This is a genomic window from Salinicola sp. 4072, from assembly GCF_036663415.1.
Taxonomy (GTDB): Bacteria; Pseudomonadota; Gammaproteobacteria; order Pseudomonadales; family Halomonadaceae; genus Salinicola; species Salinicola salarius_A.
Map to the genome: position 1 here is coordinate 1 of NZ_JAXOVV010000015.1, position 57671 is coordinate 57671.

Sequence of the window (57671 nt, forward strand, 5' to 3'; positions counted from 1 at the left end):
GCCTCGTCGACGTTGATATCGCTGATGGTCATGTCACCGCATAGACGTGCCGAAGGATCAGGCACACTATGCCAAAAAAATCAGGTGGTTGGCGACATGCCATCCGCAGCCACCTGAATAGTTACAAGTGGACAATTACTCAGCGACACCTGGACCACCCTCTACGCCACCATCGTCGGCTTCCTGCTAGGTAGTATCGGCGGTTCGATGGCCGGTCTGCTACTGTGGTATTCGCGCCATGTCGCCCGCATCATCGACCCCTTTGTGGTCGCCCTCAACGGGCTGCCCAAGATCTCGCTGGCACCGATGATCATTATCTGGTTCGGATCGGGCATGCTGTCCAAGGTGGCTCTGGCATTCATCGCCACCTTCATCGTCGCGTTGCTGAGCGCCTACCAAGGTACTCACCAGATCGATGCCAACCTAGTCAACCTGATGCGCTCATTGGGTGCCACCAAGCGTCAGATCTTCCTCAAGGTAGTTGTCCCCGCGACCCTGCCGTGGATCATCTCCGCCTTCCGCCTCAACATCGGCTTTGCCCTGATCGCCGAGATCGGCGGCGAGTTCATCGCCTCGGACAAGGGGCTCGGCCGCTCGATATTCGTCGCCGGCAATCTGTTCAACCTGAACGCGGTATGGGTTGGCGTGCTGACCCTGATGCTCGTCGCCATTGCTCTCTATCTCGTGGTGTCCAGGATCGAAAGATACCTGCTGCCCTGGGAGAGCCGCTGATCCGTCATCGACTTCACCATACCAGCGTATATCCCACGCCGAACAAACCCTCCACAAGTCCAACAAAGGAAGTGAACCATGACAGCGTCTCGTCTCCTCGCCCTGCCCCTGCTGCTCGGCAGCTTGGGCTGGCTGCCTGCCACCCAAGCCGCCGATGGCGATCCGGATACCGTCCTGGTCACCGAGGCCTTCCACAGCCTGCTCTATCTGCCGGTCTATGTGGCCCGTCACGAGGGCATTTTCGCCGCCCACGGCATCGAAGTACCGGTAGTGCGCTCGGCAGGATCTGGCCCCACCGCACTGGCTTCGGTGTTGGCCGGCGAGGCACAGTTCTCGGTGCATGGCCCAGAGCATGTCGGCTTCGCTCAGGAAAAAGGCGGTCATGCCAAGGCCGTCAGTGCCGTCGCCAACAGCGCTCCAGTGTGGGCGCTGGCCAAGACCCAATTCGAGTACGATGGCCCAGCCGATCTGAAAGGCAAGACGGTGGCCGTCGGCCTGGCCCCGGGAACCTCCAACACGCTGCTGAAACGCCTACTGGCTGACAACGACCTGTCCTATCAAGGTGATGTACATGTCTCCGAAGTGCAGAACGGGTCGGAGCTCGGACCAGTGCTGGCTGGTCAGGCCGATGTCGCCATCGCCTACCAGCCACAGGTCGAACAGGGCATCTCTCAGGGCCTGAAGATCATTCATGACTTCACCCAGGATTATCCCGAATATGCTTTCTCGACTATCAACACCTCACAGTCGCTGATCGATGATGATCCTGATCTGGTCCAGCGCTTTGTCAGTTCGATCAACGAATCTCTGCACTTGATCCACGACGATCCGGAAGGAGCCATGGCGGTTGCCCGAGAAGAATTCGCCAGTCTGGATGGGGATACTGTCGACGACGCCGTGCAACGCATGATCGATCGCAATGTCTATCCCTCCAATGTCACGATCACCCAGCAAGCCTTCGACAATGCCATCGACATGCAGAAGTTCGTGGGCAATATCACCGGCGACATGGTCTATGACGACATCGTCGATCCCAGTTTCGCCGAGACCGCTCTTGAGGAGGACGCCCAGTGACCCTTGCGGAGGCCATTGCCCAAGTCCGGGCCGCGTCCGTCGACGCGGCCACCGTGCCGCTGTTCGGTCCCAAGGGGGCCTGCCCCACCGATCAGGAAGCCCGACATCATGAATGATCATGCGCCTGAACCACGTTCCATCGCCGAGGCCCACTACCTGCTGTGTCGGCGCAAGATTAGCCCCAGCGAACTGCTCGAGGAGTCTCTCACTCGACTGACACGTCTGGAGCCTCATGTTCACGCCTGGGTAGCTTGCGATATCGAGAGCGCCCGCCGCCAGGCGGTGGCGCTGGACGCACGCCTGTCGCGGGCACAGGACCTGCCGCCTCTGTTCGCGATTCCTTATGGGGTCAAGGATATTTTCCATACCCGGGACTTTCCTACCGAAGCCGGCTCCCGAGTGCTGCAGGGCTTTCGCAGCGAAGACGACGCCACCGCGGTGGAGCGGCTGGCGGCCCAGGATGCGATCCTGATCGGCAAGACGACGACCACCGAATTCGCCAACTGGGGCACGCCGCCGCCCACCGTCAACCCCTGGCGCGACGGCCATACGCCGGGCGGCTCCAGTAGCGGTTCGGCAGCCGCGGTCGCCGCCGGCATGGTCATGACCGCGCTCGGTACGCAGACCGCCGGGTCGCTATCGCGCCCCGCCGCTTACAATGGACTGACCGTGCTCAAGGCCAGCTATGGGCGAATCAGCAAAGCCGGAGTGATCCCCGCCAGTTGGAGCCTGGACCACGTCGGCGCCTTTACCCGCAGCGTCGAGGACAGCCTGCTGGTTTATCAGGCGCTAGCAGGGCCGGACCCGCGCGACGAGACCACATGGACGCTGCCCGCTCAATCGTTGTCGCTGAAGGGCGAGATCGCGGGCCAAACCATCGGCTGGCTTCGACATCCGCACTTCGCCACCAACGACGGCGATGTCGTTGCGGCGCTCGATGACGCCCGACGGACGCTGGAAACGCTGGGCATACGCTGTATCGACATCGCGCCGCCGCCAGGGTTCGAGGACGCTGTTGCCGCGCAGCAGATCATCATGCAGGCCGAGACGACCAACTTCCATGCAGATCGCTACTATCAGCACCCGCATCGCTACGGCGACTACTTGCAGGCATTCATCAGCGAGGGGCTCACTATCTCCGCCAACGACTACCTGCGAGCCCAGCGCATCCGCCAGCAGTATCGCCAAGCCTTCGCCAGCTTGTACGACAAAGTCGATCTGCTGATGACCCCGGCCGCACCGACGACGGCGCCTCTGGGGCTGCACGCGACCGGGTCACCGGCCTTCAATCTGCCGTTCACCAACCTGGGTGTGCCGACACTCGTCCTCCCGGTGGGTCTGAGCGCTGACACGCGACTTCCAGTCGGGATGCAATTGATCGCTCCCAATCTGGAGGAACAGCGTCTGATCCATGTCGGCCACCGTTATCAGCAGGAGACCGATTGGCATCGCCGTTGGGCTCCGAATGTGATCTGAGACATGAAGTGAAGCGACTCTGTCAATCATCGCCTCCAATAGTCGGCGCGCACATCGCCTCGCTGATCGACGCGCCGACCGGCAGCCGCATCGTCGCCGCCAATATCGAACGCTTCGAGGCGACCGGGTACGTCGAGGATCTGGCCGACGCCGAGCGCGGATATTGATGGCGCCATCCGATCAGCGGTGGCCGGCATCAACTCGCCCGCACGCCGACGCGACAACTTGCTAAACTGGCCGGACAGGCGATTGAATACCGACCATTTCTTCACGCGCATGCCGAGGGGGCACATGGCTAGCAAGAAAGACAACACCGCGAGTCATCGCAACATCAAATCGTGGCTGACCGACATGGATGGCGTGCTGGTGCACGAGAACAAGGCCATTCCCGGCGCGGCGGACCTGATCAACCAATGGCGGGAGCGGGAGATTCCGTTCCTGGTGCTGACCAACAATTCGATCTTCACGCCCCGCGATCTCAGCGCGCGCCTGCGGCACAGTGGCCTCGAAGTTCCGGAAGAGAAGATCTGGACCTCGGCGCTCGCTACGGCAGCATTCCTGCGCGACCAGGCACCGGGCGGCTCGGCTTTCGTCGTCGGCGAGGCGGGGTTGACCACGGCGATCCATGAAGCCGGCTTCATCATGACCGATGCCAAGCCGGACTACGTGGTGATCGGCGAAACCCGCTCCTACTCGTTCGAGGCGATCACCAAGGCGATCCGCCTGATCAATCAGGGCGCGCGCTTCATCTGCACCAATCCGGATGCCACCGGGCCCAGCCAGGAAGGCGTGCTGCCGGCCACCGGTGCGGTCGCCGCGCTGATCACCGAAGCGACGGGGCGCAAGCCGTATATCGTCGGCAAGCCCAACCCGATGATGTTCCGTTCGGCGCTCAACAAGCTGGGCGTGCACTCCGATGGCACCGGCATGATCGGCGACCGCATGGATACCGATATCGTCGCCGGTATCGAGGCGGGCATGCACACGGTACTGGTGCTGAGCGGCATCGCCGACAAGGCCGATATCGAACGCTATCCGTTCCGGCCCAAGGAGATCCTGTCGTCGGTGGCGGAACTGGTGGACAAGTAACGCTACCCGCGTCGTCGAGGCGGCGTTTCCCGCGCCGCCTCGGCTCAAGTCTCCGACAGCAGACGCTCACCCAGCAGTCGGCCGTTCTCCAGGCAGTCCCCCACCGCGATACCGCCGCGCCAGTTGCCCGCCAGATGCAAGCCGGAATGCGCCCGCAGCGCATCGTCCAGGGCCTCGATTCGCGCCAGGTGGCCGATTTCGTACTGCGGAATGGCCTGCGGCCAGCGCGTCACCTTCTGCCATACCGGTTCGCCGCGAATGCCCAGCAGATCGCGCAGCTCATCGAGCACCCGCGCGACCTGCATGTCGTCGTCGCCGTCCGCCGCCGACGGATCCTGCCGCCCGCCGATGAACACATTAAGCAGCTTGTGTCCGGTCGGTGCGCGGTTAGGGAACAGCGTCGACGAGAATAGCGCGCCCAGCGTGCGCCGCTTTTCGGCGCGTGGGATCAGCACGCCGAAGCCGTCCAGCGGATGGGCGATATCTTGCTCGCGAAAGCCCAGCGCAATGGCGTTGACCGGCGGATAGGCGATGCGCTGAAGCGGCTCCGCCAACGCCGGGTCCAGCGGCTGCAGGAGCCGGGCCGCGACCGGCGCGGGCACCGCCAGCACTAGCGACCTGGCTCGCCACTCGCCACCCTGACCATCCGTGACGACCCACTGTTCGCCGTCGCGACGAATGCCCTGCACGGGGCGATCGGTGTGGATGGCGGCCGTCGGCTGGGCCGCGATGCGCTCCGCCAGTCGGTCGGCAAGATGCTGCAGCCCCTGCGGGAAGCTCACCAGCTTGCCGCGCCATTCGGCCGGCACGCCGCCGGGATCGCGGCGCGCCTGACGCAGGCGCTTCACCCCGCCGATGATCAGCGAGCGATGCTCCTGCTCGATGGCGGCCAGGCGCGGCATGGCCGCCTGAACGGACAGCCTGCACGGATCGCCTGCATAGACGCCGGAGACGAAGGGATCGACCATACGCGCGAGAATGCGCGGGCCGAGTCGCCGTTCGACGAAGGCGGCCAGGGTTTCCTCCGGCGCGCTCGAACGGCCGATGAACGGCTCGCGAGCCAGTCGTGCCCAGCCGCGCCAGCCGATGAGCGGGCTGACCAGGGCGTCCAGCGGTTTCATCGGCAGCGCCACCGGCTCGCCGTTCATCACGACGTAACGCTTGTTGGCAACGGCATTGGCGGGTTGCGCCTCGTCGAGCAGGTCGAGCTCTTCCAGCAGCGCATAAAGGGGGGGCTTCATGATGACGGTGTTGGGCCCGTGCTCGATCTGCCACTCGCCATCGCGCTCGGTACGAAGGTTACCGCCGACGTGGGAGTTGCCCTCCAGCAGGGTGACATGTCGTCCGCGCTTGACCAGCGCCCAGGCCGCCGCCAGCCCGGTAGCGCCAGCGCCGACGATCAAGGTATCAGAAAAGGCCTCGCTGGGAGATCGAGGCGTCGTGGTCGAAACGTCTGCAGCCTGGCTGTCCATGATGACTCGCACGAGAAAATGTCATTGGCAGTCTACGCAGACACCAAGCAACCTGCATCCGGCCGGCATGCGACGACTTGCCGCCACGCCGACCGATCACGCGGTTCAGCCGTGGGACGAATCGTCGGACCCGCCCGGATGGCAGCCAGGTGCCGCCGGATAGAGGCTGCAGTCCGCCTTCACCGCGGTTTCCTCGTGCGGCGTGCCGTCGGGTGCCCAGTCGTAATCGACCAGCTGTGCACGGTAGACCTGGTTGGTGACGTAGTCGTCGCTCGGCATCGACTTGCCGAAGAACGAGCTCACGTACTCCCAGACGATCTCGCCTTCCGGGGTGACCTGGAACAGGCGGCCGTTCTGGCCTTCATCGATCAGCGTGTTGCCGTTGGGCAACCGCCGCGCGCTCGAGATGAACGAGCTGTAGAAGGTATACGGCGAACCTCCCGACATGTTGCCGGTGTATTGCCAGACGATCTTGCCGCTGCTCGGATCGACCTCGATCACGCGGGAGGACGAGAAGAACCCCTGCTTGGCAGGCGGAAAGCCGGCATTGCCCTGATTGTCGAAGATCAGCATGTTGCCCGCGCCCGGCAATCCTTCGGGGATCAGATGAACATCGTGGGAGCCCACGGTCTGGTCCACTGGGCGTCCGAGCTTGCCGTTGAGCTGCAGCGCCGGCAGATCGGGGCCGATGCGCCAGACGATCTCGTCGCTCTGTCGATCGACGATGAAAGTGACGTTGGCGTTGCGGGAGTTGACCAGGATATTGTCCGGCGCGAAACGCTCGTCCCCCGCGTCGTACCAGTGATTGGGCCCGACGGGCACCGCCGTGTTCAGATGCAGGAAGTCGGGATCCTCGGAATCCTTGAGCGACCGCAGGCCGGCGTCGGAAAAGCCCATCTCGTCGAGATGGTCGCCCGCCTTCCATTCCCAGACGACCCGGCCATCGTCGTCGACCTCCTCGATACCGTTTTCGATGATCGGGTAGTCGAACCCGTTGAGCTCGCGCATCTCGGCGGTCATCACCAGGTTGTTGCCGTTGGGCAGGCGACGCATGTCGTGGTGCTGATAGACCGGGTTCTGCTGGTTGCCCCACTGCCACTGCACTTTGCCGTCCCAGTCCACCTCGGCGACCGAGGCGTTGGTCAGCCCGTTGCCGGGGCTGGCGTGTTCCGGGAGTTCTTTCGCCCGTGCCAGTTGCACCAGCAGGTGGCCTTTTTCGCCGTTGGTCTGGTCGGCACTCAAGGCCACCGGCGGGAAGCTTTCGTAGTCCCAGCGGTGAACCTCGTTGCCGTTCATGTCGATCAGGTGGGTCTTGCCGTCGCCGCCGGGAAACAGCACGAAGCCGTTGTAGGCCCGCTCGGGATCGTAGTAGGTCGTGCCGGTGGGGAAGCTGCTGGGCAAGGCGACCGCTGCGGTTGCCGTCGCTGTCAACAGGACACCCAGTAACATCGAAACGGATCGTGTCCGTGACATCATCGCTCGTCGCTCCTTCGTCGAGTCCCGCCTTGGGCGGATTGAGCCGGCACGTCGGTGTGCCGGCGATCTCAGTCAGGCCGATGACGGCGATTCATCGTCATCGGCTTTTCGATAGACCCTCGCAATGGCGTTTCGATCCCTGAGCCGGAACGTTTCGTGGCTAGGCTGCGCCCGGTAACGCCTCGGCGAACTGGGCGACGGTCATCGGTTTGGAGAACATCGGGTAGTCGTAGGCGATCGCCGCATCGTGCTCGGCCTCGCTGGTGGCCGCGACGCCGTCGGTCAGCGTCAGCACCTCGAAGCCTTTCTCGTAGCCCGAGCGCATGGTCGATTCCACGCAGCAGTTGGTCAGGAAGCCGGCCAGGGCGATCGTTTCGATCCCCTTGCTGCGCAGGATGAAATCGAGATTGGTCGAGGCGAAGGTATCCAGGCCACGCTTGCCTTCGATGACGATGTCACCAGCCTGCGGGGTGAGCGCCTCGCAGATCTCGGCACCCCATTCGCCTTTGACGAACGCCTTGCCGTTCACCACGCCGGCAAGGATGCCGTAGGGCTGGGCGGTGATCTCGCCATAGCCTGGCGCGAAATGGATCGGCGCGTGGAGAATGCTGACACCGGCGGCACGCGCCCTGGCGACGAGATCCTGCGTCTTGGCCAGCATGTCTTCACGGGCCATGACGCCTTTTACGGCGTCGTGCAGCACGCCGCCCGGCGTGGTGAAGTCGTTCTGGAATTCGATCAGGACCAGGGCCGTCTTGGCGGGGTCGATCGTCTGGAGGGCATTGGCGGTCATGGCGGGACGCTCCTTCACGGAAATGGACTCGCTGTCGTGCAGCATAGCCCATCTCCGGCCGGCGCGCGGTGGCGAAGCGGGCGCTAGTCGTACACGCCCTGGCTGCGCAGATAGTCGTCGTAGCTGCCGCTGAAGTCGACGATACCGTCCTCTTTCATCTCGATGATGCGGGTGGCCAGCGAGCCGACGAATTCCCGGTCGTGGCTGACGAAGATCAGCGTGCCGGGATAGTTGTCCAGCGCCAGGTTGAGCGCCTCGATCGATTCCATGTCGAGGTGGTTGGTGGGCTCGTCCATCACCAGCACGTTGGGCTTCTGCAGGATCAGCTTGCCGAACAGCATCCGCCCCTGCTCGCCGCCGGAGATCACCTTCACCGACTTGCCGATATCGTCGTTGGAGAACAGCATCCGCCCCAGCGCGCCGCGCACGGTCTGCTCGCCTTCGGTGGTCCACTGGCGCATCCACTCGAACAGCGTCTCGCCGCTCTCGAAGTCGGCAGCGTGATCCTGAGCGAAGTAGCCGACTTCGGCGGCATCGGTCCATTTCACTTCACCGGAATCCGGCGTCATGGTGCCGACCAGACAGTTGAGCAGCGTGGTCTTGCCGATCCCGTTGGGGCCGATGATCGCGACCCGCTCGCCGGCTTCGACCTGCAGGCCGAAGCGGTCGAACAGCACGTTGTCGCCCCACGCCTTGGAGATTTTTTCAGCCGTCAGGGCGTGTCGATGAATCTTCTTGGTCTGCTCGAAGCGAATGAACGGGCTGACGCGTGAGGAGGGCTTGACCTCGTCGAGCTGGATCTTGTCGATCTTGCGCTGGCGCGAGGTCGCCTGCTTGGCCTTGGAGGCGTTGGCCGAGAAACGGCTGACGAACTGCTGCAGCTCGGCGATCTCCGCTTTCTTCTTGGCATTCTCGGAGTGCAGACGCTCGCGAGCCTGGGTCGCCGCGATCATGTACTCGTCGTAGTTGCCCGGGAACAGGCGCAGCTCGCCGTAGTCCAGGTCCGCCATGTGCGTACAGACGCTGTTCAGGAAGTGGCGATCGTGAGAGATGATGATCATGGTCGAGCTGCGCGCGCGCAGCATCTCTTCCAGCCAGCGGATGGTGTTGATATCCAGGTGGTTGGTCGGTTCGTCGAGCAGCAGCACGTCCGGATCGCTGAACAGCGCCTGGGCGAGCAGTACGCGCAGCTTCCAGCCCGGCGCGACAACGCTCATCGGCTGAGTGTGCTGCTCGATCGGAATGCCCAGACCCAGCAGCAGTTCACCCGCACGCGACTCCGCCGTGTAGCCCTCGAGCTCAGCAAAGCGCACTTCCAGGTCGGCGACCTTCATGCCGTCCTCGTCGCTCATCTCGGCCAGCGAATAGATCCGCTCGCGCTCGGCAGCGACTTCCCACAGCTCCTCGTGGCCCATGATCACGGTATCGATCACGCGCTCGTTCTCGAACGCGAACTGATCCTGGCGCAGCTTGCCCAGCCGCGTGGTGACGTCCTTCATCACCTGACCGCCGGTCGGCTCCAGATCGCCCCCCAGAATCTTCATGAAGGTGGACTTGCCGCAGCCGTTGGCGCCGATCAGGCCGTAGCGATGGCCACCGCCGAATTTGACGGATACGTTCTCGAACAGCGGCTTGGGGCCAAACTGCATGGTGATGTTGGCAGTAGAGAGCACAGCGGGGAATCTCGCGGGAAACGGCGTGAATGAAACGACGACGGGATGAATAGAACGACGAAAGCCGAGGCGAGCTCGACTTTCGTCTTGGACGTTCGTATCAGCGAGATTATACGCGGATGCAGCGCCCGCTCATACGCCGCGGGCAAAATCATTGCCGGGTCGCGCCCGGGCGCTCATCGTTTCACTCGCCGCGTGGGAAGCGCTGCGACTCCTCGACGATGTTGAGATCCATATGGTTGCGCATGTAGCGCTGGGAGGCGTCCTGCAACGGCTGGTGATCCCACGGATAGTAGTGACCGTTGCGCAGCGCTTCGTAGACGATCAGACGCTGCGCCTGGCTTTCGCGGATCTCGGCATCGAAGCGCTGCATGTCCCAGCGCGCGCGGACCTTGGCCTGGAATTCCGCCAGCGTCTCGGCGTAGTCCGGGTCCTCGGCCAGATTGCGGGTCTCGTGCGGATCGGCCTCGAGATCGAACAGCTGCGGCGGATCGACCTCGCAGTGATTGAATTTCCACTTGCCCTGTCGAATCGTGACCAGCGGGGCGATCGTGCCCTCGGCGGCGTACTCCATGTAGACCGGCGCCTCGCGGGTACCGCCTTTTGCCAGCGGCAACAGCGACTGACCGTCGGTCCAGGGCGCGACTTCGGACAGATCGATCCCGACCAGATCGGCCAGTGTCGCGTTGATGTCGATGGTCGACACCGGCGCTTCCACCGAGCGCGCCTCGAGACCGGGCGCGGCGATCATCAGCGGGACTCTGGAGGAGCCTTCGAACGGGCTCATCTTGAACCACAACCCTTTCTCGCCAAGCATGTCACCGTGATCCGAGGTCACCACGATAATGGTGTCATCGAGCATCCGCGTGCGCTCGAGGGTATCCAGAATCGAGCCGACCTTGTCGTCGATATAGGAAATATTGGCGAAATAGCCCCGCCGTGCCCGGCGTACGTCTTCCGGCTGAATGTCGAACTTGGTGTAGTCGTTGGCTTCGAAGATCCGCTGGCTGTGCGGATCGAGCTCGTCGAACGGCACCACGTCCTGCTCCGGCTCGAGATGCTCGCAATCCTCGTAGAGATCCCAGAACTTGCGCCGCGCCACATACGGGTCGTGCGGATGGGTGAAACTCACGCACATCGCCCAGGGCCGAGGATCGTGCCCGCGGGAAAGATCGAACAGTTTCTGCTCGGCATGAAAAGCGACTTCGTCGTCATACTCCATCTGGTTGGAGATTTCGGCGACACCGGCGCCGGTGACCGAGCCCAGATTGTGGTACCACCAGTCGATGCGCTCGCCGGGCTTGCGGTAGTCCGGCGTCCAGCCGAAATCGGCGGGATAGACATCGGTGGTCAGGCGCGTCTCGAAACCGTGGAGCTGATCCGGACCCACGAAGTGCATCTTGCCGGAGAGACAGGTCGAGTAACCGGCGCGACGCAGATGGTGCGCCCAGGTCGGCACCGCGGAACGAAACTCGGCGGCGTTGTCGTAGACGCCGGTGCGCGACGGCAGCTGACCGGACATGAATGCCGCTCGCCCCGGGGCGCACAGGTAGCTCGGCGTATAGGTGTTATTGAATTTGACCGCGCGCTTGGCCAGCTTCTTCAAATGGGGGGCGTGCAGAAAGTCTGCGGGTCCATCTTGAAACAGGGTGCCATTCAACTGATCCGCCATCAGTACCAGAATATTCGGTCGCGTCATGCTCCCTCCCCTGCGTCGTTGTATTGGGCGTTCGAGATACGCTCTCAGCTTGCGCGCCACGCATGGATTAGCGCAAACGATCAATTCGGCGCCTGAGGCCAAGGCAGGCTTTGGCTTTTATCGGGCTACGTCTCGGGCGGCAGCAGGAAGTTGCCCTGTCGGCCATCGCCGAGGTGGGAATCGATCTCGCTGTCGTCCTTCAACGCGACGCCCGATGCGCCCAGCACCTGGGCTTCGCGCAGCAGGTAGGCGAGCAGTTTAGCGGCACTGGCGTAACCCAGCCCCCGCGGGCGAATGTTGGAGATACAGTTGCGCTCGCTGTCGCGCCGGCCCGACCGGGGCGCCCAGGTAAAATAGAGCCCGAGACTGTCCGGCGAGCTGAGACCGGGGCGCTCGCCGATCAGCACCACGCTCATGCGGGCGCCCAACGCTTCGCCGATCGGGTCGCCGATCGCGACCCGCCCCTGCTCGACTAGCGCGACTGGCCCCGGCGACAGCCCGAGTCGTTCGATCTCCGGCAGCGCGGCATCGAGGAACGGGATCGCCTGCTCGTGAATCGCCCGGGCGGAGAGACCGTCGACCACGCAGATCGAGACGTCGCAGGGCGCCGGTTCGAGCCCGGCCAGCTCCCGCTCGGCTTCCTCGCACAGCTGCCGCCCGAGATCCGGCCGACGCAGGTATTCGTCGCGGTCGATGGCGCGGCTGTGCAGCCGCAGCGCCAACGGAAAGCGCGCATCCAGCGCCGGCATCAGGCGCTCGGTATCCAGCGCCATGTGGACGGCATCCCGGGCGCGGGCGTGATCCAGCTGGAACGCCAGCTGCGTCGCCGTGGGCAGGCTGCCGCCGGCTCGACCCAATCCGATCCGGGCGTCGGTCAGCTCGCGTAGACGCTGCCAGGAATTGGTGACGGTCACCTTCGATGAATCGCCGGGATCGCTCATGTTGTCCCCTTGCCGAGCGCTTCCGTCGGCATTCGTGCCAGCACGCCCCGAAAGCGTGGCGGCAACTCGTGCTCGAAGGCGATGCCGCGGTCGTGATGATAGATCCCGCTGCTCTCCAGCCAGGCCTCGAACTCCGGCGCCGGACGCAGCCCGAGAACCTGGCGCAGATAGAGGGCGTCATGAAACGAGGTGGTCTGGTAGTTGAGCATGATGTCGTCGGAGCCGGGAATGCCCATGATGTAGTTGCAGCCCGCCGCTCCCAGCAAGGTGAGCAGCATGTCCATGTCGTCCTGATCGGCTTCGGCATGGTTGGTGTAGCAGAGATCGCAGCCCATCGGCACGCCGAGCAGCTTGCCGCAGAAGTGATCCTCCAGCCCGGCGCGGATGATCTGCTTGCCGTCGAACAGATACTCGGGGCCGATGAAGCCGACCACGGTATTGACCAGCAACGGCTCGAATTCCCGCGCCACCGCGTAGGCACGCGCTTCCAGCGTCTGCTGATCGATTCCGTGGTGGGCATTGGCGGAGAGCGCGCTGCCCTGGCCGGTCTCGAAGTACATCACGTTATTGCCCAGGCCGTTGCTGTCCAGGCCTCCGCGACCGAGCGACAACGCCGCCTCGCGCCCTTCCCGCAGCAGCGCGAGATCGATGCCGAACCCCCGATTGGCCGCCTCGGTGCCGGCGATCGACTGGAATACCAGGTCCGTCGGCGCGCCGCGCTCGATCGCTTTGATGGCCGTGGTAACGTGCGTGAGCACGCAGCTCTGGGTCGGAATCTCGTAACGCGCGATGATCTCGTCGAGCATCTTCAATAGCGTCACCACGGTGGCGGTATTGTCGGTGGCCGGGTTGATGCCGATCACCGCGTCGCCGCTGGCGTAGAGCAGGCCATCGAGAATGCTGGCCGCAATACCGGAGGCGTCATCGGTGGGATGGTTGGGCTGCAGCCGCGTCGAGAGTCTTCCGGGCAGGCCGATCGTGCTGCGAAAGCGCGTGACCACCCGGCACTTGCGCGCCGCCAGCACCAGATCCTGTACGCGCATCAGCTTGGAGACCGCAGCAGCCATTTCCGGCGTCAGGCCGGGGGCCAGCGCCTTCAGCGATTCACCATCGGCCTGCTCGGAAAGCAGCCAGTTGCGGAATTCGCCGACGCTCAGCGAGGCAACCGGCGCGAACGCGGCACGATCATGACGATCGAGAATCAGCCGCGTGACCTCGTCTTCCTCGTAGGGAATCAGCGGCTCTTCCAGAAAGGTGGTCAATGGCAGTTCCGCCAGCGCCATCTGGGCGGCGACCCGCTCTTCCGCGCTGGTAGCCGCGATGCCGGCCAGCTCGTCGCCGGAACGACGCGGTGAAGCGGCGGTCATCAACGCGCCGAGGCTGTCGAAGCGGTAGCGACGACCGCCGATGTCGATTGCATGTTCGGCCATAGCGAAACCCCGTAATCGTTGTCTTTATACGGTCGTCTCAGTTTATGCCATGAGCGAGACTTCGCTCGCGACAGGAAAATGTGGAGTTCCAGACAAAGAAAAAGCCCTACCGAACGGATCGGTAGGGCTTTTGTCACCAACGGCACGAGGCCATCGGTTGTCGCGGATGCATGAGCCGCCGGATTCGACGGCCGAGCGATTTAGCGACGCAGGCCGAGCTTCTTGATCAGCGACTGATAGCGATCGAAGTCCTTGCCCTTGAGGTAGTCCAGCAGCTTACGGCGCTGGTTGACCATGCGGATCAGACCACGACGGGAGTGGTGATCCTGCTTGTGATCCTTGAAGTGGCTCTGCAGACCGTCGATGTTGGCGCTCAGCAGTGCAACCTGGACTTCCGGGGAACCGGTGTCGCTTTCGCCCTGACCGAACTCTTTGACGATCTCGGCTTTCTTTTCAGCAGTCAATGCCATGAAAAACTCTCCAGCAAGCAATATGCCTGAATGATGAATGTCGGAGACCACGCATATTTGCAGCCTCCCGGTTGACCGTCACGGGGACGGGTGCATCGAATCGATGCTGACAGATCGATCGGCTTCACCTGTCGGGTCTCGATCCCGGCTCAGGCCTGGCCCGCATTCAATGCTGCCGTGTCGACCAGACGCCGGGGAATGACTTCCCCCGGTGCGGTCAGTTCGACCAATCCCAGAAAGGATTCGTCGCGATACAATCTTGCCGTCGTACCCGGCACCAGCTCGGTATCCGCTACCGATACCCGCTGACCCAGCAGCAAGCGCTGGGCCACCGTCTCCGCCACGCTGAGCGTCGGCAGATGCTCGAGCATGACATCGACCGGCAACAGCTGCGCCAGCCGTTCCTCGTCGCTCATCGCCTCGAGCGTCTCGAAAGAGAGCCGCGCTCGACTGTCGAAGGGGCCCGTTTCCAGGCGCTCCAACGCCGTGATATGCGCGCCGAAACCGAGTGCTGCGCCGATATCCTCGGCCAGCGTCCGTATGTAGGTGCCCTTGCTGCAGCGAACCTGCAACCAGATACCATCGGACTCCCACTCGAGCGGGCGCATATCATATATCGTCACGCGCCTGGGCGCACGCGTTACCGTTTCCCCCTGGCGCGCGAGCTCGTAGAGCTTGCGGCCCTGGTGCTTGAGTGCCGAGTACATCGGCGGCACCTGCTCGATCTCGCCGCGAAAGCGTTCGAGCACGGCTTCGACGGCGTCACGATCCAGCGTCTCGGGCAACGGACGACGCTCCACCACTTCGCCTTCGGCGTCTCCGGTATCGGTCACTGCACCGAACTGGATCCGGGTGCGGTAGACCTTGTCGGCTTCGAGCAGATGGGCGGAGAACTTGGTCGCCTCGCCCAGGCAGACCGGCAACAGCCCGGTCGCCATCGGGTCCAGCGTCCCGGTATGACCCGCCTTGCGCGCCTGAAACAGCCGCCGGGCACGCTGGAGCGCATGGTTGCTCGACACACCCTTGGGCTTGTCGAGCAGCAGTACGCCGTTGATGGGCAACCCCTTGCGACGGCGCGCCATCAGCGTGGCTCTCCATCCTCTTTTCGAGGATCGCTTTCCTGCGCTCCATCCTGCGGCGCCGCTTCGTCACTCTCCTGCGGGCGGTTGCTGGCGACCGCTTCATCGATCAGCGCCGACAGCTTGTGTCCGCGTACCACGCTCTCGTCGTAGTGAAAACGCAGCTCGGGTACGTGACGAAGCTTGATGCGGCGCGCGATCTGCGAACGCAAAAAGCCGGCAGCCCGCTTGAGCACGGCCAGGTTTTCCTTGACCCGAGCCGGATCGTTCTCACCCAGCAATGTCACGTAGATATCGGCATAGCCGAGATCCCGACTGACCGTCACCGAGCTGACCGTGACCATCCCCAGACGCGGATCCTTGATCTCACGCTGGATCAGTACGGCCAGCTCCTGCTGCAGCTGGTCGGCGACCCGATCGGTTCGTTTGAATTCGCGCATCGTTGCCTCTCGAGATTCCGCAGGCGCCTGGTTCATAAAAACCTGGGCCCCCGCGGGATCCTGTCACTTACAGGGTACGCTCGACCTTGACCTGGTCGAAGACCTCGATCTTGTCGCCGACCTGAACGTCGTTGTAGTTCTTGACGCCGATACCGCACTCCATGCCGTTACGGACTTCGTTGACGTCATCCTTGAAGCGACGCAGGGATTCCAGCTCGCCTTCATAGATGACCACGTTGTCGCGCAGGACGCGGATCTTCTTGTTGCGGTGGACGGAGCCCTCGATGACCATACAGCCAGCGATGGCACCGATCTTCGGCGCCTTGAACACGTCGCGCACTTCGGCGACACCGACGATCTCTTCTTTCCACTCCGGCGCCAGCATGCCGCTCATGGCCTGCTTGACCTCGTCGATCAGCTGGTAGATGACGCTGTAGTAGCGCAGATCCAGCCCTTCACGCTCGACGATTTCCCGCGCGGAGGCGTCGGCACGGACGTTGAAGCCGACCAGAATCGCCTCACTGGCCAGCGCCAGGTTGGCGTCGGTACCGGTGATACCGCCGACCCCGGAAGAGACCACCGCCACCTGAACTTCGTCGGTGGAGAGTTCTTCCAGCGCGCCACGAATCGCCTCGAGCGAGCCCTGGACGTCGGCCTTGAGGACGACGTTGACCTTGGCCACTTCGTCCTGGCCCATCTGGCTGAACATGTTCTCCAGCTTGGCCTTCTGCTGACGCGCCAGGCGAACTTCACGGTATTTGCCCTGACGGAAGTTGGCGATTTCACGCGCCTTCTTCTCGTCGGCCAGGACCATGAAGTCTTCACCGGCTTCCGGCGTGCCGTCGAGACCCTGGATCTCGACCGGCATGGACGGACCGACCGACTCGACCTGCTTGCCGAGTTCGTTGGTCAGCGCCCGCACACGGCCGTAGTGCAGGCCGGCAAGGACGATGTCGCCACGCTTGAGCGTGCCGTTCTGGACCAGCACGGTGGCAACCGGACCGCGACCCTTGTCGAGGCGAGACTCGACCACCACGCCTTTACCCGGCGCTTCCGGCACGGCCTTGAGCTCGAGCACTTCGGAGACCAGCAGTACCGACTCCAGCAGTTGGTCGATGCCTTCACCGGTTTTCGCCGAGACCGAGACGAACTGGGTATCGCCGCCCCACTCTTCGGAGATCACGCCGTGCTGTGACAGCTCGTTGCGAATCCGGTCGAGGTCGGCACCTTCCTTGTCGATCTTGTTGATCGCGACGACCAGCTGTACGCCGGCAGCCTTGGCATGTTCGATCGCCTCGATCGTCTGCGGCATGACACCGTCGTCGGCGGCAACCACCAGGATGACGACGTCGGTCGCCTGGGCGCCACGAGCACGCATGGCGGTAAAGGCCGCGTGACCCGGCGTATCCAGGAAGGTGACGCCACCATGTTCGCCTTCGACGTGGTAGGCACCGATATGCTGGGTGATACCGCCGGCCTCACCGGTCGCGACCTTGGTGCGACGGATGAAGTCGAGCAGCGAGGTCTTGCCGTGGTCGACGTGACCCATGACGGTGACGACCGGCGAGCGGGTGATTTCGTCACCTTCGTAGGAGATGCCTTCGAGCACTTCGGTCTCGAGCGCATCTTCCTTGACCAGCTTCGGCTTGTGACCCATCTCCTCGACCACGATCGCGGCAGTATCCTGATCGATGGTCTGGTTGATGGTCACCGCCGCACCCATGCTGAACATGGCCTTGATCACTTCGTTGGCCTTGATCGACATCTTGTCGGCCAGTTCGGCAACGCTGATCGATTCCGGCAGCGCGACTTCGCGCACGATCGGCTGGGTCGGCTTCTGGAAGCCGTGCTGGTTGTCGCCACGACCACGACGGCTACCGCGACGCTCGGCACGCTTGACCTTCTTGGCCCCGCCGCCACGGCGACGCTCGGAACGGTCGTCGTCGTCATCACGGCGCCCACGGCGACCCTGATCACGCTCCTTGTCCTTCTTCGGATGGGCGCGACGATTTTCGGTGCGCGGCTCCTTGGGCGGCGGCTCGACGAACGGCTGACTGTTGGAAGTCGGCTCGTCGTCCTCGACCTGCGGCTCATCGGGAATGTCATCCCCGGGTGCCTGGGGCTGAGGCGCCGGCGCGGCAGCCTTGTTGGAGCTTTCCTGACCCGCGGTCTGATTCTGAGCCGCTTCGCTCGCCGCCGCAGCCTGGGCACTGGCCTGCTCGGCGGCCTGCTGTTGCGCCTTATCGGCCATGTCGCCAACCAACTGACGCGGACCAGTCTCTTCGACCGGCGCTTCTTCGGCCGGTTCTGCATCCCGCTTGACGTAGGTACGCTTCTTGCGCACCTGCACTTCAATGGTCTTGCCGCGATCGCCCGAGCGGATCTTGCTGCGGGTGTTGCGCGTCAAGGTGATGCGGTTACGCGGACCGCGTCCACCACCGTGACTCTTGGTCAGGTGATCGAGCAGACGCTGCTTGTCCTCTTCGGAGACCGCGTCGCTTTCCTTCTGATGCGGCAGACCCGCATCCTTCATCTGTTCAAGCAGGCGGGACACATCGCGTCCCACCTTGCCGGCAAACTCTTTTACGGTCATGTCTGACATTACGACCCTCCTGAACCCGTGACCACGTTACTCTTCGCTCTGAAACCAAGGCGCACGGGCAGTCATGATCAGTGCCGCTGCGCGCTCCTCGTCCACGTCGTCGATATCCTTCAGATCCTCGATGGACTGTTCTGCGAGGTCCTCCATGGTGACGATGCCACGGCTGGCAAGAATGAAAGCCAGGTGGCGGTCCATGCCGTCCATCGTGAGAAGGTCTTCGGCGGGCTGAGCGCCATCCAATTGCTCTTCCGTTGCGATGGCCAAGTTGAGAAGCTCATCCTTGGCTCTTGCACGAAGTTCCTCGACCAGATCCTCATCGAACTCTTCGATCTCCAGCATCTCTTCGAGCGGCACGTAGGCCAGCTCTTCGATCGTCGTGAACCCTTCCTCGACCAGGATACGGGCGACGTCTTCGTCGATCTCGAGATGGTTGATGAAATATTCGACCAGGCTGTCGACTTCCTGCTCGCGTTTACCCTCGGCTTCGTCAACGGTCATCACGTTGAGCGTCCACCCCGTCAACTCGCTGGCGAGTCTGACGTTCTGGCCGCTACGACCAATGGCCTGAGCGAGGTTGTCTTCACCGACGGCGACGTCCATCGAATGGGCATCTTCGTCGACGAGAATAGAAGCGACTTCCGCCGGCGCCATGGCATTGATCACCAGCTGCGCGGGATTATCGTCCCATAGAATGATGTCCACGCGCTCGTTACGCAGCTCGTTGGACACCGCTTGCACGCGCGAACCACGCATGCCGACACAGGCACCGACCGGGTCGATGCGCCTGTCGTTGGTCTTGACCGCGATCTTGGCGCGTGCCCCGGGATCGCGGGCGGCCCCCTTGATCTCGATCAGCTGTTCGGCAATTTCCGGCACTTCGATCTTGAAGAGCTCGACCAGCATGCCCGGTTTCGTCCGGGACAGGATGAGCTGAGAGCCGCGCGCTTCCGCATCGACTTTCCACAACAGGGCCCGTACCCGCTCGTTCATGCGGTAGCGCTCGCCGGGGATCATCTCGCCACGCGGCAAGAAGCCCTCTGCGTTCTCGCCGAGGTCAATGATCAGGCCGTCACGTGTCGTTTTCTTGACGATGCCCGCGACCAGTTCGCCTTCCCGCTCGGCGTAATGCCTGACGATCTGGGCGCGCTCGGCTTCGCGGACCTTCTGCACGATGACCTGCTTGGCGGTCTGCGCCGCGATACGTCCGAAAGCCACCGATTCGATCTGCTCTTCGACGACATCACCCACCGCCAGCGGCAGCTCGCGCTCTTCTGCCTCGGAAAGCGGAATTTCACGATCTTCGCTGAGGTACTCTTCGTCTTCGACCACGACCCAGCGGCGAAAAGTATCGTACTCGCCGGTGCGGCGATCAATCTGGACGCGAATGCTGACGTCCTGACCTTCGAAACGCTTGCGCGACGCGCTGGCCAACGCCGCTTCGACCGCCTCGAAAATGACGTCTCGGGGCACGCTCTTCTCGTTGGAGATGGCGTCAACGACCAGCAGTATTTCTTTGCTCATGCCTATGCCTCGCCGAAAAACCGGTTCTTGATCTCGAATAACTGAATCGGTGTCGAATCCTGAGTCAGCCACGAATAACTGGGTCACCAAATGATAGGTGGTCGAATCAATCGTCGAACTGCGGGACGACACGAGCCTGATCGATGCTTTCTATCGGAAAGCAGTACTCTTCCGAGTCGATATGCAGCAGCACTTCGTCGCCGTCGATGCCGGCCAGGCGCCCCTGGAACTTGCGTCGACCGTCAAATGCCGTGCGCAACTTGAGCTGCACCACGTGACCGCTGAAGCGCGAAAAATGATCGAGCGTATAGAGTGGGCGATCGAGTCCCGGAGAAGACACCTCCAGGTTGTAGTTGCCCGAGATCGGATCTTCGACATCCATGACACTACTGACCTGGCGGCTGACGTCGGCGCAATCGTCAACCGAGATCCCGTTGGGGCTGTCGATATAGATCATCAGCTTGGAATGCTTGCCCTGAGCCAGATAGTCGAGGCCCCACAACTCAAAGCCCATGGCAGTTACCACCGGCTCGATGATCGCATACAGTGCTGCGTCCTTGGTGACCACAAACGACTCCTACAGCAGTTGCATCAGGCACCTGACCGGGAGTTGAGAGAAATGCAAGGTGCTAGGTGGCTGACTGGCAATGACGTCAGCAGGCAATGTTGAAAATCGACAAAGCTGCTAACAAAAAGCCCCTTCTCAGGAAGGGGCCTTTCATAAAAACTTGGTAGCGGGGGCCGGATTTGAACCGACGACCTTCGGGTTATGAGCCCGACGAGCTACCAGACTGCTCCACCCCGCAACATCAGGTTGGCGATTATAGGAACGACCTTGGGATGGGTCAAGGAAGGCCGCGATATCGCCTGATTCTTTTCACAAGAATCGTCTTGCGTATCGTTAAGAGGTCCGAATCAGCTCGACCGGAAGACTTGACGATGGTGCCGAAGGCGGGACTTGAACCCGCACGACCGTAAGGTCACTACCCCCTCAAGATAGCGTGTCTACCAATTCCACCACTTCGGCATCAGGGGCGTGCAGCGCCTAGGCGCCACACCAATTCACTGCTTTCAACCGCTTCATCGAAGGCTGTGAATTTCCTTTCCACTCAAGGATTTGACGATTTCTGACCGCCATCTTCCTCGAGTGCTGGCGCAGCATTATTCCCGCTTTGGTCGCCGTCGTCAAGGGTCGGCGCACCATTATGTTGCTGTTCGATCACTTGCGCATCGGGAATACCGCTCTGCGGCGCGCTGCTGGCGCTGGTCGCGAAATAGGCCAACCCCAGAGAGGTGACGAAAAAGAGCGCTGCCAGACCGCCGGTCAGCTTGGACAGGAACCCGCCACTGCCGCGTGACCCGAAGACGGTCTGCGAGGACCCGCCACCAAAAGCTGCACCGGCCTCGGCACCCTTGCCCTGCTGCAGCAGGACCAGTACCACCAATGCAATGGCGGCCAGAACGTGAACCAACAAAATCGCTATCTGCATGAAATCAACCTGCTGACTGACAAATCGCTGTGAAATCGTCGACCTTGAGCGACGCACCGCCGATCAGGCCGCCGTCGATATCTTGCTGCGCGAGCAACTCCTGGGCGTTACCCGCATTCATGCTGCCGCCATAGAGCAGACGCAATGCATCGGCCAGTTCACGATCGAAACCGGCCTGATAGCCGCGTATCGCAGCCATCATCTGCTGAGCCTGCTCTGGCGTCGCCGTACGCCCGGTGCCGATGGCCCAGACGGGCTCGTAGGCGATCGTCATCTGCTGGCGCTGCCCCGGCTCAAGCCGGGCCATGACGTATCCCACCTGGCGCAGCACGACATCCTCGGATCGGCCGGCATCACGTTCTTCAAGGGTTTCACCCACGCAGAGAATCGGCTTGAGCCCTGCGCCGAGCGCCGCTATCACGCGCTCATAAACCTGTTCATCACTCTCATGATAGAGCTGGCGACGCTCGGAGTGGCCGACCAATACGTACTCGACCCCGAACTCGCTGAGCATCTGCCCGCTGACTTCCCCGGTCCGGGCACCGGAATGCAACGGATTGAGCGTCTGCGCTCCCAGGCCGACGAACGTATCCGCAAAGGCGCGGCGTGCAGCATCGAGATAGGGAAACGGAGGATGGATCACGACATCGACCGACGACGCCAGATCCGTCTCGGCAAATGCTCGGCCAAACGTCTCGATCAATTCCGCCGAGCCATTCATCTTCCAGTTACCCGCGATCAGCGGCTTGCGCATGCAACCTCCTGTCGGTGGTGCGACATGGTATAAGAGCCTTGACAGCAAGACAACAAGTGCTCTTGGCTATCTGGTCGGCTCAGGCAATCAGAGTTTCGACACTATCGGCAATTCGCTGCGCCATGGCCTGGACGTCGAAGCGCGGCCGCCCCTCTACCATGACTCGGATCAGCGGCTCGGTGCCCGAAGGACGCAACAGCACTCGACCACTGCCGCCAAGCTCATCCTCGACCGAGCTCACCGTCTGGCGCAGCGCCTCGCTGTCCAGCAAGGTCCTGGCATCATAGTTGCTCGGCAGGCGCACGTTGACCAGCGACTGCGGTGCCTTTTCGAAGCCTTCCAGCAACTGCTCCAGCGGCACCTCTTCCCGCACCATCACTGCCAGCACCTGCAGCGCGGAAACGATACCGTCGCCAGTGGTCTGCACGTTGCGGCAGACGATATGACCGGAGGCCTCGCCTCCCAGCAGCCAGTCGTTGGCGAGCAGACGTTCGACGACATAACGATCCCCCACCTTGGCCCGCTCGAAGGGAATCCCCTGCTTCTCGAAGGCTGCCGCCAGGCCGAAATTGGTCATGAGCGTGCCCACGACGCCGCCATTCAATTTACCGCGAGCGTGCAGGTCACGAGCGATGATATAGAGGATCTCGTCGCCGTCTACCAGCTTTCCGTGCCGATCGATCATCAGGACGCGATCGCCATCGCCGTCGAACGCGATACCCAGGTCGGCCTGGCGCGCCAGAACCGCCTCGCTCAAGCGTTCGGTATGCGTCGAGCCCACGTTCTGATTGATGTTGAGACCGTCGGGCTCGCCGCCGATCACGCTGACATCGGCACCGAGCTCGCGAAAGACGTTGGGTGCGATGTGATAGGTCGCGCCATGGGCGCAGTCCAGCACGATTCGCAAACCGTGCAGCTCGAGGCGATTGTGAACCGTGGACTTGCAGAACTCGATGTAGCGTCCGGCGGCGTCATTGATACGGACCGCCTTGCCGAGCTGGTTCGGCGCCATGGTCTCCAGCGGCTTGTCGAGCTCGTTCTCGATCTCGGTCTCGACCTCGTCGGCGAGCTTCAGCCCTTCCGCCGAGAAAAACTTGATGCCGTTATCCTGATAGGGATTATGCGATGCCGAAATCACGATCCCGGCATCGGCTCGGAACGTGCGTGTCAGATAGGCAATGCCCGGTGTCGGCATCGGCCCGAGCAACGAGACATCGGCCCCGGCAGCCGAAAGCCCCGCTTCCAGTGCCGATTCGAACATGTACCCGGAAATGCGCGTGTCCTTACCGATGATCACCTTGGGCCGCGTCGACTGGGCGGACTTCTGCCGAGCCTGATGGCTGCTCAGTTTGCGCGCCAGCACTCGGCCCATGGCCCAGCCCAGCTTCAGCATGAAGTCGGCGGTGATGGGATACTCTCCAACGGTGCCGCGAATCCCGTCGGTACCGAAATAACGTCTACTCATGATCGCCTCGCTCCTGAAGCTGGTCGTTCCTGAAGTACTGCCCAAGCCATATTGATGGCATCGACCGTGGGCGCAACATCATGCACTCTGATGATTCTAGCGCCCCGCTCGACCGCCATCACGCTCAACGCCAGCCCGCCAGGCAAGCGCTGATCGACGGGGCGCTCCAGTACCTGTCCGATCATGCTCTTGCGCGACATTCCCACGAGCAACGGCAGTCCCAGCGCTTCCAGCGCATCCATGCGATTGAGCAACCGCAGGTTGTGCTCCAGCGTCTTGGCAAAGCCGAAACCCGGGTCCAGCAGCAGCCGCTCCCGCGCGATGCCCGCCGCCTCGCAAACCGCGATACGCTCGCGCAGGAAATCGGCGACGGCAGCTTCAACGGGGCGATCGTAGTGCGGCGCCTGCTGCATCGTCTGCGGCTTTCCCAGCATGTGCATCAGACACACGGGCAGACCAGTGTCCGCCGCCGCCTCGAGCGCGCCTGGGCGCGTCAGCGAGCGCACGTCATTGATCATGCCGGCACCGGCTTCGGCGACTTCCCGCATCAGTTCGGGCGCACTGGTGTCGACCGAGACCAGCGCATCGAACTCCGACACCAGCATCTCGACCACGGGCAACACGCGCTCCCGTTCGGTTTCCAGCGTCACCGGCTCGGCCCCCGGCCGTGTCGACTCGCCGCCGACGTCGATGATGGCAGCGCCTTCTCGCAGCAGACGTTCGGCATGACGACGGGCATCATCCAGCCGGTCGTGTCGACCACCATCCGAAAATGAATCCGGGGTCACATTGAGAATGCCCATGACGCAGGGGCGTGAAAGGTCGAGATGATGTTGACCACAGCGCAATCGGGCGCTGGTGGGTACCGAATCTGTCATTGAAGTCCGTCGCTCACAAAAGCGTTCACTCTAGGCAGGCCGAGAGGGCTACGCAACCGGCCGAAATACAGCGGGGCGTCATTTCTGACGCCCCGCTGCAAATCTGCCATTTCATTTCATCATCGGATCACATTATAGCCCCGATGACCCGCCTAGCGGATCCGAGGGCCGCCGATTCCCCGACTCGTCATCCGGCGTGCCTTCACCGCTCGGCTGTGGCTCCGGATCGTCGACAGGACGGCCGGACCCCGAAGTCGGTCCGTCGTCGCCCCAATCCTTCGGCGGACGCGGTTTACGACCTTCCATGATGTCCTTGAGCTGCGCGGCATCGATGGTCTCGTACTGCATCAGCGCTTCTGCCATCAAGTCGAGCTTGTCGCGGTTGTCCTCGAGGATCTTGCGCGCCATCGCGTAGCACTCGTCGATGATGCGACGCACTTCCTTGTCGAGACGGGTCGATGTCTCGCCGGAGGTCAGCTTGCCGCCGCCCTGGCCCGGCCCGCCGAGGAACTGATGAGACTCGTCCTCGTCGTACATCAACGGCCCCATCTCTTCGGACAGACCCCACTTGGCGACCATGCTGTGCGCCAGCTCGGTAGCACGCTTGATGTCGTTGGAAGCGCCGGTGGTCACGCCATTCGGCCCCAGCGTCATCTCTTCCGCGATACGGCCGCCGAACAGGGAACAAAGCTGACTGATGATCTGCTGCCGCGAGTAGCTGTAACGATCTTCCTCGGGGAGGAACATGGTGACGCCCAGCGCTCGGCCGCGCGGGATGATGGTGACCTTGTAGACCGGATCGTGCTCCGGCATGACCAGGCCGATGATGGCGTGCCCGGACTCGTGATAAGCGGTGTTCAGCTTATCCTTCTCCGACATGACCATGGACCGGCGCTCGGCGCCCATCATGATCTTGTCCTTGGCCAGCTCCAGCTCTTCCATGCCCACGGTGCGGCGGTTGCGGCGCGCCGCGAACAGCGCTGCCTCGTTGACCAGGTTGGCCAGGTCGGCACCGGAGAAACCCGGCGTACCACGGGCAATGATGCTCGCCTGCACGCCGTCACCCATCGGCACCTTGCGCAGGTGAACGTTGAGGATATGTTCACGTCCCCGAATGTCGGGAAGCGGCACGGTGACCTGACGGTCGAAGCGGCCGGGGCGCAGCAGTGCCGGGTCCAGCACGTCCGGACGGTTGGTCGCCGCGATGACGATGATGCCGTCATTGGCTTCGAAACCGTCCATCTCGACCAGCAGCTGGTTCAGCGTCTGCTCGCGCTCATCGTGACCGCCACCCATGCCGGAGCCACGATGGCGGCCGACAGCGTCGATCTCGTCGATGAAGATGATGCACGGCGCCTGCTTCTTGGCCTGTTCGAACATGTCACGGACACGGGATGCACCCACACCGACGAACATCTCGACGAAGTCCGAACCCGAAATGCTGAAGAACGGCACCTTGGCCTCGCCGGCGATCGCCTTGGCCAGCAACGTCTTGCCCGTACCCGGCGGCCCCACCATCAGCACGCCGCGCGGAATCTGACCGCCCAGACGCTGGAATTTCGACGGATCCTTGAGGAAGTCGACCAGTTCGACGACCTCTTCCTTGGCTTCGTCACAGCCCGCGACGTCGGCAAAGGTAGACTTGATCTGATCCTGGCTCAGCAGCTTGGCTTTCGACTTGCCGAAGCTCATCGGGCCGCCTCGGCCACTGCCGCCGCCCTGCATCTGGCGCATGAAGAAGACGAAGATGCCCAGAATCAGCAGGATCGGGAAGCTGGCAATCAGCAAGCGCGTCCACAGGCTCTGCTCTTCCGGCTTCTGGCCGACGACGGTGACGTCATGTGCCAGCAGGTCGTCCATCAGCTTGGGATCCTGCGCCGCCGGGCGGATTGTCTGGAACTGCGTGCCGTCCCTGCGCTCGCCATTGATGGTGTAGCCATCAATGGTCACGCTACGCACCTGGTCGTTCTGGACCTGCTGCACGAACTGCGAATAGCTCGTCGTCTGCGGCGAGCTATCGACGCTAAAGTTGTTGAACACCGTCAGCAGCACAGCCGCGATGACCAACCAGAGAATTAAATTCTTCGCCATGTCGTTCAAGACACCACCCTCGTAGTACGAATCTTGCTGCCTGCGCTTGCCGTGATCTGACACTACACCAGATGGGGGCGTTCAACCACGCTTGCAAGCCTAGACCTGAAATCCTTGCGCCAGCAGGTAGACTTCGCGAGAACGGGCCCGTGATGCCTCCGGCTTGCGCGTCACCACCTTGCGGAAGCTGCCTCGCAGATCACGCAGGTAGTCATCGAATCCTTCGCCCTGAAATACCTTGGCCAGAAAATGGCCGCCGGGCGACAACGTCTGTTTCGCGAGATCGAGCGCCAGCTCGACCAGATACATCGCCTGTGGCTGGTCGATCGCCGCCATGCCGCTCATGTTCGGCGCCATGTCGGAAAGCACCAGATCGACGGGGCGACCGCCCAGCTCTGCCAGAATCGATTCCAGCACGCTTTCTTCGGTGAAATCGCCGTGTATGAAGCTGACGCCCGCCAACGCATCCATTTCCAGGATGTCGGAGGCAATCACCAGGCCTTCGCTGCCGACCTTCTCCGCGGCAATCTGGCTCCAGCCGCCAGGAGCGGCCCCCAGATCGATCACCGTCATGCCTGTGCGCAATAACTTGTCACGCTCGTCCAGTTCCAGCAACTTATAGCTTGCACGCGAACGATAACCGTCTCTCCATGACTGCTGCACGTAGCGATCATCGAAATGCTCCTTCAACCAGCCAGCGCTGCTTTTGCTCTGCCGAGTAGAAGACCCGGTCTTGTCGGAGCTGGATTTGGGGCCTGAACCGGAAGAGCGCGCCACTGATGGTCACCTGAAGAATAGTCAAAGTACGTATAGCGGAGATGCGAGGCTCGAAGCCTGAAGCGAAAGAGCCGATGGCGCCTGTCTTCATGTCCTCCGGGCATTCCTGCCACCCTCGGGATACGCCTTCTGAGTCGACGACATCTTTCCTGTTGCGACCGAAACCCGTACCATGACGCGTTTCGACAGTGCGGTGGTGAGACCGATTGCAGCACCGCTGACAATTATCGCGAAGTTCAACGGTCAGACTATCATGAGCCTATCATCCGCACAAAAGAAAGCCTTCCGCAGCATCGGCCACCACTTGCAGCCGATCGTCACCGTCAGTGAAAACGGGTTGAGCGAAGGTGCCCAGCAGGAACTCGAGCGCGCGCTACGCGACCACGAACTGATCAAGATCAAGCTGGCGATTCCCGAGCGCGAGGAGCGCCAGGCCATGGTCGAGGAACTGGTCGAGCTTTCCGGCGCGGAACTGGTCCAGACGCTGGGAAAAGTGGCACTGCTCTATCGCCACAACCCCAAGGCCAACCCGAAACTCTCCAACATTCAGCGCGCCGAAGACCACCACGGACGTCACTGAGCGCGCGAGCCGCGCGTTGCGAAATGAGCATTGACCTTTCCATACGAAAAAACCGCGACGATGTCGCGGTTTTTTTTTCGGCTCGTAACTCGTAACTCGTAACTCGTAGCTCGTAGCTCGTAGCTCGTAGCTCGTAGCTCGTAGCTCGTAGCTCGTAGCTCGTAGCTCGTAGCTCGTAGCTTAGAGATGCTCGACGCTGGAAATTTCGTATTCCACGTCGCCACCTGGCGTGCGAACGTTGACCACGTCGCCTTCCTGCTTGCCGATCAGCGCTCGCGCGATGGGCGAGGTGATCGAAATCTTGCCGGCCTTGATATCGGCTTCGTCCTCGCCGACGATCCGGTAACGCACCTCTTCGTCGGTTTCGAGATTGAGCAGTTCGACGGTAACACCAAAGATTACCTTGCCAGTCTTCGGCATCTTGGTCACGTCGATGACCTGTGCCGACGACAGCTTGCCCTCGATCTCCTGAATGCGCCCCTCGATGAACCCTTGCTGCTCGCGGGCAGCATGATACTCGGCGTTCTCCTTGAGATCGCCGTGCTCCCGGGCTTCCGCAATGTCACTGATCACTCGCGGGCGTTCGACGCCCTTCAGCTGCTCCAACTCCTGGCGTAAGGCCTGCTCGCCGTGGACGGTCATCGGGACCTTATTCATGAACTACTCCTGCGTGCTGTTCCTGCAGCCGCCGCACCGTGATCTCGTTACCGTACTCCAGCGCCATGCATACGGCCCGCGCACCCGCCAGCGTCGTGGCATAGGGCACCTTGCGAGCCAGCGCAGTGCGCCGGATGACCGAGGAATCATTGATCGCCTGGCGGCCTTCCGTGGTATTCACGATATAGGCGATTTCGTCGTTCTTGAGCAGATCGACGATATGCGGACGGCCTTCAAAAACCTTGTTGACGACAGCAACGGACAGACCAGCCTCTTCCAGAGCCCTGGCCGTGCCACGCGTTGCCACTAAACTGAAGCCCAAGGCTAGCAGAGATTGCGCTACCTCGATAACACCTTGCTTGTCCGGGTCGCGCACAGAGAGAAATGCCTGGCGCTCGCCGGTCAGCCTGGGAATCGCTTCGCCTGCGCCCAGCTGGGCCTTGTAGAAGGCCTCGGCGAAGGTCGCACCACTGCCCATCACCTCGCCAGTCGACTTCATTTCCGGCGACAGGATCGGATCGACTCCGGGGAACTTGTTGAACGGGAACACCGCTTCCTTGACGCTGAAATACCCCGGAATGATCTCGCGGGTGAATTGCTGCTCGACCAGCGTCTTGCCAGCCATGCAGCGCGCCGCGATCTGCGCCAGCGACGTGCCGATACACTTGGAGACGAACGGCACGGTGCGCGAGGCGCGCGGGTTGACCTCGATGATGTAGATCTCGCCATCCTGCCAGGCCAGCTGCACGTTCATCAGCCCGACCACGTTGAGCTCGACCGCCATGCGCTTGACCTGCTCGCGCATCTCGTCCTGCACCTCGGCGGGCAACGAGTACGGCGGCAGCGAACAGGCGGAGTCGCCGGAGTGGACGCCGGCCTGCTCGATGTGCTGCATGATGCCGCCGATCACCACCTGCTCGCCGTCGCTGACCGCGTCGATGTCGATCTCGATCGCCGCATTGAGGAAATGGTCCAGCAGTACTGGCGAATCGTTGGAGACCTTGACCGCGTGGGTCATGTAGCGCTCGAGCTCTTCGGCGGTATAGACGATCTCCATGGCGCGGCCGCCGAGCACGTAGCTCGGACGAACGACCAGCGGATAGCCGATCTTCTCGGCCTTGGCAAAGGCATCCTCGAAGCTGCGCGCGGTCGCGTTGGGCGGCTGCTTGAGGCCCAGCTTGTCGATCATCTTCTGGAAACGTTCGCGGTCTTCGGCGCGGTCGATGGCATCCGGCGTGGTGCCGATGATCGGTACGCCGGCTGCCTCCAGCGCACGCGCCAGCTTCAGCGGGGTCTGGCCGCCGAACTGCACGATCACTCCGACCGGCTTCTCCTTGTCGGCGATCTCGAGCACATCTTCCAGCGTCACCGGCTCGAAATAGAGGCGATCCGAGGTGTCGTAGTCGGTGGAGACGGTTTCCGGGTTGCAGTTGACCATGATGGTCTCGTAACCGTCTTCACGCATGGCCAGCGCCGCATGCACGCAGCAGTAGTCGAACTCGATCCCCTGGCCGATACGGTTGGGACCGCCGCCGAGCACCATGATCTTCTGACGATCGCTGACCTCCGCTTCGCACTCCTCCTCGTAGGTGGAGTACATGTAGGCCGTGTCGGAAGCGAACTCCGCCGCGCAGGTGTCGACCCGCTTGTAGACCGGGCGAATGTCGAGCTGCTGCCGGCGCTGGCGGAACTCGCCTTCGGAGACGCCCAGCAGCGATGCCAGACGCGCGTCGGAGAAGCCCTTGCGCTTGAGACGGTAGAGATCGTCGGCGCTCAAGTCGTGCAGCGAGCGCTTGGCGACGGCTGCCTCGGCCAGCACCAGATCCTCGAGCTGGACCAGGAACCAGCGATCGATGTTGGTGAGCGCGAAGACTTCGTCGACGCTCATGCCGCTGCGCATGGCATCGGCGATATAGAATATCCTGTCGGCACCGGCGGCCTGCAGTTCGCCCTTGATCAGCGCCATGTTCTCGGCATTGAAGTCGGTGATCTTCGGATCGAGCCCGTCGACACCGATTTCCAGGCCGCGCAGCGCCTTGTGCATCGACTCCTGGAAGGTGCGGCCGATCGCCATCACCTCGCCGACCGACTTCATCTGCGTGGTCAGGCGGTCGTTGGCCTGGGGGAACTTCTCGAAGGTGAAGCGCGGAATCTTGGTGACGACGTAATCGATCGACGGCTCGAAGGAGGCCGGCGTGGCGCCACCGGTGATGTCGTTCTGGAGCTCATCCAGGGTATAGCCCACCGCCAGCTTGGCGGCGATCTTGGCGATCGGGAAGCCGGTCGCCTTGGAAGCCAGCGCCGAGGAACGCGACACGCGCGGGTTCATCTCGATCACGACCATGCGCCCGGTGTCCGGGTCGACGCCGAACTGGACATTGGAGCCACCGGTCTCGACGCCGATCTCGCGCAGCACCGCAAGGGATGCGTTGCGCATGATCTGGTACTCCTTGTCGGTCAGCGTCTGCGCTGGCGCGACGGTGATGGAGTCGCCGGTATGCACGCCCATCGGGTCGAAGTTCTCGATCGCACAGACGATGATGCAGTTGTCGTTCTTGTCGCGAACGACCTCCATCTCGTACTCCTTCCAACCCAGCAGCGACTCGTCGATCAGCAGCTCGTGGTTGTTGGAAAGCTCGAAGCCGCGATCGCAGACCTCCTCGAACTCTTCCTTGTTGTAGGCCACGCCGCCGCCGGAACCGCCCATGGTGTAGGAGGGGCGAATGATCACCGGAAACCCGAGCGAGGCTTGAATCTTCCACGCCTCGTCCATGGTATGAGCGACCTTGGCCTTGGGGCACTCGAGGCCGATGTTCTTCATCGCCTTGTCGAACAGGTCGCGATCTTCGGCCTTGTTGATGGCGTTGGCGTTGGCGCCGATCATCTCCACGCCGTACTTCTCGAGCACACCGTGCTTGTCGAGCTCCAGCGCACAGTTGAGCGCGGTCTGCCCGCCCATGGTCGGCAGGATCGCCGACGGGCGCTCCTTCTCGATGATCTGCTCCACCGCCTGCCAGGTGATCGGCTCGATGTAAGTGGCATCGGCCATCACCGGGTCAGTCATGATGGTCGCCGGATTGGAGTTGACCAGAATGACGCGGTAGCCCTCTTCACGCAGTGCCTTGCAGGCCTGGGCCCCGGAGTAGTCGAATTCGCACGCCTGCCCGATAACGATGGGGCCGGCGCCGATGATCAGAATGCTGTCGAGATCCGTACGTTTTGGCATGCGCTAACACTCGTCGAAAATGAGGGTGTCGACGACTGGCGCCGACCCGATAGACTGAATTCCAAACCGCCGCTGCTGACTCAAGCGGCTTGCTGACGACGCTGCATCATCGTCACGAACCGATCGAACAGCGGCGAGACATCCTGTGGCCCCGGGCTCGCTTCCGGATGGCCCTGGAAGCTGAACGCCGGACGATCGGTCAGTTCGATGCCCTGCAGCGTGCCGTCGAACAGTGAACGATGAATGGCGCGCACGTTTCCGGGCAGGCTGGTTTCGTCCACCGCAAAGCCATGGTTCTGACTGGTGATCATCACTTGGCCGCTGTCGAGATCCTGGACCGGATGGTTGGCGCCATGGTGACCATGATTCATCTTCACCGTCCTGGCACCCGCGGCCAGCGCCAGCAGCTGATGACCCAGGCAGATACCGAAGACCGGGATATCCGTCTCGAGCACTTCCCGGATCGCGCTGATCGCGTAGTCGCAGGGCTCGGGGTCGCCCGGGCCGTTGGCCAGGAAGACACCGTCCGGGTTCATCGCCAGCACCTCGCTGGCCGGCGTCTGGGCCGGCACCACGGTCAGGCGGCAGCCGCGAGAGGCGAGCATGCGCAGGATGTTGTGCTTGATCCCGTAGTCGTAGGCGACCACGTGATAAGGCCGCTCACCGCTGGCGGTATCGGCGTAACCCTGGCCCAGCGTCCATTCGCCCTCAGTCCATTCATAGGTGGACTCGCACGAGACCTCCTTGGCCAGGTCCATCCCCTTGAGCCCCGGGAAGTCGCGAGCCGCCGCCAGCGCCCGCTCGACGGCGTCATCGCCTTGGGCGGCATCACCGGCCAGAATCGCACCATTCAGCGAACCCTTGTTGCGCAGAATGCGCGTCAGGCGGCGGGTATCAATGTCGGCGATGCCGACGACGTTCTGCGCGGTCAGATACTCGGAAAGCGACATCGTGCTGCGGAAATTGCTGGCGATCAGCGGCAAGTCCCGAATCACCAAACCGGCCGCACAGATGCGATCCGATTCGACGTCTTCGAGATTGACGCCGGTATTGCCAATATGCGGGTAGGTCAACGTAACGATCTGGCGGGTGTAGGAGGGATCGGTGAGGATTTCCTGATAACCGGTCATGGCGGTATTGAAGACCACCTCCCCGCTGGTTTGCCCATCAGCTCCGATCGCAGTACCGTAAAATACACTGCCGTCTTCGAGAGCCAGTATCGCGGGTCTGTTCAAGGCAACATCCTCCTTAACTGGTCATCAACACATTACGTCGAGGTCTAGCATCACGCCCCTGCTTCGAGCATTGGTCGGACGAGCCGCCGCAAGGTCGTAAAAAAGCGGGACGAAATCCGGAAAAACCGGTTTCATCCCGCCTATTGTCCCGACTGCTGCATCATCTGCGGCGAATCTATTGCCTGCGGCTCTGGCCCGGCCAAATTGGCGAAATGATACCGGAAACCAACGCCCGGCTCCAGTACCGATCGCAATTCGACCGGATGATGCCTTGAACGGCGCTCCTCGGCGCCCAGACGTTCGTGCCTGGCCTTTCGATTATTGCGCTACACTTTCAATCCCAGCACGTCCTGCATGTCGTAACGTCCAGCAGCTCGCTCGGCCACCCAGACTGCCGCCCTGACCGCACCGTTACCGAAGGTCAGGCGGCTCGAGGCCTTGTGGGTAATCTCGATGCGCTCCCCTTCGGCGGCGAACAGCACCGTATGTTCGCCGACGATATCGCCGCCCCGCACCGTGGCAAACCCGATCTCCTTGGGATCGCGGGGGCCGACCTGGCCGACGCGCTGGAATACTCCGTGGGTCTTCAGGTCACGTCCCAGCGGCTCGGCCACCGCCTCGCCCAGCATCAGCGCCGTGCCGGAGGGCGCATCGACCTTGTGACGATGATGCGCCTCGATCACTTCGATATCGTAGCCGGCATCCCCCAGCGCCCTGGCCGCGGTCTTGAGCAGGTTCACTGTCAGGTTGATGCCCGTACTCATGTTGGCCGCGAACACCATCGGAAGCCGGTCGGCATGGCTGTCCAGCGTCTTCAGCTGGGCTTCGTCGAGCCCCGTCGTGCCGATCACGATCGCCTTGCCGTTGTCGGCGCACCAGGCGAGGTTGTCGAGGGTCAAGGCCGGGGTGGAAAAGTCGATCAGGACATCGAATTCCTCCCTGACTTCATCCAGCGATCCCCGCAAGGCGACGCCCAGCTTGCCGAGCCCAGCCATCTCACCGGCATCGCATCCGAGGAGCGAACTATCGGGACGCACGATCGCCGCTCCCAGTTGCGCGGCTTCGCTATTGTGCGTGGCTTCCAGCAAGATGCGCCCCATCCGTCCGGCCGCTCCCATGATCGCAATCCGCGTCATGCTTCCTCCCGTTACCTTCATTTGGCGCAGCCTGGCTACGCTGGTGATCGTCAGTGGCAACAGTATATCAGCCGACGTCTTACCGTCGGCACGGGCTACACTGGGTGACGTCGACGACTTCGGGGAGCCACCAGCCCATGCCGCCTCGCTTCTTTTCTGTTCTGCTACCCATCACCGTGGCGTGGCTCACCGGCTGCAGTGCCACGCCCCATCGCACGGCCATCGCCCCGGCGGACCTGCTGGCGAGCACGCCGAACATCGAGTGGTGCGGCACGCTGTCTTTACCTGGCGAGTGGCAGGATGGCACGCCGGTAGGTGGGCTTTCCGGTCTCGGCTGGGACGAAGACGAGGCGATGCTGTTCCTGATCTCGGATCGAGGCTGGCTGCATCGCGCCCGGCTGACGTTCGATGGCAGTGGCGAACTCCGTGATTACGAACCGCTGGACACCTATCCGCTGCGCGACGAGGACGGCGCCATTCTGGCAAGCGCCGAAAGCGACGCCGAAGCGTTGTCGCTGGAAAACGCGGACGACGGCATCCGCGGCAACACTCAGTTGGTGATAGGTTTCGAAGGTGGCGCGGAGAGTGATGCGGCGGGAAATGTAAAAAGCAACGCCCGCTGGCAACGCTTCCTGCCTTCGGGTATCGCCAGCGAACCGGCGCATCGCCCCGAGGGGTTGTCGGGCATCCAATCCAATGGCGGACTGGAGGCGATTGCGTTGCTATCCGGGCATGGGCTAGTGGGCGGCATCGAAAATCCACCCGACGACTGGCCCGAGAAAGTGACCCGGCTCTTTACCCTCGACGACCGGCAGGCGTGGCGTTATCCGCTAGCGGCCAATGCCAATAGCGCCCTGACCGCGATGGAAAGCCTGGATGGTGACTTGCTGACTCTGGAGCGCGCCTATACGCCGCCGGCATCGATCGTGATCCGGCTGCGTCGTGCCCATCTCGATGACGATGGCGGCGTCGAGATCAGCGAGCTGGCCAGGCTCTCCAACAGCGACGGCTGGTCGGTGGACAACTTCGAAGGCCTGACCCATATCGGCGAACATCGCTACCTGATGGTCAGCGACGACAACTTCAGCCTGAGACAGCGCACCCTGCTGAGCTGCTTCGAAGTGAAGTAGTAGAGCATCGCCATGCCGGGGATTTCGGCCTGCATGACGGCGATTGGCTGGGTATCAGTAGTCGTAGACCGCGTCATGGTCTTAGCGGCTGGCATGCAGTAGGCCGTGAATACCCAACCCGCCAAGCACACCACCACCCACTCGTTGCAACCAGCACGATGAACGCCCCTTACCTCTCGTTATCCAGCGCCGCAGCGGCGACGCCAACAGCACCGTGACGACATCGGCGGAAGAGAAAATCAGGTTGGTGGCGATGCCCAGGCAGACCAGCTGCCAAGTCATCGCCATGTCCGCTTCGGGCTGCACGAACTGTGGCAGGAAAGCGACGAAGAATAGCGCCGTCTTGGGGTTAAGCAGCTCGACTAGGAAGCTGTCACGCAATACCCGACGCGCCGAAGCTCGTTCATCCAGCATCGGTGCCTCGCCGAGCCCTTGGCGCCACAGGCGAATGCCGGCCCAGATTAGATAGCCACCGCCAATTAGCTTCATCGCCACGTAGGCGGGCGGTACGGCGGCAAACAGCGCCGCCAGGCCAAGGGTGGCGGCGATCACATGCATGTAGCAGCCCAGATGCACGCCCAATACCGCCTGCCAGCCAGCGCGTCGACCTCGCCCCAGGGTCTGGGCAGCGGTATAGAGCATTGCCGGCCCCGGCAGATAAGCGAAACCGAGCGCGGCGAGAACGAAGGTCAGCAGGTCCATGCAAGCATTTCCGAGCGAGAGGGTGAGACTTTGAGCCTAACGCGAGCCCGTACAAAAAACGAAGCCCGGCCCGGCAATACCGGACTGGGCTCGTATCAAAACGCCGGTTCTGGAGCGTTACGGCTTCATATCCTCGAAAAAGCGCTTCACGCCGTCGAACCAGCCCTCTTTCTTGGGCGAGTGGCGGCTGGCACTGCCCAGGCTGTCCTGGAACTTGCGCAGCAGGTCTTTCTGCTCTTCGTTGAGGTTGACCGGGGTCTCGGTCACCACCTTGCAGAGCAGATCGCCCGCCGGGCCGCCGCGAACGGGCTTGACGCCCTTGCCACGTAGCCGAAAAAGCTTGCCGGTCTGGGTTTCGGGCGGGATCTTGAGCTTGACCCGGCCTTCCAGCGTCGGCACTTCCAGTTCGCCACCCAGCGCCGCGTCGACGAAGTTGATCGGCACTTCGCAGTGCAGGTGCCGGCCGTCGCGCTCGAAGATCGGGTGCGCCTTGATCTCGACCTGGACGTACAGATCGCCCGCGGGGCCGCCGTTGAGCCCGGATTCGCCTTCGGCGTTGAGCCGAATGCGATCGCCGGTATCGACACCCGCCGGAATCTTCACCGACAGCGTGCGCGTCTCGCGAACGCGGCCTTCGCCATGGCACTTGCGGCACGGCACCTTGATGCTCTGGCCACTGCCGTGACAGGTCGGGCAGGTCTGCTGCACGGCAAAAAAGCCCTGCTGCATCCGTACCTGGCCCTGGCCGTGACAGGTCGGGCAGGTCTCCTTGCTGGAGCCCGGCTCGGCGCCACTGCCATCGCAATGCCCGCATTCGATGTGCCGCGGCACGCGAATGTCGACCGTGGTACCGAACACCGCGCTCTCGAGATCGAGTTCGAGGTTGTAGCGAAGGTCGCTGCCACGCTGCGGCGCGTTCGGGTTGCGCCGCCCGCCGCCGCCACCGAAGATATCCCCAAACACGTCGCCGAAGATGTCGCTGAAACCACCGGCCCCGGCACCGCCGAAGCCACCGCCGCCGAAGCCACCGCCGCCGAAACCGCCGGCCTGACCGTCGACGCCCGCATGACCGAACTGATCGTAGGCGGCGCGCTTTTCGCTGTCGGAAAGCACCTCGTAGGCGTCGGAAACTTCACGGAATTTCTCCGCCGCCTGCTGGTCGTCCGGATTGCGGTCCGGATGATACTTCTGCGCCAGCCGGCGATACGCCTTCTTGATGTCCTTGCCGTCAGCGCCCTTGTCGACGCCTAATACTTCGTAATAGTCACGTTGGGACATTACTGAGTCCGCCTCCGTGTCGACGCCGTGGAAACAGCAACGCGGGAGTCTTCACTGGCTCCCGCGCTACTGCCGGTCACACGACGTCAGACGTCGTGGTTATTGCTTTTTCTGATCGTCGTTGACTTCTTCAAACTCGGCGTCAACCACGTCATCCTCTTTCTTGCCGCTGGACTGGGCATCGTCGCCCGGTTGACCGGCCTGCGCGCCAGCACCTTCGCCCTGCTCGGCGTACATCTTCTGGGCCAGATTGCCGGAGGCTTCGGTCAAGGCATCCAGCTTCGCCTGGATGGCATCCTTGTCGTCGCCCTTGAGCGCTTCCTCGAGCTCGCTGATCGCGGCCTCGATCTTGCTCTTCTCCTCGGCATCGACCTTGTCGCCGGCTTCTTCGAGCGTCTTGCGCGAGGCGTGGATCATGCCGTCGGCCTGGTTGCGCAGCTGGACCAGCTCTTCGAACTTCTTGTCCTCGGCTTCGTGCGCCTCGGCATCCTTGACCATCTGGTCGATCTCTTCGTCCGAGAGACCACTGGAGGACTTGATCACGATCGACTGTTCCTTGCCGGTCGCCTTGTCCTTCGCCGTGATGTTAAGGATACCGTTGGCGTCCAGGTCGAACGCCACTTCGATCTGCGGCACACCGCGCGGCGCCGGCGGAATGTCGGCCAGGTCGAAACGACCCAGAGACTTGTTCTGACCTGCCTGCTTACGCTCGCCCTGCAGCGCGTGAATCGTCACGGCCGTCTGGTTGTCCTCGGCGGTCGAGAACGTTTGCGTCTTCTTGGTCGGGATCGTGGTGTTCTTCTCGATCAGCGGGGTCATCACGCCACCCAGCGTCTCGATACCCAGCGTCAACGGCGTGACGTCGAGCAGCAGCACGTCCTTGACATCACCGCCGAGCACGCCACCCTGAATCGCGGCGCCCATGGCGACGGCTTCGTCCGGGTTGACGTCCTTGCGCGCTTCCTTGCCGAAGAACTCGGCAACCTTGCTCTGGACCATCGGCATGCGCGTCTGACCGCCGACCAGAATCACGTCGTGAATCTCGCTGTTGGAGAGGCCGGCGTCTTCCATGGCCGTCTTGCAGGGCCCGAGCGAACGCTGAACCAGATCTTCGACCAGCGATTCCAGCTTGGCGCGCGTCACCTTGATCGCCAAGTGCTTGGGACCGGTGTTGTCAGCCGTGATGTACGGCAGGTTGACTTCGGTCTGCTGCGCAGAGGAGAGCTCGATCTTGGCCTTCTCGGCAGCTTCCTTCAGGCGCTGCATGGCCAGGCTGTCGCCGGACAGATCGATGCCGGAGTCGCTCTTGAACTGCTGTACCAGGTAGTCGATCAGCTTGAGGTCGAAGTCTTCGCCACCCAGGAAGGTATCACCGTTGGTCGCCAGTACTTCGAATTGCTTCTCGCCGTCGACGTCGGCCACTTCGATGATCGAGATATCGAATGTACCGCCACCCAGGTCGTAGACCGCGATGGTGCGATCACCGGTGGAGCGATCCATGCCGTAGGCCAGCGCGGCAGCCGTCGGCTCGTTGATGATGCGCTTGACTTCGAGACCGGCGATACGGCCCGCGTCCTTGGTTGCCTGACGCTGAGAGTCGTTGAAGTAGGCCGGTACGGTGATGACCGCCTCGGTCACTTCCTCGCCGAGATAGTCTTCGGCGGTCTTCTTCATCTTCTTCAGCACTTCGGCGCTGACCTGCGGCGGCGCCAGCTTGTTGTCGTTGACCTTGACCCAGGCATCACCGTTATCGGCTTCGACGATCTCGTAAGGCACCATCTTGATGTCTTTCTGGACGACGTCGTCCTTGAACTTGCGACCCACCAGACGCTTGATGGCGTAGAGCGTGTTTTTGGGGTTGGTGACCGCCTGACGCTTGGCCGCCTGACCGACCAGCGTTTCGCCGTCTTCGGTGTAAGCGATGATGGAAGGCGTCGTGCGGCCGCCTTCAGCGTTTTCGATCACGCGGGTCTTGTCACCATCGAGTACGGCGACACAGGAGTTGGTCGTACCCAGGTCAATGCCAATGATGCGTCCCATAATTCCTCACCTCATAACTATTCGTTGACGACTGAATTCGTTTTGATGACGGCGCTTGCTGCGCGATTGACTGCTATGTGGGGGCTGCTAAGCGCCTTTCAAGTCCTCATCGACGATTCCGATACAGCGCCGAGTCGAACCGATAGCGGCCCTCTTCAGCCTGTTGTCTCAGCCTGCTGTCTTGCTGACCACCACCATCGCCGGGCGGATCAATCGCCCGTTCAGGGTGTATCCCTTCTGCATGACATCCATCACGGTGTTGGGCTCCAGCTCCGGGTTGGGCACCATTGTCATCGCCTCGTGGAACTGCGGGTCGAACGGTTCGCCCTGCGGTTCGAGCTGTTCGACGCCGAACTTGCTCAATACGTCGAGCTGCATCTTGAGCGTCATCGAGACCCCTTCCCGGTGCGTCTCGTCGACCTCCTGCATGCTTTCCAAGCCCTTCTCAAGGCTGTCGACGACCGGCAGCAGCTCCTTGACGAATTTCTCGAGCGCGAACTTCTTTGCCTTGTCGGCGTCCTGCTCTGCCCGACGGCGAGCGTTCTGGGCTTCGGCAGCGGCACGCATCGACTGATCCTTGGCCTCCGCCAGCGCCTGCTCGAGCTCCTCGACCCTGGCCGCCAGCACTTCGGCTTCGGGATTGGCCTGGCCTTCGATGTCATCCGCCTCGTGTTCGAGCGATTCCGCGAACTGCTCCAGGTCGCCGTCCAACGCCTCGTTGGTGGTCTGCTGTTGCGGCTCGCCGTCGCGTTCGGCGCGCTCGAGTTCTTCGTCTACGGGATTCTGCGGATCTCTAGCCATGAGTCTCTCCTGGCAAGGTGTTGTGACGGTTATTCGACAAAGCGTGATTCGACAAGCGTCGGAGTTGTCTGCCTATATGGGGCTATCGATTCAGATCTCAAGCACCGATCTTTCGAGCCGTCGCCACAGCCGTTGAACGGGGTTTTCGACTACTGTATAAACAACCAGACAGTAATGACCCGATCGTTCACCGCCAGATCTCGATCGCCCAACAGACCCCGTATGGCCGCCATCGATCCCGGGAGGCAGCATGCTGATTCAACTCGCCATTCGTGACTTCGCTATCGTCGACACACTGGACCTGGAGTTTCAGGCCGGCATGACCGCCATTACCGGCGAGACCGGCGCCGGCAAATCGATCCTGCTCGGGGCGCTGGGGCTTTGCCTGGGAGAGCGCGCGGATGCCGGCGGCGTTCGCCATGGTGCCGACCGCGCCGACCTGAGCGCCCGCTTCGATATCACCGAACGCGACGACGCCAAGGCCTGGCTGGCGGCGCGGGAGCTCGCCACGGACGACTGCCTGCTGCGGCGCGTCGTCACCGCCAGCGGACGCTCCAAGGCGTGGATCAACGGCCAGCCCTGCACTATCGCGGATCTGCGCGAGCTCGGCGAATGTCTGATCGACGTGCATAGTCAACATGCGCATCAGGCACTGCTCAACGAGGACACTCACCGTCGTCTGCTCGACGACGCGGCAGGCCACCACAAGGCGGTGGCCGAGCTTGGCGAGCTGCATCGTCAATGGCACGCATTGCGCCGGCAGTATCGCGAGCGCAGCGAGAACGACGAGGAGCGTCAGGCCAAGCGCCAGCTGCTGCGCTATCAGGTCGAGGAGCTCGATCAGCTCGATCTGCAGGCCGACGAGCTGAAGAGCCTGGAACAGGAACAGGAGACGCTGGCGCATCTCGAGGAGAGCCTGCGCGAGGCGCAGTTCGCCGCCGACAGCTGCGATCACGACGAGAGCGGCGCGTTGACCCTTTTGTCTCAGGCGACCCAACGGCTATCCCGGGTGCCCGGCAGCGATCGCGGCAGCCTGTCCGAGGCTCTGGTGATGCTGAACGATGCACAGATCCAGCTCGAGGAAGCCGCTCGCGAGCTCCACCACTATGTCGAGTCGACCGAGCTCGACCCGCAGCGCCTGGCCTGGGTCGATGAGCGGCTCGGCGAGATTCATCGCATCGCCCGCAAACATCACGTCATGCCGGAAGAGCTGCACGACCTGCACCGCCGGCTGAGCGGCGAGCTGGAAGCGCTCGATAGCGGCGACGACGATCTCGAAACGCTAAGAGCCAGGCTCGACGACCTGCGCCAGCAGTACCGCGACGCCGCCAAACAGATCAGTGAGACGCGCCAGCGCACCGCCACGGTTTTCGCCCAGCAGGTTCAGGAGCAATTGGCGTTTCTGGGAATGGACAAGGCTCGCTTTGCCGTCGATGTCACGCCACTGGAAACGCCCCAGCCTCACGGCCTGGACCGGGTCAGCCTGCAGATCAGCGCCAATCCGGGCCAACCCCCACGGCCGCTGGCCAAGGTAGCCTCCGGCGGCGAGCTCTCGCGCGTCAGCCTGGCGATTCAGGTCGTAGCCGCAAGCCACAGCACGCTGGCGACGCTGGTCTTCGATGAGGTAGATGTCGGCATCTCCGGCGCGACCGCCGAAATCGTCGGCCAACTGCTGCGTCGGCTAGGTAGCGATGCCCAGGTCATGACCGTCACCCACCTGCCGCAGGTCGCCGCGCAGGCCCATCAGCATCTGCATATCGAGAAGCGCTCGAATGACAACGAGACTCGCACCGAAATGGCGCAATTGGACGAGGCTGGCCGGGTACGCGAACTGGCGCGAATGCTGGGCGGGGTCAAACTTTCCAATCAGACGTTGGCGCACGCTCGCGAAATGCTGGCGGCCAGTCAGAACTCGGCGCACTGACTCGCGCACTGCGAGCCCCAGCGCCGCTCCGCCAGGCGCTGACTCACCGGGTATCGGCTGCAGCGGGGCATCAGCCCGAACCCGGCCTTGTAAAGGCACCCAAACGAAAAACGCCGACCCTAAGGTCGGCGTTTTGCAATGCGGGTCAGTAGCGCTTACTTCTTGATGCCATCCTGACGCGTGGCCTTGGAGCCGCGGGGGCGGACATAGAGCACCAGTGCATGCTCGACCAGCTCATAGCCATGTTCCTCGACGATCTCGCGCTGACGACGCTCGATCTCTTCGTCATAGAACTCGACGATCTCTCCGGATTCCAGATCCACCATATGGTCATGGTGCTCTTCCTGGGACATCTCGAAAACCGCGTGACCGCCGTCGAAGTTATGTCGTACGACCAGCCCTGCCGCCTCGAATTGCGTCAAGACGCGATATACGGTGGCCAGCCCGACATCTTCTCCCGACTCCAGCAGCGCCTTGTAGACGTCCTCGGCACTCATATGGAGCTCTTCTTCCATGCGAGTCGCTTCGAGGATTTGCAGAATCTTGACGCGTGGCAGCGTGACCTTCAGGCCTGCCTTACGCAATTCTTGGTTTTCGTCGGCCATGGTCGCTCTTCGCAGTAGCGTCTTGTGTCGGGTATGATCAATCCACGCAACGATAGTGAAAGACGGACTCAAATGCAAAAACTGATCAGCACGGTCGTACTCCTCCTCGCAGTCTCTCTCATCGCAGGCTGCAGCTACTTGGGCGTCTACAAGAGGGACATCCCGCAAGGCAATCTCATCACCCAGGATATGGTGTCTCAACTGCACACCGGCATGAGCCGTGAACAGGTCGCCTACATCATGGGTACGCCTCTGATGGAAGCCCCGTTCTCGTCGAATCAGTGGGACTACGTCTTCTATCTTGACGAAGCCTACGGCGGCACCGTGCAGAAGCGGCTGACGCTGACGTTCCAGAACGACCAGCTGACCGATATCGCCAAATCCGGCGATATGGATTCGGATGTCGAACTGAACCAGGACGGCGGCCCCGGGCCGGCAGTCGAAGGGGCGGGTGAAGGCACACCGGTACCGCAGATCGGCCCCAGCGGCATCTGAAACGCTGACGATTCCTATAATGAATGAATGGCAGCTAACGTGAAGAGACGCGGGCTGCCCGTTCACGTCTTGCCTGTTTGGGATCGATTTCGAGCGGCCGATAGACCTCGATCCGCTCTCCCTCGAGAGGCGAATAGTCTTCCGGCGCTGGCAGACGCTCGCCAAATATACCTAGCGGTGCCGTTGCGAAGTCGAAGCTTGCCCATGCCGTGTGCCTGGCCGGCAAATCGGCGAGCATGACTGCTTGCCTTGCGGACATCTCGGGCTCGAGCGAGAGCCGAACGATGACCTGATGCTCCGGCGTTGCGAACGCGACTTCGACATTTGCCATCAGGTTGCCTCCTAACGCCCGTAGACCTGATCGGCACGGCGCGTGAATGCGTCGACGAGCTGGCCCGCCACCTGCTGGAACAATCGGCCAAAGGCCATGCCCAGCAGCCGATTGCTGAATTCGAAACTCATTTCGAGCTCTATCTTGCAGGCGTCCTCTCCCATCGCACGAAAGTACCAGCAGCCGCTAAGCCGCTTGAAGGGACCATCGACGAGCGACAGATCGATGCGTTCGGGACGCTCGAGATCGTTGCGGGTCGTCACGCTCTGCTCCACACCGCCTTTGGCCAGGGTCATTCGGCCGACCAGATAGTCATCCCCCTGCTCGACGACGCTGGCTCGTCGACATCCGGGCAGAAACTCGGGATAGCGTTCGAAATCATTGACCAGTTCAAACATCTGTTCCGGTGTATGCCGAACGAATGCAGACCGATTCACATTGGGCATAGAGGTCTCCACTGATTTATCGCCCCGACATGCGTATCATGGGGCACCGTTTTCGATGCTTGAATGGTATCACGGCTGCCCTCATAACTAGGCTTCACACGATACTCGCCAATACCGCTCTCTGGCGTCTGGCGGAAGAGCGCGCAGAATGGGGCGCGCCAAAGTGCAGCCATTCATCATACCGCCCGAGGGCATACCGGATATCGCCGTAAAGAGGTGTCATGGGTAAGAAAAAAGGCAACGCGCCAAGCAGCAACACGATCGCCCAGAACAAGAAGGCTCGGTTCGAGTATCACATCGACGAAACCTTCGAAGCTGGCCTGTCGCTGGCGGGCTGGGAGGTCAAGAGTCTGCGCGCCGGTAAGGCTCAGCTGACCGACACCTACATTCTGGTCAAGAATGGGGAGGCTTGGTTGCTGGGTAGCCATATCATGCCGCTCAACACGGCGAGCACCCACGTTCTGGCGGACCCGACCCGGACCCGCAAGCTGCTCCTGCATCGCAAGGAGATCGCCAAGATCTTCTCGAAGACGCAGGAGAAGGGCCACACCTGCGTGCCGCTCAAACTCTACTGGAAACAGAACCTGGTCAAATGTGAACTGGCCCTGGTACGTGGCAAGCAACTTCACGACAAGCGCGCCACTGAGAAGGAGCGCGACTGGAATCGGGAGAAGGCCCGGGTCATGCGGGATCACGCTTGAGTACGGTATCGGTCATAAATGTTCGAGATTGCACTTGATATGGCGTGGGCTCGTCGCCATCTGGTAGAATGAACGAGTTGTACGGGGGCGACATGGCTTCGACGCCGGTGACAATCCCTGAGGTGCATGCCGAGAGCGTAACGTATCTCGTAAATCCAACGTTGCAATCAAATAGTCGCAAACGACGAAAACTACGCTCAGGGCGCACTGGCAGCTTAAAAACTGCTAGTTGTTAGCCTGGCCCCAAAGCGATGTGCCCATTCATCGCGGCGGGGATACGAGCTAAAGCTGATGGGACCGCGGATGTCAGCGCTCTCCTGACATTCGTTAAACCTTAGAGAGATCGCGAAGTGCCATCCTGCCCGTCGGAGAGCACTGAGTTAAATCAAAAGACGGAACTAAGCATGTAGAGCTGATGGGCGAGTGCCGGCGGACGGGGGTTCAATTCCCCCCGCCTCCACCAAACATGAAAAAGCACCCGATCGGGTGCTTTTTTTGTGTTCGCTCTTCCAGATGCCAACTAGCGGCGATTCTCAGGCAACCGATGCCATGGCGGCTGCCTTCTGTCGTTGCACCGCAGACATGGCGCGCTCCAGATCATCGTTCTTGCATTTGAACGCGGAACAGTCAGCGCAACGGACATCTTCGGACGCTTCATGCAGCGTCGGCAGCAAGAACCGTTCCCCGCCACAAACGTTGCAACGTAAACCCAACGTGACTTTTAGCATTGTCGTTCCTTGGTACAGGCCCCTTCGTGGATGGCCGTTTTGTCATGTTAGCGGTGATCCGATCAGCCAGCCCGAAGGGCCATATCACGAGCTAACGCTTGAGACTCCAGGCAAGCTTCGACAAGACATGGGTACGTCCACCAATGCGCTGTTCGGCAGCACGATGCCGAAGCGCGGGTTCATCCTGCCAGTAGCCTAGTCATGAAGTCGTGATACGGCTCGCAGCTCGCGTAGCGATTCATTCTTTGCAGCAGCTTGGCTCTCTCGGCCGCCGGCACGCCTCGCACGGCCTGGTCGAGATTGGCCTCGGCCAATGTGTTGATGATGCGTCCGGGCGTGGCGAGATAGCGCTCGTTGGTCTGCAGGATCACATGATCCGCAGCTTCATGATCGACGATTTCATGGACATAGCTGCCAGGCAGGTTGACCACGACGACCCGCTGGAAGACGTTGGCGAACAGCAGCGCGACCCCCCCCGCGCCAGCCGAAGAGCCGCCGAAGATGACCAATGTCCGGGCATGAATGGGCTTGGAATTCTCGAAGATCGTGATGTTGCCGGTGCCCGGGAGATAATTGGAAAAGCGGCAGTACACGCCACTCTTCTCCCGGAAAACGGCGACGGTCGACAAGGATTTAGCGGGAGGATCCATCTTTGACCCCAGGTCACCGACGACTTCCCGCTGCTCGAAAGCGTACAGCGAAGCGAAGTCGTCATCGAAGCCGAAATGCCGCATGCAGGCGAGAAACGCGAGATAGGCACCGCGACCACTCCAGTGCGTGTCCGTGGGGTAATAGCTATCTAGCTCCGCCTGCATGGCCGCCACGGGGTTGCAGTAGTCGATCCTTCCTGCCTGGAGGAGCTTCTCGACCTGTTCGGTAGGCGTGATACTGGCTTTCTCGTAAGGGTAATATTCCGGCCTGACCTTTTCCTTGGAATTGGCGATCAACAACAGCAGAGAGCGCTGTCGCTGAAGCGGTCCGATCTCAGCGGAGAAACGCTGCCACTGCTGTGTTTCCTCCGCCCTTAAACGCTTCTTGCCAATGAACTGATCGATACTGGCATTGGTATCGTTGGCCAGGAAGAGCCACCCCTCTTTCCCTTCGACGACTTCCATGACCGGCGTCAACGAGAACCGCACGCAATCGTGTACTTCCCCGTCATCCTCGAACCGGACACCGAGGACCAGGTCGCGCGCGAGATCCAACGCGTGCTCGAATTCCCAAACGACCGTTCCCGTCGGCAGGTCTTCTGTCGATAAGCTCGGCTCACGAACAGTGAGCGCCAGGGTCGAGACCTCCTCGGATGACTTGGCAATCAACACGGGCTGCTGATCCGAAGCGGTCTCGATCCGTCCGTGAATGCGAAAATGGCGAAAGAATTCGAGTGTGGCCACCCACTTCTGACCCTCGTCGGCATCCCAGTGCATGGCGATCGGCGAGGCGATTGGCTGACCCTTCAACTGATACTTCTTCGCTTTCTGGCTAGCGATGACGTCCTTGAGATCGCTGATGACCGAATTCCCGGGCTGCTTCTCCAGCGCCAGGTTGACCACGTGAAGCGCAGCGCTGAATTGCTGTGCCGCAAGCAGGGCACGCGCCTGGCGTATATGGAGCTGGGGAGGAAATACGGTGTGACGCTCAACTATGGCCTGCCATCTTTCGATAGCCGCCGGCCAGTCCTTGCGCGTCATGGCCGCTTCGGCGTAGGCAATCCAAAGCTTGAGCGGCGGCTGTGAGGACTTTTGCAGAGCAGCTGCCATCATCTCTTCGTGTTTGGCAGCGTCACCGACACTCTCATAGGCTTGCATCAACGCCTGAACGATATCGAGACTATCGGCGCCCGAGTCATAAGCCGGCTCCAGCAAGGCGATCACGCCTGAAAAGTCGCGTCTTTCCAGTCGAGCAGAAGCTTCGGCCATCAACTCGGGCGCCCCCTCGATGCGTTCGGCAACGGAAAAAGAATTCATAACGGCTCCCTGATGGTTGCAACGGAAGACTCCGGGCGAGAGGCTGACGATATGGCGCCGTCATGATGGTTCAGCGCGCATTCGCCATCGCATGCCCTGCGTCATCCATGACGACGTCGGTCATGGTGCCCGTCCATGGCCCGGCACTTGCGCCGTCAATGCATCGCCCCGCACCGCCCTAATGCCGGATCCTGTCTCTGATCTTTCGCTTCATCGTCACTATATCCCAGCGCTGACCTGACTCGACATCGCCCGTCGGGCATGAACTTTTTCAGCGTACCGGGGCCAGTAACCTCATTGTTTACCACTACCGGCTCGGTGGCGTTCTCATCGAAAGCGGGTGGAGGAGGCAAGTCGTCGAACGACCAAATGCCGTACCCCGCTCTGGAAAACCCGCCCATATCGGCTAGCCTCACGAGATAGCGCCGCCTTGGTAGGCACGCGAATTTGCCATTAACGATAAAGTGTTATCCTAAAAATGGTTAGGCTGGCTGCGTGTCGCCGAAATCGGACCGCCCACAAGACAAGGAGATTGGAGCTTGACAGCCCTTCGCCCCGATCGCTGGCTCAGTCGCTGGCTACTGTTACTACTTTTGATATTCGCTATTCCCGCACTGGCTCAGGAAAGTGGCACCGAAGGGCAGTCTGCTCAGGATGGCCCTGCCTATTCCACAATGGCGGATCTGCTGGAAAATCCGGAATCGCGGCAAGCCTTGATCGACCAGCTACGACAGCTGGCTTCTCGACAGGATTCCTCCGGCGATTCGCAAGCCGATGCGGCTCAGAGCGAGGGCACGGCCGACAACGCGAGCTCGGCCAATGGCGATAGCGACACCGCCTCTGGGCAAGATACCCAGACGGATGGCAGCGCCGCCAACGATAGTGGCGAGAATGCCGAGACCGCCACCTCGTTCCCTCGACGAATGGCACAGATCACCAGCGATTTCGCAGGCGATATCGGCGGCCAGATCACTAGCCTGGCAGTCATGATCGGCGGGTTCTTCACCAGTGACAGCGCCGCCGCGAGCACCGGCCCGGCGTTCAGCATGAGCGATTTCCTGAGTGCAGCGATCGACCTTGCCCTGGTGATCATTGCCACGGTCGCCGCCTTCCTGATTCTGCGGGCCATCGCCAGACCGCTGTTTTCCCGCCTCAGCCACTGGGCTCTGCAAGGCGAAGGGCGTAGCCATCTGTTACACGTCATCGTGGCCGTGGTGCTGGCGGCCATCGTCGATGTCGTCGTCGTCGTCCTCGCCTATGTGGCAGGCAATCTGGTGGCGACCTTTCTGGTCGGCGAAAGCGGCAGTCTCGACACGCGGCTCTCGCTGTTCCTCAATGCGTTCCTGATGATCGAGCTGTTCAAGTGCGCCTTGCGGGTACTCTTTTCATCGCGCCATGAAGGGCTGCGCCTGGTATCCATCGAGGCCGATCAGGCAAGGTACTGCAACCGATTCCTGGCGACACTGGCCAGCTTCATTGGCTACGGCATGCTGGTGGTCGTTCCGATCCTCAACGCCAACCTCTCGTCCGCGTTCGGCAAGGCAGTGGGTGTGCTGATCATGCTCGTTGCGCTGATCTGGTCGCTAGGCGTCGTGTTCAAGAATCGTACCGGCGTGCGCGACCTGATCATCGCCAAGGCGGATTCGGCACAGATGTCCGCATCGCGCGTGGCGCTTCGCCTGTTCGCGCGGATCTGGCACGTCATCGCGGTGATCTACGCCGTCATAGTGTTCGCCGTTACGCTGCTGCATCCTGAAACCGCGCTGCCGTTCGTCCTGATCGCGACATTGAAGACGATCATCTACGTCGGTATCGGCACGCTCGTCTCCGGCCTGCTGACCCAGCTCATCGGCCGGCGCATCGACCTCGGCGACAACATGCGCAAGCGACTGCCGTTGCTCGAGCCGCGCTTGAACTCCTACATCCCGACGCTGCTGAAGATCGTCCGCGCCATCATTCTGATCGCGGTGGTGATGTACACCCTGGATGCCTGGGGCGCGTTCGACCTCGCCGCCTGGTACGCCAGCGACGCAGGATCGCACACCGTGGCGACCGTGATTCAGGTCATCCTGATCCTGATCATCGCTGCCATCGTGTGGATCGGCCTGGCCAGCCTGATCGAGAACTACCTCAATCCCGAAACGGGAGGCGGCGCGCCCACCGCCCGCGCGCAGACGTTGATGAGCCTGTTCCGCAACGCCCTGGCCATCACCCTGATCATCATGACCGTGATGATCGTGCTGTCGCAGATCGGCATCAATATCGGGCCGCTCATCGCTGGCGCCGGGGTACTGGGCCTGGCTATCGGCTTCGGTGCCCAGAAGCTGGTCCAGGATGTCATCACCGGGGTGTTCATCCAGCTGGAAAACGCCATGAACACCGGAGACGTCGTCACCGCTGGCGGCATCACCGGCACCGCCGAGCGCATCAGCATCCGCTCCGTGGCGATCCGCGATCTGTCCGGCACCTATCACATCGTGCCGTTCTCTTCCGTGGATACCGTCTCCAACTTCATGCGCGAGTTCGGTAACCATGTCGGCGAATACGGTATCGCCTATCGCGAGAACATCGATTACGCCATCGAACAGCTGGAAGCCGCCTTCGAGGAGCTCAAGGCGAGCGAGGAGCATGGCCACAAACTGCTGGCGCCAATGACGGTGGCAGGGGTAATCGCGCTGGCAGACAGCTCGGTCAACATCCGCGTAGTGATCAAGACCACGCCGGGGGATCAGTGGGGTGTCGGGCGCGCCTACAACCGCCTCGTCAAGCTCTACTTCGACAAGGCCGGTATCGAGATTCCGTTCCCGCATACCACGCTCTACTTCGGTCAGGACCGCACCGGTTCGGCGCCGCCCGCCAACCTGCGCATCATGCAGGAGGACTTCACGATCGACGGCAGCCCCGCCGGTCAGCCGAAGGCTCATCAAACCGACGCGCCCACGGCGATCGAAGGCGAAAGCCGGTCCGAATCGACGCCGAATCAGCGAGCGCAGGACGAGACGCATCGAAAGCCCACCGACGACGATGTCGATGGCGACGAGACGGACGAGCCACGCTAGATCGTTAGACCGTCAGCCGGAATCCCCTCGTCTTTTCGGGCCGCCTTCGGGCGGCCCTTTTCGTTTGTGTCCTGTTGTCAGGCAGTCGTCATCATACCGGCGCCCAGCATGGCGGCGCCGCGCACGCCACTGGCATCACCCAGGCGAGAGCGCATCACGTCGGGCACCTCGACACCTGGGAACAGGTGTTCACCAATGGCCGCCGGCAGTGCCATCACAAGATCGTCCACGGCCGACAGGCCGCCGCCGATGATGATCGCCTGGGGCGATAGCAGCTTGACCACATTGGCCAGAGCGCCGCCCAGCAACGCCAGATGACATTCGCGCGCGCGCCGCGCCGCGCCTTCCCCTGCCAGCCAGGCCTGATGCCACTGCTCGGCGGAGGCCGACCGGCCGCCAAAATGGCGGTGCAATCTCACCAGCCCGGGCCCGGCAATGTAGCCTTCCAGGCACGCCTCGAGACCGCAGCCGCAAGGCAACAGCGGCAGGTCATAGTGCTGGGCGGCCGCTGCGGGCAACGGCAGATGCCCCCACTCGCCAGCAAATCGCCCGGCGCCCTTGAGCAGCCGGCCGTCCACCATCGCGCCGCCACCCGCGCCGGTTCCCAGGATCGCGCCGAAGGCGTGCATCACGCCCTCGGCCGCGCCACCGGGCCCGGTTTCCGACACCACGAAGCAGCGGCTGTCGTTCTCGATGATGAAATCACGATCGAGATGCGTCGCCAGCGCCGTCTCCAGGACGAAGGGACGAAGCCCCGGCAGGTTTGCCGACACCAGATGCCCCTGCTCATCGAGGACACCGGGAAAACCCAGTCCCAGCGAACCGCGTCCGCCATGACGACGATCCGCCTCTCGCACCAACCCGGCCAGCAGCGCCATCAGCGCCTCGCCGTCATCCGCCGGCGTCGGCTCGCGCCAGCGATCGAGACACTGCCAATCCGGGTCGTAGATCGCGATCTCGATCTTGGTCCCGCCGACATCGATACCGTAATGCATGCGTGGGATCCTCAAACTGGGTGACGGTGACCTACCGCACGAAAAAAGGCGCCCGCAGGCGCCCAGGAGAGCAATCGATCGTCAGCCGGAATCAGCGCGTCATGTCGCTGGGCTGCGGCAACGCCGGCAGCGACTTGTCGAGCAGCGTCACGCTCTGACGGTAGTAGAGCTGGCTCTTGCTGTGATCGCCGAGGTTGGCATACAGCCGTGCCAGCTCGGCGCAGACGACCCCGCTCGGGCGCTGGCGCTGGCTCGCTTCGAAGTACTCCTGTGCCTTGCCCCAGTAGGCATTGCGCAGCGACAGACGGCCCAGGGTGAGCAGCAGATCCGGATCGTTGGGGCGCTCCTGCAGCCACTTCTCGGCATAGGCCAGCTGTCGGGCGGCGTCGACATTGAGCAGACCGTAGCGCAGCACCAGCCGCGTATCCCAGTGCTCCTTCAGTGCGTTGCGCAGCAGGCGCTCGGCATCGCCCTCTTCTCCGCCCTTGATCAGCGCTTCGGCATAAAGCCCGACCAGTTCAACGTCGCCACGCAGGTTATCCGGCATGTCCGCCCATAGCGAACGGACGCGCGGCAGATTGCCTTCCTGCTGCGCGGCCTGCACCAGAAGCTCGCGATAGACCCGCTGGTCGAGCTCACGACGTTCGTCTTCGGTAATCAAGCGATGCTTGTCGAGACGCGGCAGCAGTCGACGCATGCCATCCCAGTCGTTGACGCTGAGATAGGCCTGCTTGAGCAGCTTGAGCACCTGGGGATGCTCCGGCAGTTGCTGTTCCAGACGCGTCAGGGTCGCCAGGGCTTCTTCGAACTGCTGGCGATCCAGCATCAGCTGTGCCTGTACCAGCCCCACCGCCGTATCGGCGCCCTCGGTGCTGTGATGCGCCCGCTTGAGCAGCACGTCGGCCTGCTCGTAACGGCCCTGGTAATGGGCCGCCAGCGCTGCGGAGAGATAGTTGACCAGCGGCGTGCCGGAATCATCGGCCGCCTTGGTGAGAGACTTCTCGGCACGCTTCCAGCGGCCTTCCGCCAGCGCCACCAGCCCGCGAACGGTGCGCTTCATCGCGGTGCGGTGACGCGTACGGCTATTCCAGACCTTGAGCCGGCTCACCGGGCGGCGCAGGCGCGTCAATGCACGCAGCAGAAAATGCAGAATCAGGAAAGCGGCCAGCAGCAGGACACAGCCGAACCAGAAAGAGGTCTGGATGGAGGTGTCGCCAACGCGAATGAACCAGTAGCCCGGCAGCGACTGCATCAACTGCCCAAACAGCGCGCCGACCGCCAGACCGAAGACGATCAGCAGGATCAGCTTTCTCATGCGCCCTCTCCCTGTGCCGATCCGCTGGTACCGCCCTGTGCGCCGCCGTTCTGTGAACCGCTTCCGCCCTGGCTCCCGCTGCCGTTGCCGAAGCGCTGCTCGATGAAGCGCTTGAGCAACTGCGAGGATTCGCTGATATCGGGCAGCTCCGGTCGAACCTCGTTGTCACGCAGGCTCTTGAGCTTGTCGATCGAGTTGGCCACGCCGTCGTTGTCGGTCGCGTAGTAGCCTTCGACCAGTTCGATCGCCTTGTCGAGGCTCGCCTGGTAAAGCTTGGGTTCCGATTTCAGCAACGCCAGTTGCGCCTGTTCGAGAAGCAGCCGGACGTTCTGGCGCAGGTAGGACTCCTGCTGCGGCGTGATCAGCGCTTCCAGCGGCTGGTCATGACGCCGCACGGTCACCAGATCCTTGAGCTCGCTGCCCAGCGTCGCCAGCTGCTGGCGCCAGCCGCCGGTCGGCTTGGTGTCGCCCTCGCCGGCGGCGATCTCCTCGATGTCCTGCTTCAGCGGCAGACGCGCCAGCTGCTCCTGCTGCGCCATCAGCGCCAGATAGAGGCCGGTGCGATCGATGACCGGCACGGAATCGAGCGAAGCCAGCTCGGACTGGATGGCTCGACGGATCGGCACCAGCGCCGGATTGTCCGCCTCGCGCAGACGCGCGTCGGCGGCGTTCAACAGCGCCTTGGCGCCCTCGACGTCACGCTCGAGCTGCAGCCGCTGGTTGGCCAGGCGCAGCAGATATTCGGCTTCGGCGTGCAGCCACTCCCGCGGGTCGGCCTGCTGCTGCTGGGCCAGCTCCTTGAGTACCTTGTCCAGGGTGTTGTCGAGATTCTGACGGTACTGATCGAACTCGCCACGCATCATTCTCAGATTCTGCTGACGATTCTGGTCGAGCTCGCCGACTTTCGACTCGAGCTGGTCGAGCGTGGTGCTATTGGAACCGACCTGACTCAACTGCGTCTGCTGTTGCTGGATTTTCTGCCAGCCGAGATATCCGACGATTGCCACGGCAATCGCCAGCAGGATGACCAGAACCAAGGCCAGCAGCCCCAGTTTGGCGCCATTGCCTCGTTTGCCAGCCGTTGGCGGAGTACCGCCTGGCGGAGTGGCCGCGCCTCCCGAGGATGGCGTTGCCGGACCCGACTTGCCGCTTTTCTTGCCGGCTGTGGCGCCGTTTTTGCCACCCGCGGAGCCGGATTGAGCAGAGGCGCCGGATGCAGCGGCCGCCTGAGCCGTGTTCGATGCGGAAGCGCCGGATTTACCCGACTTGCTGGTGGCATCCGGTTTGCTGGTGACGTTCGTGTCGCCAGTCGTATCACCCGTAGTGGCCGGCTGCGCGACATCCGGCTTGATCGGGTCGGCCTTGGCCGAGCCGCTTTTGGCAGAGGGATCGGCAGGTGATGACGGCTGGCTATTGTCCGCGTTCGACGCCGCGGCCGCCTTCGGGTCATGTACGGTCGGTTTGGCCGTGCCGTCCGATGTCTGCTCGCTACCGGATGTCGGTGCCGACGGCGGTTGCTGATCTTTGCTTTGCTTGCTCATCTACGCTTGCCTTTTTCGTGATCACCCTGATCGAAGGTGGCGCCCCGCGGATCGAGCACCGCGCGGACCTCGGCGCTCAATGCCGCCGGGGAAGCGCCCGACGCCACATGAGGCGAGCCGAACCCCAACGTTTCCGCCAGTGTAGCCAACCGCGGACTCGAGACGATTAGCGGTTGGTTCAACGCAACCGGGCCACACCATGTGACCAAATGTTGCAATATTTCCCCGCTGGTCACCACCAACGCGGCAAAATCTCCGCTTTCCAGACACGTGTCCAGGGGGGGAGAAGGCGGATGATAACAACGCCGGTAAAGCGAAACCGCTTCGACCTCGGCGCCGCGTTCACGCAGCCGTTCCGCCAGCAGTTCCCGACCCGATTCGCCGCGAGCCAGCAGCAGGCGCTTGCCGGCTATCGCCTTGAGCGATGCCACTTCCAGCAGCCCTTCGCTGTCCTCGCCGTTCGCTCCGGAGGGAATGACCGCCGGCACGCCCAGTTCCGCGTGGAGCGTCTGCGCGGTGGCTCTGCCAATGGCATAGAAACGCAGGCCCAGAGGCAACTGGGGCCAGTATGACGCAATGGCCTCGGCAAGACACGTCGCGGCCTGCGGGCTGACCACGATGATGCCTTGGAACAGATCGAGATCCAGCAGCGCAGTGCGAGCCGAGTCCGACAGCGCTACAGGCTCGAAACGCAGCACGTCGAGCGCGGCCGTGGCGTAGCCGGATTCGCCCAGTGCCCGCGCCAGGACCTCGCCGCGAGCCCCGGGGCGCGTCAGCAGCACGCGGTCAGGCATCACTCGTTACCGGCGCTTCCGTAAACCTCGGCAAGAATCTCGCCGGCTCCCTGATCCAGCAGGTCTTCCGCCACGCGAATCCCCAGCGATTCGGGCTCCATGGCCGATCCCCGGCTCTCGGCACGCAGCACGACCGAACCGTCGGGATGCCCCACGAGGCCGCGCAGCCACAGCGTATCGCCACCGTTCTCGAGCACGGCGTAGCCGCCGATCGGCACCTGGCATCCGCCATCGAGGCGCGTGTTCAGGGCACGTTCGGCGCGCACCCGCGTCGCCGTCGCGGCGTGATCCAGCGGCGCCAACAGCGAAATCAGTTCAGCGTCGTCGTAGCGACATTCGATCCCCAGCGCCCCCTGGCCGCAGGCTGGCAGGCTCTCTTCCGGCGTCAGTTCCGCGGTGATCCGATCGGCGAGCTGGAGCCGCTCCAGCCCCGCCGTGGCCAGGATGATCGCCTCGAAGTCGCCTGCATCGAGTTTGCCCAGGCGGGTCTGGACGTTACCGCGCAGCGGCAGCACTTCGAGATCCGGACGCCGCGCGCTGACCTGCAGGCCGCGGCGCAGGCTGGAAGTGCCCACCCGCGCGCCCTCGGGCAGTCCGTCGACGCCGGAGTAGTGGTTGGAGACGAACGCGTCGGTGGGCGCGCCGCTTTCCAGAATCACCGACAGTCCCAAGCCTTCCGGGAACTGCATCGGCACATCCTTCATCGAATGCACCGCCAGATCCGCGCGGCCGTCGAGCATCGCCTCCTCGAGTTCCTTGACGAACAGGGCCTTGCCGCCGATCTTCGCCAGCGGCGTGTCGAGGATCTGATCGCCGCGGGTAGACAGCGGCACCAGTTCGACATTCAGGTGCGGGTGAAACCTTTCCAGCAACCCCTTGACGTGTTCAGCCTGCCATAGCGCCAACGCGCTCTTGCGGGTTGCGATTCTCAATCTGTTTGCGTCGAGCACGCCGTTCTCCGAGTCTGATGGAGAGTACCGTCGGCACCGTTGATGGGTGCATTCGGTTCGTCACCAAGTGGGCGTTCGCGTTCACGAACCTTGTCTTACATGATAGAGCAGTCGCTGGATGAGGAAAAATCGACCGCATCGTCGAATGACCGGCCAAATTCGTCAGTTTCCCGGGGCACCGTTTCGGTAGTGCTTTTTTACCGCTTTCCCTGCACCTCCCTTTGCGATTTTTCTTGCATCTTTTTACGGCTTTCTTTGTACCTTGGCGGCACGCTTCACACCGCCTTACACCGTCCTATGCCGACGTCGTCTCTGATACACTCCGATCAGCGCTTCATAAACCCGTTATTCGCAGACCACGCAGAGCTCGATTTCGATGACGCAGGCAACCAACCAATCCTGGGGCGGACGTTTCAGCGAACCTACCGACGCATTCGTCGCCGCTTTCACCGCTTCGATCCCGTTCGACAAGCGTCTCTATCACCACGACATCCGCGGCTCGATCGCCCATGCCACCATGCTGGCTCGGGTCGGCGTACTGACCGACGACGAACGGGATAGCATCATCGATGGCCTGAAAGCCATCGAGGCCGAGATCGAACGCGGCGAGGTCGAATGGTCGATCGCGCTCGAAGACATCCATATGAACATCGAAGCGCGGCTGACGGACAAGATCGGCATTACCGGCAAGAAACTGCATACCGGCCGTTCGCGCAACGACCAGATCGCCACCGATATCCGGCTCTATCTGCGCGACGAGATCGATGCCGTCGCCGCCGAGCTCTCGCGCCTGCGCAGCGGCCTGATCGAGCTGGCCGACCGCGAAGCGGATACCATCATGCCCGGTTTCACCCACCTGCAGACGGCGCAGCCGGTGACCTTCGGCCACCACCTGCTGGCCTGGCAGGAGATGCTGACCCGGGATCACGAGCGGCTGCTCGACTGTCGCAAGCGGGTCAACGTGCTGCCGCTGGGCGCGGCGGCGCTGGCCGGCACCACCTACCCCATTGATCGGCATGTCACTGCCAAGCTGCTGGGCTTCGACCGCCCGGCAGAAAACTCGCTGGATGCGGTCAGCGACCGCGACTTCGCCATCGAATTCACCGCCTTCGCCAGCATCCTGCTGATGCACCTCTCCCGCATGAGCGAGGAGATGGTGCTGTGGGCCAGCGCCCAGTTCGACTTCGTCGACCTGCCGGACCGCTTCTGCACCGGCTCCTCGATCATGCCGCAGAAGAAGAACCCGGACGTGCCGGAGCTGGTGCGCGGCAAGACCGGGCGTGTCTACGGCCATCTGATGAGCCTGCTGACGCTGATGAAATCCCAGCCGCTGGCCTACAACAAGGACAATCAGGAAGACAAGGAACCACTGTTCGATACCCTCGACACGGTCAAGGGCTGCCTGCGCGCCTTCGCCGACATGGCGCCGGCGTTGGTGGCCAAGCCGGAAAACATGCTCGAGGCCGCACGCCGCGGCTTCTCCACCGCCACCGATCTGGCCGACTATCTGGTCCGTGCCGGTGTCGCCTTCCGTGACGCCCACGAGATCGTCGGCAAGGCGGTCGCCTACGGCATCGAGCAGCGCAAGGATCTCTCCGAGATGTCGCTCGCAG

49 protein-coding genes, 2 tRNA genes and 1 other RNA gene (1 of these 52 running past the window's edge) are annotated in these 57671 nt (G+C 62.3%); 12 read left to right on the forward strand and 40 right to left on the reverse strand.

Going from position 1 to position 57671, the window contains the following annotated elements; genetic code table 11:
- Window positions 1-195 precede the first annotated feature (195 nt).
- The 3 genes from R3F72_RS11245 (at window position 196) to R3F72_RS11255 (ending at window position 3282) form a co-directional block, all read left to right on the forward strand.
- Entirely contained in the window at window positions 196-732 is a 537-nt protein-coding gene (locus tag R3F72_RS11245; RefSeq protein WP_332779720.1) for an ABC transporter permease, read from the forward strand.
- A gap of 78 nt (window positions 733-810) precedes the next feature.
- Window positions 811-1806, forward strand: coding sequence for an ABC transporter substrate-binding protein (locus R3F72_RS11250; RefSeq protein WP_332779678.1), 996 nt, complete (start codon window positions 811-813; stop codon window positions 1804-1806).
- Window positions 1807-1914: 108 nt separating this feature from the next.
- Window positions 1915-3282: an amidase gene (locus R3F72_RS11255; RefSeq protein WP_332779679.1), complete on the forward strand. Its 1368-nt coding sequence runs from the start codon at window positions 1915-1917 to the stop codon at window positions 3280-3282.
- Between the two features lie 26 nt (window positions 3283-3308).
- Here the strand turns inward: R3F72_RS11255 and R3F72_RS11260 are convergent, their stop codons facing one another.
- Window positions 3309-3560, reverse strand: coding sequence for a hypothetical protein (locus R3F72_RS11260; RefSeq protein WP_332779680.1), 252 nt, complete (start codon window positions 3558-3560; stop codon window positions 3309-3311).
- Window positions 3561-3573: 13 nt separating this feature from the next.
- On the opposite strand from R3F72_RS11260, the gene R3F72_RS11265 reads away from it, so the two are divergent.
- On the forward strand, window positions 3574-4371 hold the full coding sequence (locus R3F72_RS11265) for an HAD-IIA family hydrolase (protein WP_303853677.1): 798 nt from the start codon (window positions 3574-3576) through the stop codon (window positions 4369-4371).
- A 44-nt stretch (window positions 4372-4415) separates the two neighbouring features.
- Here R3F72_RS11265 and hemG read toward each other — a convergent pair whose 3' ends face one another.
- The 21 genes from hemG to rlmE all read right to left on the reverse strand — a co-directional run bounded on the left by hemG (window position 4416) and on the right by rlmE (window position 27422).
- Window positions 4416-5843 (reverse strand): protoporphyrinogen oxidase, encoded by a 1428-nt coding sequence (gene hemG, locus R3F72_RS11270; protein WP_332779681.1) that lies wholly within the window; start codon window positions 5841-5843, stop codon window positions 4416-4418.
- A gap of 105 nt (window positions 5844-5948) precedes the next feature.
- On the reverse strand, window positions 5949-7292 hold the full coding sequence (locus R3F72_RS11275) for an aryl-sulfate sulfotransferase (RefSeq protein ID WP_332779682.1): 1344 nt from the start codon (window positions 7290-7292) through the stop codon (window positions 5949-5951).
- A 187-nt stretch (window positions 7293-7479) separates the two neighbouring features.
- Window positions 7480-8157 carry a cysteine hydrolase family protein gene (locus R3F72_RS11280; RefSeq protein WP_218776978.1) on the reverse strand — a complete coding sequence of 226 codons (678 nt, stop codon included), beginning with the start codon at window positions 8155-8157 and terminating at the stop codon, window positions 7480-7482.
- A gap of 38 nt (window positions 8158-8195) precedes the next feature.
- Entirely contained in the window at window positions 8196-9785 is a 1590-nt protein-coding gene (locus tag R3F72_RS11285; RefSeq protein ID WP_332779683.1) for an ABC-F family ATPase, read from the reverse strand.
- Between the two features lie 184 nt (window positions 9786-9969).
- Window positions 9970-11484 (reverse strand): choline-sulfatase, encoded by a 1515-nt coding sequence (betC, locus tag R3F72_RS11290; RefSeq protein ID WP_332779684.1) that lies wholly within the window; start codon window positions 11482-11484, stop codon window positions 9970-9972.
- A 125-nt stretch (window positions 11485-11609) separates the two neighbouring features.
- A complete protein-coding gene (eutC, locus tag R3F72_RS11295; protein WP_332779685.1) occupies window positions 11610-12425 on the reverse strand; it encodes an ethanolamine ammonia-lyase subunit EutC in 816 nt (271 codons plus the stop codon).
- Window positions 12422-13855 (reverse strand): ethanolamine ammonia-lyase subunit EutB, encoded by a 1434-nt coding sequence (locus tag R3F72_RS11300; RefSeq protein WP_332779686.1) that lies wholly within the window; start codon window positions 13853-13855, stop codon window positions 12422-12424. Before R3F72_RS11300 ends, eutC begins: the two co-directional genes overlap by 4 nt.
- 200 nt (window positions 13856-14055) lie before the next feature.
- Window positions 14056-14325 (reverse strand): 30S ribosomal protein S15, encoded by a 270-nt coding sequence (gene rpsO, locus R3F72_RS11305; protein WP_071230933.1) that lies wholly within the window; start codon window positions 14323-14325, stop codon window positions 14056-14058.
- A 149-nt stretch (window positions 14326-14474) separates the two neighbouring features.
- On the reverse strand, window positions 14475-15407 hold the full coding sequence (gene truB, locus R3F72_RS11310) for a tRNA pseudouridine(55) synthase TruB (protein WP_332779687.1): 933 nt from the start codon (window positions 15405-15407) through the stop codon (window positions 14475-14477).
- Window positions 15407-15844, reverse strand: a complete 438-nt coding sequence (gene rbfA / locus R3F72_RS11315; protein ID WP_303853692.1) for a 30S ribosome-binding factor RbfA — start codon at window positions 15842-15844, stop codon at window positions 15407-15409. Before rbfA ends, truB begins: the two co-directional genes overlap by 1 nt.
- A 67-nt stretch (window positions 15845-15911) precedes the next feature.
- On the reverse strand, window positions 15912-18446 hold the full coding sequence (gene infB / locus R3F72_RS11320; protein WP_332779688.1) for a translation initiation factor IF-2: 2535 nt from the start codon (window positions 18444-18446) through the stop codon (window positions 15912-15914).
- A gap of 27 nt (window positions 18447-18473) precedes the next feature.
- Window positions 18474-19967, reverse strand: a complete 1494-nt coding sequence (gene nusA / locus R3F72_RS11325; protein WP_332779689.1) for a transcription termination factor NusA — start codon at window positions 19965-19967, stop codon at window positions 18474-18476.
- Window positions 19968-20073: 106 nt separating this feature from the next.
- Complete coding sequence (gene rimP / locus R3F72_RS11330; RefSeq protein ID WP_071230938.1) at window positions 20074-20535, reverse strand: ribosome maturation factor RimP; 462 nt, start codon at window positions 20533-20535, stop codon at window positions 20074-20076.
- 161 nt (window positions 20536-20696) lie between these two features.
- Window positions 20697-20773, reverse strand: a tRNA-Met gene (locus R3F72_RS11335).
- A 134-nt stretch (window positions 20774-20907) separates the two neighbouring features.
- Window positions 20908-20994 (reverse strand) — tRNA-Leu (locus R3F72_RS11340).
- 82 nt (window positions 20995-21076) lie between these two features.
- Window positions 21077-21457 carry a preprotein translocase subunit SecG gene (secG, locus tag R3F72_RS11345; RefSeq protein ID WP_071230939.1) on the reverse strand — a complete coding sequence of 127 codons (381 nt, stop codon included), beginning with the start codon at window positions 21455-21457 and terminating at the stop codon, window positions 21077-21079.
- Window positions 21458-21461: 4 nt separating this feature from the next.
- Window positions 21462-22211, reverse strand: coding sequence for a triose-phosphate isomerase (gene tpiA / locus R3F72_RS11350; RefSeq protein WP_332779690.1), 750 nt, complete (start codon window positions 22209-22211; stop codon window positions 21462-21464).
- A gap of 79 nt (window positions 22212-22290) precedes the next feature.
- On the reverse strand, window positions 22291-23676 hold the full coding sequence (glmM, locus tag R3F72_RS11355) for a phosphoglucosamine mutase (RefSeq protein WP_071230941.1): 1386 nt from the start codon (window positions 23674-23676) through the stop codon (window positions 22291-22293).
- On the reverse strand, window positions 23673-24554 hold the full coding sequence (gene folP / locus R3F72_RS11360; protein WP_256961138.1) for a dihydropteroate synthase: 882 nt from the start codon (window positions 24552-24554) through the stop codon (window positions 23673-23675). Before folP ends, glmM begins: the two co-directional genes overlap by 4 nt.
- Before the next feature lie 132 nt (window positions 24555-24686).
- Complete coding sequence (gene ftsH, locus R3F72_RS11365; RefSeq protein WP_087718613.1) at window positions 24687-26654, reverse strand: ATP-dependent zinc metalloprotease FtsH; 1968 nt, start codon at window positions 26652-26654, stop codon at window positions 24687-24689.
- Window positions 26655-26744: 90 nt separating this feature from the next.
- The gene (gene rlmE / locus R3F72_RS11370; protein WP_332779691.1) at window positions 26745-27422 is read right to left on the reverse strand and encodes a 23S rRNA (uridine(2552)-2'-O)-methyltransferase RlmE; all 678 of its coding nucleotides are present in this window, start codon (window positions 27420-27422) and stop codon (window positions 26745-26747) included.
- A gap of 253 nt (window positions 27423-27675) precedes the next feature.
- Here rlmE and yhbY point away from each other — a divergent pair, with 253 nt between their 5' ends.
- Complete coding sequence (gene yhbY, locus R3F72_RS11375) at window positions 27676-28002, forward strand: ribosome assembly RNA-binding protein YhbY (RefSeq protein ID WP_332779692.1); 327 nt, start codon at window positions 27676-27678, stop codon at window positions 28000-28002.
- 180 nt (window positions 28003-28182) lie between these two features.
- On the opposite strand, the gene greA is transcribed toward yhbY, so the two are convergent.
- From greA to dapB, 4 genes are all read right to left on the reverse strand, one after another.
- Window positions 28183-28659 carry a transcription elongation factor GreA gene (gene greA / locus R3F72_RS11380; RefSeq protein ID WP_332779693.1) on the reverse strand — a complete coding sequence of 159 codons (477 nt, stop codon included), beginning with the start codon at window positions 28657-28659 and terminating at the stop codon, window positions 28183-28185.
- A complete protein-coding gene (gene carB, locus R3F72_RS11385; RefSeq protein ID WP_332779694.1) occupies window positions 28652-31885 on the reverse strand; it encodes a carbamoyl-phosphate synthase large subunit in 3234 nt (1077 codons plus the stop codon). The genes greA and carB overlap by 8 nt, the downstream gene beginning before the upstream one ends.
- Window positions 31886-31965: 80 nt before the next feature.
- Window positions 31966-33120 carry a glutamine-hydrolyzing carbamoyl-phosphate synthase small subunit gene (gene carA / locus R3F72_RS11390; protein ID WP_332779695.1) on the reverse strand — a complete coding sequence of 385 codons (1155 nt, stop codon included), beginning with the start codon at window positions 33118-33120 and terminating at the stop codon, window positions 31966-31968.
- 326 nt (window positions 33121-33446) lie between these two features.
- A complete protein-coding gene (gene dapB / locus R3F72_RS11395; RefSeq protein ID WP_332779696.1) occupies window positions 33447-34256 on the reverse strand; it encodes a 4-hydroxy-tetrahydrodipicolinate reductase in 810 nt (269 codons plus the stop codon).
- A gap of 137 nt (window positions 34257-34393) precedes the next feature.
- On the opposite strand from dapB, the gene R3F72_RS11400 reads away from it, so the two are divergent.
- Window positions 34394-35386 (forward strand): esterase-like activity of phytase family protein, encoded by a 993-nt coding sequence (locus tag R3F72_RS11400; protein WP_332779697.1) that lies wholly within the window; start codon window positions 34394-34396, stop codon window positions 35384-35386.
- Between the two features lie 81 nt (window positions 35387-35467).
- On the opposite strand, the gene R3F72_RS11405 is transcribed toward R3F72_RS11400, so the two are convergent.
- The 4 genes from R3F72_RS11405 to grpE form a co-directional block, all read right to left on the reverse strand.
- The gene (locus R3F72_RS11405) at window positions 35468-36088 is read right to left on the reverse strand and encodes a LysE family translocator (RefSeq protein ID WP_332779698.1); all 621 of its coding nucleotides are present in this window, start codon (window positions 36086-36088) and stop codon (window positions 35468-35470) included.
- A gap of 117 nt (window positions 36089-36205) precedes the next feature.
- Entirely contained in the window at window positions 36206-37366 is a 1161-nt protein-coding gene (dnaJ, locus tag R3F72_RS11410) for a molecular chaperone DnaJ (protein ID WP_087718620.1), read from the reverse strand.
- A 99-nt stretch (window positions 37367-37465) separates the two neighbouring features.
- Window positions 37466-39406: a molecular chaperone DnaK gene (dnaK, locus tag R3F72_RS11415; RefSeq protein WP_087718621.1), complete on the reverse strand. Its 1941-nt coding sequence runs from the start codon at window positions 39404-39406 to the stop codon at window positions 37466-37468.
- 168 nt (window positions 39407-39574) lie between these two features.
- A complete protein-coding gene (gene grpE / locus R3F72_RS11420) occupies window positions 39575-40207 on the reverse strand; it encodes a nucleotide exchange factor GrpE (RefSeq protein WP_087718622.1) in 633 nt (210 codons plus the stop codon).
- 250 nt (window positions 40208-40457) lie between these two features.
- On the opposite strand from grpE, the gene recN reads away from it, so the two are divergent.
- Window positions 40458-42131, forward strand: a complete 1674-nt coding sequence (recN, locus tag R3F72_RS11425; RefSeq protein WP_087718623.1) for a DNA repair protein RecN — start codon at window positions 40458-40460, stop codon at window positions 42129-42131.
- A gap of 155 nt (window positions 42132-42286) precedes the next feature.
- Here the strand turns inward: recN and fur are convergent, their stop codons facing one another.
- Complete coding sequence (gene fur / locus R3F72_RS11430) at window positions 42287-42736, reverse strand: ferric iron uptake transcriptional regulator (RefSeq protein ID WP_071230959.1); 450 nt, start codon at window positions 42734-42736, stop codon at window positions 42287-42289.
- A gap of 72 nt (window positions 42737-42808) precedes the next feature.
- On the opposite strand from fur, the gene R3F72_RS11435 reads away from it, so the two are divergent.
- A complete protein-coding gene (locus R3F72_RS11435) occupies window positions 42809-43231 on the forward strand; it encodes an outer membrane protein assembly factor BamE (protein ID WP_087718624.1) in 423 nt (140 codons plus the stop codon).
- 34 nt (window positions 43232-43265) lie between these two features.
- On the opposite strand, the gene R3F72_RS11440 is transcribed toward R3F72_RS11435, so the two are convergent.
- Window positions 43266-43562 carry an RnfH family protein gene (locus R3F72_RS11440; RefSeq protein ID WP_303854033.1) on the reverse strand — a complete coding sequence of 99 codons (297 nt, stop codon included), beginning with the start codon at window positions 43560-43562 and terminating at the stop codon, window positions 43266-43268.
- Between the two features lie 11 nt (window positions 43563-43573).
- Entirely contained in the window at window positions 43574-44008 is a 435-nt protein-coding gene (locus R3F72_RS11445) for a type II toxin-antitoxin system RatA family toxin (RefSeq protein ID WP_087718626.1), read from the reverse strand.
- 221 nt (window positions 44009-44229) lie between these two features.
- Between R3F72_RS11445 and smpB the strand changes: the two genes are divergently transcribed.
- Window positions 44230-44709, forward strand: a complete 480-nt coding sequence (gene smpB / locus R3F72_RS11450) for an SsrA-binding protein SmpB (RefSeq protein WP_087718627.1) — start codon at window positions 44230-44232, stop codon at window positions 44707-44709.
- Window positions 44710-44792: 83 nt separating this feature from the next.
- Window positions 44793-45172, forward strand: a transfer-messenger RNA (tmRNA) gene (ssrA, locus tag R3F72_RS11455).
- A gap of 70 nt (window positions 45173-45242) precedes the next feature.
- Here ssrA and R3F72_RS11460 read toward each other — a convergent pair.
- Together R3F72_RS11460 and R3F72_RS11465 are read right to left on the reverse strand one after the other, a co-directional pair.
- A complete protein-coding gene (locus R3F72_RS11460) occupies window positions 45243-45383 on the reverse strand; it encodes a hypothetical protein (protein WP_179208866.1) in 141 nt (46 codons plus the stop codon).
- A gap of 233 nt (window positions 45384-45616) precedes the next feature.
- A complete protein-coding gene (locus tag R3F72_RS11465) occupies window positions 45617-47404 on the reverse strand; it encodes an alginate O-acetyltransferase AlgX-related protein (RefSeq protein ID WP_332779699.1) in 1788 nt (595 codons plus the stop codon).
- A gap of 539 nt (window positions 47405-47943) precedes the next feature.
- On the opposite strand from R3F72_RS11465, the gene R3F72_RS11470 reads away from it, so the two are divergent.
- Entirely contained in the window at window positions 47944-50463 is a 2520-nt protein-coding gene (locus tag R3F72_RS11470) for a mechanosensitive ion channel domain-containing protein (protein WP_332779700.1), read from the forward strand.
- A gap of 77 nt (window positions 50464-50540) precedes the next feature.
- Here R3F72_RS11470 and R3F72_RS11475 read toward each other — a convergent pair whose 3' ends face one another.
- The 5 genes from R3F72_RS11475 to hemC all read right to left on the reverse strand — a co-directional run bounded on the left by R3F72_RS11475 (window position 50541) and on the right by hemC (window position 56058).
- Complete coding sequence (locus R3F72_RS11475; RefSeq protein ID WP_087718642.1) at window positions 50541-51458, reverse strand: ROK family protein; 918 nt, start codon at window positions 51456-51458, stop codon at window positions 50541-50543.
- Between the two features lie 91 nt (window positions 51459-51549).
- On the reverse strand, window positions 51550-52773 hold the full coding sequence (locus R3F72_RS11480; protein WP_071230980.1) for a heme biosynthesis HemY N-terminal domain-containing protein: 1224 nt from the start codon (window positions 52771-52773) through the stop codon (window positions 51550-51552).
- On the reverse strand, window positions 52770-54314 hold the full coding sequence (locus R3F72_RS11485; protein WP_332779701.1) for a uroporphyrinogen-III C-methyltransferase: 1545 nt from the start codon (window positions 54312-54314) through the stop codon (window positions 52770-52772). The genes R3F72_RS11480 and R3F72_RS11485 overlap by 4 nt, the downstream gene beginning before the upstream one ends.
- Window positions 54311-55108 carry a uroporphyrinogen-III synthase gene (locus R3F72_RS11490; protein ID WP_276231751.1) on the reverse strand — a complete coding sequence of 266 codons (798 nt, stop codon included), beginning with the start codon at window positions 55106-55108 and terminating at the stop codon, window positions 54311-54313. The genes R3F72_RS11485 and R3F72_RS11490 overlap by 4 nt, the downstream gene beginning before the upstream one ends.
- The gene (gene hemC, locus R3F72_RS11495; RefSeq protein WP_087718645.1) at window positions 55108-56058 is read right to left on the reverse strand and encodes a hydroxymethylbilane synthase; all 951 of its coding nucleotides are present in this window, start codon (window positions 56056-56058) and stop codon (window positions 55108-55110) included. The genes R3F72_RS11490 and hemC overlap by 1 nt, the downstream gene beginning before the upstream one ends.
- Before the next feature lie 376 nt (window positions 56059-56434).
- Between hemC and argH the strand changes: the two genes are divergently transcribed.
- On the forward strand, window positions 56435-57671 hold the 5' portion of the coding sequence (gene argH, locus R3F72_RS11500) for an argininosuccinate lyase (protein WP_332779702.1). 176 nt of this gene lie beyond the right edge of the window; only the first 1237 of its 1413 coding nucleotides appear in the window; the start codon lies at window positions 56435-56437; its stop codon lies off the right edge, out of view.

Bases quoted from the DNA above. Each gene is read 5' to 3' on its own strand.
- R3F72_RS11250 (WP_332779678.1), top strand. From the start codon at position 811: ATGACAGCGTCTCGTCTCCTCGCCCTGCCCCTGCTGCTCGGCAGCTTG.
- R3F72_RS11255 (WP_332779679.1), top strand. From the start codon at position 1,915: ATGAATGATCATGCGCCTGAACCACGTTCCATCGCCGAGGCCCACTAC.
- R3F72_RS11260 (WP_332779680.1), bottom strand. From the start codon at position 3,560: ATGCGCGTGAAGAAATGGTCGGTATTCAATCGCCTGTCCGGCCAGTTT.
- R3F72_RS11265 (WP_303853677.1), top strand. From the start codon at position 3,574: ATGGCTAGCAAGAAAGACAACACCGCGAGTCATCGCAACATCAAATCG.
- hemG (WP_332779681.1), bottom strand. From the start codon at position 5,843: ATGGACAGCCAGGCTGCAGACGTTTCGACCACGACGCCTCGATCTCCC.
- R3F72_RS11275 (WP_332779682.1), bottom strand. From the start codon at position 7,292: ATGTTACTGGGTGTCCTGTTGACAGCGACGGCAACCGCAGCGGTCGCC.
- R3F72_RS11280 (WP_218776978.1), bottom strand. From the start codon at position 8,157: ATGCTGCACGACAGCGAGTCCATTTCCGTGAAGGAGCGTCCCGCCATG.
- betC (WP_332779684.1), bottom strand. From the start codon at position 11,484: ATGACGCGACCGAATATTCTGGTACTGATGGCGGATCAGTTGAATGGC.
- eutC (WP_332779685.1), bottom strand. From the start codon at position 12,425: ATGAGCGATCCCGGCGATTCATCGAAGGTGACCGTCACCAATTCCTGG.
- R3F72_RS11300 (WP_332779686.1), bottom strand. From the start codon at position 13,855: ATGGCCGAACATGCAATCGACATCGGCGGTCGTCGCTACCGCTTCGAC.
- rpsO (WP_071230933.1), bottom strand. From the start codon at position 14,325: ATGGCATTGACTGCTGAAAAGAAAGCCGAGATCGTCAAAGAGTTCGGT.
- truB (WP_332779687.1), bottom strand. From the start codon at position 15,407: ATGGCGCGCCGTCGCAAGGGGTTGCCCATCAACGGCGTACTGCTGCTC.
- rbfA (WP_303853692.1), bottom strand. From the start codon at position 15,844: ATGCGCGAATTCAAACGAACCGATCGGGTCGCCGACCAGCTGCAGCAG.
- infB (WP_332779688.1), bottom strand. From the start codon at position 18,446: ATGTCAGACATGACCGTAAAAGAGTTTGCCGGCAAGGTGGGACGCGAT.
- nusA (WP_332779689.1), bottom strand. From the start codon at position 19,967: ATGAGCAAAGAAATACTGCTGGTCGTTGACGCCATCTCCAACGAGAAG.
- secG (WP_071230939.1), bottom strand. From the start codon at position 21,457: ATGCAGATAGCGATTTTGTTGGTTCACGTTCTGGCCGCCATTGCATTG.
- tpiA (WP_332779690.1), bottom strand. From the start codon at position 22,211: ATGCGCAAGCCGCTGATCGCGGGTAACTGGAAGATGAATGGCTCGGCG.
- glmM (WP_071230941.1), bottom strand. From the start codon at position 23,676: ATGAGTAGACGTTATTTCGGTACCGACGGGATTCGCGGCACCGTTGGA.
- folP (WP_256961138.1), bottom strand. From the start codon at position 24,554: ATGACAGATTCGGTACCCACCAGCGCCCGATTGCGCTGTGGTCAACAT.
- yhbY (WP_332779692.1), top strand. From the start codon at position 27,676: ATGAGCCTATCATCCGCACAAAAGAAAGCCTTCCGCAGCATCGGCCAC.
- greA (WP_332779693.1), bottom strand. From the start codon at position 28,659: ATGAATAAGGTCCCGATGACCGTCCACGGCGAGCAGGCCTTACGCCAG.
- carB (WP_332779694.1), bottom strand. From the start codon at position 31,885: ATGCCAAAACGTACGGATCTCGACAGCATTCTGATCATCGGCGCCGGC.
- dapB (WP_332779696.1), bottom strand. From the start codon at position 34,256: ATGACGCGGATTGCGATCATGGGAGCGGCCGGACGGATGGGGCGCATC.
- R3F72_RS11400 (WP_332779697.1), top strand. From the start codon at position 34,394: ATGCCGCCTCGCTTCTTTTCTGTTCTGCTACCCATCACCGTGGCGTGG.
- R3F72_RS11405 (WP_332779698.1), bottom strand. From the start codon at position 36,088: ATGGACCTGCTGACCTTCGTTCTCGCCGCGCTCGGTTTCGCTTATCTG.
- dnaJ (WP_087718620.1), bottom strand. From the start codon at position 37,366: ATGTCCCAACGTGACTATTACGAAGTATTAGGCGTCGACAAGGGCGCT.
- dnaK (WP_087718621.1), bottom strand. From the start codon at position 39,406: ATGGGACGCATCATTGGCATTGACCTGGGTACGACCAACTCCTGTGTC.
- grpE (WP_087718622.1), bottom strand. From the start codon at position 40,207: ATGGCTAGAGATCCGCAGAATCCCGTAGACGAAGAACTCGAGCGCGCC.
- recN (WP_087718623.1), top strand. From the start codon at position 40,458: ATGCTGATTCAACTCGCCATTCGTGACTTCGCTATCGTCGACACACTG.
- fur (WP_071230959.1), bottom strand. From the start codon at position 42,736: ATGGCCGACGAAAACCAAGAATTGCGTAAGGCAGGCCTGAAGGTCACG.
- R3F72_RS11435 (WP_087718624.1), top strand. From the start codon at position 42,809: ATGCAAAAACTGATCAGCACGGTCGTACTCCTCCTCGCAGTCTCTCTC.
- R3F72_RS11440 (WP_303854033.1), bottom strand. From the start codon at position 43,562: ATGGCAAATGTCGAAGTCGCGTTCGCAACGCCGGAGCATCAGGTCATC.
- R3F72_RS11445 (WP_087718626.1), bottom strand. From the start codon at position 44,008: ATGCCCAATGTGAATCGGTCTGCATTCGTTCGGCATACACCGGAACAG.
- smpB (WP_087718627.1), top strand. From the start codon at position 44,230: ATGGGTAAGAAAAAAGGCAACGCGCCAAGCAGCAACACGATCGCCCAG.
- R3F72_RS11465 (WP_332779699.1), bottom strand. From the start codon at position 47,404: ATGAATTCTTTTTCCGTTGCCGAACGCATCGAGGGGGCGCCCGAGTTG.
- R3F72_RS11475 (WP_087718642.1), bottom strand. From the start codon at position 51,458: ATGCATTACGGTATCGATGTCGGCGGGACCAAGATCGAGATCGCGATC.
- R3F72_RS11480 (WP_071230980.1), bottom strand. From the start codon at position 52,773: ATGAGAAAGCTGATCCTGCTGATCGTCTTCGGTCTGGCGGTCGGCGCG.
- R3F72_RS11485 (WP_332779701.1), bottom strand. From the start codon at position 54,314: ATGAGCAAGCAAAGCAAAGATCAGCAACCGCCGTCGGCACCGACATCC.
- R3F72_RS11490 (WP_276231751.1), bottom strand. From the start codon at position 55,108: ATGCCTGACCGCGTGCTGCTGACGCGCCCCGGGGCTCGCGGCGAGGTC.